Annotated in this window: 43 protein-coding genes and 1 other annotated feature (2 of these 44 cut by a window edge); of the genes, 19 read left to right on the plus strand and 24 right to left on the minus strand. The window is 44.9% G+C overall.

Annotated elements, in window-relative coordinates; genetic code table 11:
* Positions 1-416, minus strand: partial view of a site-specific tyrosine recombinase XerD gene (gene xerD / locus ED652_RS01075; RefSeq protein ID WP_065105633.1) — the 5' portion only. The gene continues 499 nt to the left of window position 1, outside the view; the window shows 416 of its 915 coding nt (coding positions 1-416); it begins with the start codon at positions 414-416; the stop codon falls past the left edge of the window.
* 150 nt (positions 417-566) lie between these two features.
* Between xerD and fldB the strand changes: the two genes are divergently transcribed.
* Entirely contained in the window at positions 567-1,088 is a 522-nt protein-coding gene (fldB, locus tag ED652_RS01080) for a flavodoxin FldB (protein ID WP_004735008.1), read from the plus strand.
* A gap of 154 nt (positions 1,089-1,242) precedes the next feature.
* Here fldB and brnQ read toward each other — a convergent pair whose 3' ends face one another.
* The gene (gene brnQ, locus ED652_RS01085; RefSeq protein ID WP_017110546.1) at positions 1,243-2,556 is read right to left on the minus strand and encodes a branched-chain amino acid transport system II carrier protein; all 1,314 of its coding nucleotides are present in this window, start codon (positions 2,554-2,556) and stop codon (positions 1,243-1,245) included.
* Positions 2,557-2,870: 314 nt separating this feature from the next.
* Between brnQ and ED652_RS01090 the strand changes: the two genes are divergently transcribed.
* Positions 2,871-3,599 (plus strand): tRNA1(Val) (adenine(37)-N6)-methyltransferase, encoded by a 729-nt coding sequence (locus ED652_RS01090; RefSeq protein WP_122053235.1) that lies wholly within the window; start codon positions 2,871-2,873, stop codon positions 3,597-3,599.
* A 107-nt stretch (positions 3,600-3,706) separates the two neighbouring features.
* A complete protein-coding gene (srmB, locus tag ED652_RS01095; RefSeq protein WP_009848422.1) occupies positions 3,707-4,972 on the plus strand; it encodes an ATP-dependent RNA helicase SrmB in 1,266 nt (421 codons plus the stop codon).
* A gap of 151 nt (positions 4,973-5,123) precedes the next feature.
* Here the strand turns inward: srmB and yaaA are convergent, their stop codons facing one another.
* Both yaaA and ED652_RS01105 read right to left on the minus strand, forming a co-directional pair.
* The gene (yaaA, locus tag ED652_RS01100) at positions 5,124-5,900 is read right to left on the minus strand and encodes a peroxide stress protein YaaA (protein WP_122053236.1); all 777 of its coding nucleotides are present in this window, start codon (positions 5,898-5,900) and stop codon (positions 5,124-5,126) included.
* 261 nt (positions 5,901-6,161) lie between these two features.
* On the minus strand, positions 6,162-7,592 hold the full coding sequence (locus ED652_RS01105; protein ID WP_009848420.1) for a sodium:alanine symporter family protein: 1,431 nt from the start codon (positions 7,590-7,592) through the stop codon (positions 6,162-6,164).
* A 710-nt stretch (positions 7,593-8,302) separates the two neighbouring features.
* Here ED652_RS01105 and ED652_RS01110 point away from each other — a divergent pair.
* Positions 8,303-8,491, plus strand: coding sequence for a DUF3545 family protein (locus ED652_RS01110; RefSeq protein ID WP_017110543.1), 189 nt, complete (start codon positions 8,303-8,305; stop codon positions 8,489-8,491).
* Between the two features lie 75 nt (positions 8,492-8,566).
* On the opposite strand, the gene ED652_RS01115 is transcribed toward ED652_RS01110, so the two are convergent.
* The 3 genes from ED652_RS01115 to nfo form a co-directional block, all read right to left on the minus strand.
* Positions 8,567-9,118 (minus strand): hemerythrin domain-containing protein, encoded by a 552-nt coding sequence (locus tag ED652_RS01115; RefSeq protein WP_017110542.1) that lies wholly within the window; start codon positions 9,116-9,118, stop codon positions 8,567-8,569.
* Between the two features lie 86 nt (positions 9,119-9,204).
* Complete coding sequence (gene ung, locus ED652_RS01120; RefSeq protein ID WP_102269559.1) at positions 9,205-9,885, minus strand: uracil-DNA glycosylase; 681 nt, start codon at positions 9,883-9,885, stop codon at positions 9,205-9,207.
* Positions 9,886-10,282: 397 nt separating this feature from the next.
* Positions 10,283-11,191, minus strand: coding sequence for a deoxyribonuclease IV (gene nfo, locus ED652_RS01125; protein WP_122053237.1), 909 nt, complete (start codon positions 11,189-11,191; stop codon positions 10,283-10,285).
* Positions 11,192-11,517: 326 nt separating this feature from the next.
* Between nfo and grcA the strand changes: the two genes are divergently transcribed.
* On the plus strand, positions 11,518-11,895 hold the full coding sequence (gene grcA / locus ED652_RS01130) for an autonomous glycyl radical cofactor GrcA (protein ID WP_009848415.1): 378 nt from the start codon (positions 11,518-11,520) through the stop codon (positions 11,893-11,895).
* A gap of 178 nt (positions 11,896-12,073) precedes the next feature.
* On the opposite strand, the gene ED652_RS01135 is transcribed toward grcA, so the two are convergent.
* From ED652_RS01135 to thrA, 4 genes are all read right to left on the minus strand, one after another.
* Positions 12,074-12,733: an NADPH-dependent FMN reductase gene (locus ED652_RS01135; RefSeq protein ID WP_102296590.1), complete on the minus strand. Its 660-nt coding sequence runs from the start codon at positions 12,731-12,733 to the stop codon at positions 12,074-12,076.
* Positions 12,734-12,936: 203 nt separating this feature from the next.
* Complete coding sequence (gene thrC, locus ED652_RS01140) at positions 12,937-14,223, minus strand: threonine synthase (protein ID WP_065105625.1); 1,287 nt, start codon at positions 14,221-14,223, stop codon at positions 12,937-12,939.
* Positions 14,220-15,176 (minus strand): homoserine kinase, encoded by a 957-nt coding sequence (gene thrB / locus ED652_RS01145; protein ID WP_065113213.1) that lies wholly within the window; start codon positions 15,174-15,176, stop codon positions 14,220-14,222. Before thrB ends, thrC begins: the two co-directional genes overlap by 4 nt.
* Positions 15,177-15,193: 17 nt before the next feature.
* Positions 15,194-17,653 carry a bifunctional aspartate kinase/homoserine dehydrogenase I gene (thrA, locus tag ED652_RS01150; RefSeq protein WP_122053238.1) on the minus strand — a complete coding sequence of 820 codons (2,460 nt, stop codon included), beginning with the start codon at positions 17,651-17,653 and terminating at the stop codon, positions 15,194-15,196.
* Positions 17,654-17,682: 29 nt separating this feature from the next.
* Positions 17,683-17,801: a sequence feature (Thr leader region), on the minus strand.
* A gap of 317 nt (positions 17,802-18,118) precedes the next feature.
* Here thrA and ED652_RS01155 point away from each other — a divergent pair.
* The gene (locus ED652_RS01155; RefSeq protein ID WP_122053239.1) at positions 18,119-18,595 is read left to right on the plus strand and encodes a ribonuclease regulator; all 477 of its coding nucleotides are present in this window, start codon (positions 18,119-18,121) and stop codon (positions 18,593-18,595) included.
* 33 nt (positions 18,596-18,628) lie between these two features.
* On the opposite strand, the gene ED652_RS01160 is transcribed toward ED652_RS01155, so the two are convergent.
* Entirely contained in the window at positions 18,629-19,114 is a 486-nt protein-coding gene (locus ED652_RS01160) for a putative 4-hydroxy-4-methyl-2-oxoglutarate aldolase (RefSeq protein ID WP_017084784.1), read from the minus strand.
* 47 nt (positions 19,115-19,161) lie between these two features.
* Here ED652_RS01160 and ED652_RS24130 point away from each other — a divergent pair, with 47 nt between their 5' ends.
* Positions 19,162-19,320, plus strand: a complete 159-nt coding sequence (locus ED652_RS24130; RefSeq protein WP_122053240.1) for a ribonuclease activity regulator protein RraA — start codon at positions 19,162-19,164, stop codon at positions 19,318-19,320.
* Positions 19,321-19,692: 372 nt separating this feature from the next.
* Positions 19,693-20,409, plus strand: coding sequence for a two-component system response regulator ArcA (gene arcA / locus ED652_RS01170; protein WP_122053241.1), 717 nt, complete (start codon positions 19,693-19,695; stop codon positions 20,407-20,409).
* Between the two features lie 147 nt (positions 20,410-20,556).
* Here arcA and ED652_RS01175 read toward each other — a convergent pair whose 3' ends face one another.
* From ED652_RS01175 to ED652_RS01190, 4 genes are all read right to left on the minus strand, one after another.
* Positions 20,557-21,000 carry a hypothetical protein gene (locus ED652_RS01175; RefSeq protein ID WP_017106799.1) on the minus strand — a complete coding sequence of 148 codons (444 nt, stop codon included), beginning with the start codon at positions 20,998-21,000 and terminating at the stop codon, positions 20,557-20,559.
* A gap of 7 nt (positions 21,001-21,007) precedes the next feature.
* A complete protein-coding gene (arcB, locus tag ED652_RS01180) occupies positions 21,008-23,341 on the minus strand; it encodes an aerobic respiration two-component sensor histidine kinase ArcB (protein ID WP_122053242.1) in 2,334 nt (777 codons plus the stop codon).
* A gap of 167 nt (positions 23,342-23,508) precedes the next feature.
* Complete coding sequence (locus ED652_RS01185) at positions 23,509-25,260, minus strand: diguanylate cyclase (RefSeq protein ID WP_017106801.1); 1,752 nt, start codon at positions 25,258-25,260, stop codon at positions 23,509-23,511.
* Between the two features lie 92 nt (positions 25,261-25,352).
* Positions 25,353-26,306 carry a TIGR01212 family radical SAM protein gene (locus tag ED652_RS01190; protein WP_122053243.1) on the minus strand — a complete coding sequence of 318 codons (954 nt, stop codon included), beginning with the start codon at positions 26,304-26,306 and terminating at the stop codon, positions 25,353-25,355.
* Between the two features lie 530 nt (positions 26,307-26,836).
* On the opposite strand from ED652_RS01190, the gene gltB (ED652_RS01195) reads away from it, so the two are divergent.
* The 11 genes from gltB (ED652_RS01195) to ED652_RS01245 all read left to right on the plus strand — a co-directional run bounded on the left by gltB (ED652_RS01195) (position 26,837) and on the right by ED652_RS01245 (position 44,902).
* On the plus strand, positions 26,837-31,384 hold the full coding sequence (gene gltB, locus ED652_RS01195) for a glutamate synthase large subunit (protein WP_122053244.1): 4,548 nt from the start codon (positions 26,837-26,839) through the stop codon (positions 31,382-31,384).
* Positions 31,384-32,853, plus strand: a complete 1,470-nt coding sequence (locus tag ED652_RS01200; protein ID WP_122053245.1) for a glutamate synthase subunit beta — start codon at positions 31,384-31,386, stop codon at positions 32,851-32,853. Before gltB (ED652_RS01195) ends, ED652_RS01200 begins: the two co-directional genes overlap by 1 nt.
* A 430-nt stretch (positions 32,854-33,283) precedes the next feature.
* Entirely contained in the window at positions 33,284-37,747 is a 4,464-nt protein-coding gene (gltB, locus tag ED652_RS01205) for a glutamate synthase large subunit (protein WP_122053246.1), read from the plus strand.
* A 16-nt stretch (positions 37,748-37,763) separates the two neighbouring features.
* Positions 37,764-39,176, plus strand: a complete 1,413-nt coding sequence (locus ED652_RS01210) for an FAD-dependent oxidoreductase (RefSeq protein ID WP_009848402.1) — start codon at positions 37,764-37,766, stop codon at positions 39,174-39,176.
* A 177-nt stretch (positions 39,177-39,353) separates the two neighbouring features.
* Positions 39,354-39,782, plus strand: coding sequence for a DUF1499 domain-containing protein (locus ED652_RS01215; protein WP_102360854.1), 429 nt, complete (start codon positions 39,354-39,356; stop codon positions 39,780-39,782).
* 127 nt (positions 39,783-39,909) lie between these two features.
* Entirely contained in the window at positions 39,910-40,605 is a 696-nt protein-coding gene (gene mtnN / locus ED652_RS01220; RefSeq protein ID WP_012603226.1) for a 5'-methylthioadenosine/S-adenosylhomocysteine nucleosidase, read from the plus strand.
* A 10-nt stretch (positions 40,606-40,615) separates the two neighbouring features.
* Complete coding sequence (locus ED652_RS01225; RefSeq protein WP_122053247.1) at positions 40,616-41,569, plus strand: cobalamin biosynthesis family protein; 954 nt, start codon at positions 40,616-40,618, stop codon at positions 41,567-41,569.
* A 1-nt stretch (position 41,570) separates the two neighbouring features.
* The gene (gene btuF / locus ED652_RS01230) at positions 41,571-42,431 is read left to right on the plus strand and encodes a vitamin B12 ABC transporter substrate-binding protein BtuF (protein ID WP_122053248.1); all 861 of its coding nucleotides are present in this window, start codon (positions 41,571-41,573) and stop codon (positions 42,429-42,431) included.
* 74 nt (positions 42,432-42,505) lie between these two features.
* Positions 42,506-43,123: a TRIC cation channel family protein gene (locus tag ED652_RS01235; protein WP_017100513.1), complete on the plus strand. Its 618-nt coding sequence runs from the start codon at positions 42,506-42,508 to the stop codon at positions 43,121-43,123.
* 241 nt (positions 43,124-43,364) lie between these two features.
* Complete coding sequence (locus tag ED652_RS01240) at positions 43,365-43,946, plus strand: flavodoxin family protein (RefSeq protein WP_017100275.1); 582 nt, start codon at positions 43,365-43,367, stop codon at positions 43,944-43,946.
* Positions 43,947-44,056: 110 nt separating this feature from the next.
* Positions 44,057-44,902, plus strand: a complete 846-nt coding sequence (locus ED652_RS01245; RefSeq protein ID WP_122053249.1) for a LysR family transcriptional regulator — start codon at positions 44,057-44,059, stop codon at positions 44,900-44,902.
* On the opposite strand, the gene ED652_RS01250 is transcribed toward ED652_RS01245, so the two are convergent.
* From ED652_RS01250 to ftsZ, 8 genes are all read right to left on the minus strand, one after another.
* Positions 44,853-45,632: a TSUP family transporter gene (locus ED652_RS01250; protein ID WP_122053250.1), complete on the minus strand. Its 780-nt coding sequence runs from the start codon at positions 45,630-45,632 to the stop codon at positions 44,853-44,855. The two genes, ED652_RS01245 and ED652_RS01250, sit on opposite strands and share 50 nt — an antisense overlap.
* Before the next feature lie 195 nt (positions 45,633-45,827).
* Positions 45,828-49,058, minus strand: a complete 3,231-nt coding sequence (gene carB, locus ED652_RS01255) for a carbamoyl-phosphate synthase large subunit (protein ID WP_004734974.1) — start codon at positions 49,056-49,058, stop codon at positions 45,828-45,830.
* A 16-nt stretch (positions 49,059-49,074) separates the two neighbouring features.
* On the minus strand, positions 49,075-50,232 hold the full coding sequence (gene carA, locus ED652_RS01260) for a glutamine-hydrolyzing carbamoyl-phosphate synthase small subunit (RefSeq protein ID WP_017072829.1): 1,158 nt from the start codon (positions 50,230-50,232) through the stop codon (positions 49,075-49,077).
* A gap of 503 nt (positions 50,233-50,735) precedes the next feature.
* A complete protein-coding gene (gene dapB / locus ED652_RS01265) occupies positions 50,736-51,560 on the minus strand; it encodes a 4-hydroxy-tetrahydrodipicolinate reductase (protein WP_017106812.1) in 825 nt (274 codons plus the stop codon).
* 92 nt (positions 51,561-51,652) lie between these two features.
* Positions 51,653-52,051, minus strand: coding sequence for an 8-oxo-dGTP diphosphatase MutT (gene mutT / locus ED652_RS01270; RefSeq protein ID WP_122053251.1), 399 nt, complete (start codon positions 52,049-52,051; stop codon positions 51,653-51,655).
* A gap of 307 nt (positions 52,052-52,358) precedes the next feature.
* Positions 52,359-55,085 (minus strand): preprotein translocase subunit SecA, encoded by a 2,727-nt coding sequence (gene secA, locus ED652_RS01275; protein ID WP_122053252.1) that lies wholly within the window; start codon positions 55,083-55,085, stop codon positions 52,359-52,361.
* Between the two features lie 388 nt (positions 55,086-55,473).
* The gene (lpxC, locus tag ED652_RS01280) at positions 55,474-56,391 is read right to left on the minus strand and encodes a UDP-3-O-acyl-N-acetylglucosamine deacetylase (RefSeq protein WP_122053253.1); all 918 of its coding nucleotides are present in this window, start codon (positions 56,389-56,391) and stop codon (positions 55,474-55,476) included.
* Between the two features lie 96 nt (positions 56,392-56,487).
* Positions 56,488-57,671: the 3' portion of a cell division protein FtsZ gene (gene ftsZ / locus ED652_RS01285; protein ID WP_017084771.1), read on the minus strand. The gene runs 46 nt beyond the window's last position; the window shows 1,184 of its 1,230 coding nt (coding positions 47-1,230); its start codon lies beyond the right edge, outside the window; its stop codon occupies positions 56,488-56,490.

The following is a 57,671-nucleotide window of genomic DNA, read 5'->3' on the forward strand; positions in this document are numbered from 1 at the left end:
AGCTCAATGGGGTCGTTTGGATCTGGCGCTTCAAGCAACGAATCCACTTGCTCTTCACTTAAATCTTTCGGTAAGCGCTTCGGCAGTTTCGGGCTGATCAACAGCGCACTAGGATCGTCTGCTCTTACTTTCTCGCGATGTAAATATTGGAACAAACGACGAATGGCAGACAACATACGAGCACGAGATGTCTGCTTGAAATCGGCGTCGGCTAACCAACCTTGATAGTCTTGTAGCCCTGACAGACTAATAAAATCGAGGCGATAATTATGCTTTTCCATCCACGTCAGTAGTTTGGATAAATCCGTACGATAAGAGACGAGTGTATTCTCTGATAACCCTCTCTCCATCCACATAGCATCTAAAAACTGCTCAACGAGACCGTGGTCTGCGCTCTGCCCTTGAGGCGACTGCATAGTGTTACTCACAATATTGGAAACTGTTTTGAGAGTATGTCAGAGCAAATATGAATGCCATAAAAATTACGACTTGAGCGGATAATCGCTGCAATCGAAGTCGATTTATGGTTAGAATTCGCCATCTGAAATTAAAATCGAACGTTTGCTATGAAAATTGGATTATTTTACGGCTCAACCACCTGCTATACCGAAATGGCAGCAGAGAAAATTCGCGGCATTATTGGTGAAGACCTAGTTGATATCCATAACGTGAAAGAAACCCCTCTTTCTTTTATGGCGGACTACGACCTTTTACTGCTTGGTATTTCAACGTGGGATTTCGGTGAAATTCAAGAAGATTGGAATGAGTTGTGGGAAGACATCGCAACCACGCCAATGAAAGGCAAGGTTGTGGCTCTATTTGGTCTAGGCGATCAAGAAGGCTACGGTGAGTGGTTCTTAGATGCGATGGGACTATTGCATGATGAACTGAAAACCGCAGGCGCTGAGTTTGTCGGCTTCTGGCCAAACGATGACAGCTACGAATTCGAAGCATCTAAAGCATTAACAGAAGACAAATCTCAGTTTGTTGGTTTAGCTCTGGATGAAGATTCTCAGTACGAACTCAGCGACGAACGTATCGCAACTTGGGTTGAACAAGTACTGGTCGAGTACAGCGAAAAGCTTTAAGTTCTAAGTTCTAAGTTCTAAGTTCTAAGTTTAAACCGAATCGAACGCTCCGAAACAACAGAATACAAAAAGGCCTCATTACTGCGAAGTAATGAGGCCTTTTCTATTCAACTTTATATTGAATTCGGACTAACGATTTAATCTCAACGGAAGATTAAACAGTCTCTTCCGCCATCTCTTGTTCTGTTGATTTACCAACAAAGAACATACAGATGATTGCAGCAGCAGTTGGAAGCAACCAACCCATACCAATCTCGAACAATGGCAGCATCTTAAGTGCAGACACATCGACACCCGCTACTTTAGCGCCATCAATTAGAGCAAACATCAACGATACCAATACCACTACGCGGTAAGCCGCTTTTGGATTCGGGAAACGGCTACGCAAGAACGTCAGTGCGACTAGAGCGATAGCGACCGGGTAAAGCGCAAACAATACTGGCACAGACAGAGAAATCAGTTGAGAAAGACCAACGTTCGCTACGGTTGCACAAGCTACACCGTTAATGATTACCCAAGTCTTGTAAGACAGAGGCGTTAGCGAGCTGAAGTAATCAGAACATGCTGATACAAGGCCAATCGCCGTTGTTAGACATGCCAATAGTACGATCACAGAAAGCACTAGCTGACCAGAAGGACCAAACAACGATTGAACGTAAAGGCTTAAGATAGCGCCGCCATTGTCCGCACCCGCAGCAACTGTTGCACTTGTTGCGCCTAGGAAGAACAGAGAGATGTAAACAAACGCTAGACCAGCTGCTGCAATGCAACCTGCGCTGATCAGATACTTAGTCGTCGCTGCACGGTCTGTAATACCCTTGCTACGAATCGCGTCAACAATCAGCATACCAAACATCAAAGAAGCAAAAGTATCCATGGTGTTGTAGCCTTCAAGGAAACCTTTAGTCATTGGCTGAGTGATGTACTCACCGTGAGCCGCAAGAATATCGCCTTGAGGATTAACGAATACAGCAATCGCAAGTACAACCAAACCAACGAATAATGCAGGTGTTAGTACCTTACCAATCACGTCGATAAGCTTACCTTGCGACCATGAGAAGAACATCGCTACCACAAAAAATGCAATCGAAAAGAGAGTTAGGTGAGCTTGAGAGGCATCGATGAAGAACGGTTTCACCGCCATCTCATAAGCAACAAGACCGGTACGTGGTGCAGCAAATGCAGGACCGATGATGATAAAGATCAGCACAGCCATGATGGTAGCAGCTTGCTTTGGAAGATCTTTAGTTAGATGACCCCAAGAGCCACCCGCCACTGCAACTGCGACGATTGTGATTAACGGCAGACCAACGGCGGTCAGCAGGAAACCAGACATCGCTGGAAGAAAGTGGTCACCAGCCAATTGGCCAGCAAGAGGTGGGAAGATGATGTTACCCGCACCCAAGAAAAACGCAAAAAGCATAAAGCCCAATGCCATTATATCTGTTAGTTTTAGACTCTGTTTCACAGATAATCCTTAATTATATTTATGAATTTATGTTGTGCTTACATGAATGTTACAGCTAGAAGCTGCCAATCAATCTATAAAATAGTCGCGCATAATGACGAAACACTTAGCTAGCTGCAAGTCACCACAAAAAAACACCATATAAATTTGCATTTGAGAACCAAAAGCAGTGGATTCCACTAGATATGGAAATATTGCCATAATTATAAACTAACCATAATTAACAACAATAAATTCTCAAATAGAACATTGAGCCATACAATTAATTAACATTAGAGCTAATCACTTAAAATATATCGATATCCAGAACATTCATGAAAGACAAAAAAACAGAAACCAAAAGCTTCAATTTCAAAAAATTCTCTATTTACGGAGGACAAAGTGGCATGCCTGTTAGTACCGATGGCGTGTTACTTGGCGCGTGGGCAAATCTTGCTCATAAAGAAACCATACTCGACATTGGCACTGGAACTGGGCTATTAGCCTTAATGGCTGCACAACGTTTTGAAGACAGCTCTATCTCAGCGATCGATATTGATCAGCACGCCATTGACGCAGCAACAGTCAATATTAAGCAGTCACCATGGCAAGATCGCATCTCCCTTCATCATGGCAGTGTGCTAACCACGGATTTCTCGCAACGATTTGATGCAATAATTTGTAACCCGCCCTACTTCAACTCTGGAGAGCAGGCGCAGCAAAGCCAAAGAGCAACCGCGAGACACACCGACAGCTTGGATCATCTGCAACTTGCTGAGCGATGTTTCGAGATAACGACTGATGCCGCCACTGCCAGTTTTATACTGCCGACGCCCGAAGGAGAAGGCTTCATCAAGCTTGCCCAACAATGTGGTTGGTACCTAGCAAAGCGCCTTGATGTGAAAACAACAAACAGAAAACCGGCACTTCGAGTCTTATTTGAATTGTCTAAAGATCCTGCTTGCGAGCAAGATTTGCAGCGTGAATCGCTTACGATCCATCACGATGGCGGTTATAGCGAGGCATTTATTGCTCTTACTAAAGATTTTTATCTCAAGATGTAGCAAATACCATGTGATCCTAATCACTAATGCTTCTATAATGTCCGACTACTCTTTTTTATCGTCTGCTTTTTGAGGCAGAAACATTTATTGCTTGTGGAGAAACAACAGTGATCAGAACCTTTGCAGAACTCGATCTAAACCAAGAGCTGCTTAAAGCAATTGACGAAATGGGCTACGAACGCCCTACACAGATACAAGCTGAAGCAATCCCACAAGCGTTAGATGGAAGAGACGTTTTGGCTTCTGCGCCAACAGGTACTGGTAAAACAGCATCATTTGTATTGCCAGCACTGCAATACCTACTGGATTTCCCACGTAAGAAATCTGGCCCTGCACGTATGCTTATCCTGACGCCAACGCGTGAGCTAGCAATGCAGATCACCGAACAAGCACGTGAGCTTGCTAAATACACCAGCCTGAACATCTTCACGATCACGGGCGGTGTGATGTACCAAGAGCACGCAGATATCTTAAGTACAACTCAAGATATCGTAGTCGCAACACCTGGTCGTTTAATGGAATACATTGAAGGCGAGCGTTTTGACTGCCGTGCGATTGAATGGTTAGTTCTCGATGAAGCTGACCGTATGCTAGACATGGGCTTTGGCCCTGTTGTTGACCGTCTGTCTGCAGAGTGTCGCTGGCGTAAACAAACTTTACTGTTCTCAGCAACGCTAGAAGGTAAAGGTATTGAAGGTTTCACTGAAGATCTTCTGAAAAACCCAGCAGAGATCGATGCTAAATCATCACTGCGTGAACGTAAGAAGATCACTCAATGGTATCACCGCGCCGATTCAGCTAAGCACAAGCTTGATATCCTAAAACATATCATCACAGAGCAAGCTGAACGCAGCATCATCTTCTTAAAGACTCGTGACCGCCTAGGTGACCTACGAGCTCAATTAGAAAGTGCACAGATCCCGTGTGTATGGATCCAAGGTGAAATGCCTCAAGATCGTCGTAACAACGCAATTTCTCGTTTCCGCGATGGTTCTATCAACGTACTGCTGGCAACTGACGTCGCAGCTCGTGGTATCGACCTTCCAGATGTAAGCCACGTTATTAACTACGACATGCCGCGTACAGCAGATGTCTACCTACACCGTATCGGCCGTACGGCTCGTGCAGGTAAGAAAGGTAACGCGGTTTCTATCATTGAAGCGCACGATCAACTAATGATTGAACGTGTGGCTCGTTACACTGAAGATGCGATCAAAGAGCGCTTCATCGAAGGCATGCGCCCTACGCATAAGAAAGCCGCGGTAACGAAGAAGAAGAAACCGAAGAAAGAAGATAAGAAAGCGGTAGCGAAGCAAAAAATTGCTAAGAAAAAGAAAATCGCTAAGAAAAAGAAAGCTGTTAAGAACAAGTAATCTCGACGCCTTTCAATGATTCAATAAAAAGCCCCATGCAGTTATCTGCATGGGGCTTTTCTTTGTCTAGCTTATTATTGTCTGGCCTGTTATCAGGCTAAATAACTCGGTCTCAAACTCAAACCGAGAGTAACTAATTAGCCAAGGACTGTTAGTTTTGCTCTTCACGCTTGAAGACTAACTCTTTCGCGTTCGACTCTTCTTCAACGAAGTAGTAACCCGCAGTATCAAACTTGGTCAGCGCTTCCACTGAATCGATTTTGTTCTCAATGATGTAGCGAGCCATCATGCCACGCGCTTTCTTCGCGTAAAAGCTGATCACCTTGTACTGGCCATTCTTGCAGTCTTTAAAAACTGGCGTGATGATTTGACCATCAAGGCTCTTCGGCTTCACCGCTTTAAAGTATTCGTTCGATGCTAAGTTGATCAACACATTATCGCCTTGAGCATTCAACGCTTCATTCAGCTTGTCTGTGATGATATTGCCCCAGAACTGGTACAAGTTAGTGCCACGCTCATTAGCTAAGCGTGTGCCCATCTCTAGGCGGTAAGGCTGCATCAAATCCAATGGCTTCAACAACCCATATAGGCCAGAAAGCATGCGCAGGTGATTCTGTGCGTAGTCAAAATCATCGTCCGACAGTGTTTCAGCATCTAAGCCTGTGTAGACGTCACCTTTGAACGCCAAAATAGCTTGGCGAGCATTCTCTTGGGTAAAGGTCTCGCTCCATTGCTCAAAGCGCGCCACGTTCAGCCCAGCAATCTTATCGCTTACCTTCATCAGTGCTGATACATCAGCAGGTGTCAGCTTACGACACACTTCAATAAGTTCTGCAGAGTGTTCAACAAACTCTGGCAGGCTGAAGCGCTCAGTCGCTAATGGTGATTCGTAATCTAATGTCTTGGCTGGAGAAACGACAACTAACATAACTTTACCCTAATCGGTTATCTAACTGGATGCAGCTAGAGTATAGAAAAAACATCAACTTGTCTTTATGACTCTTCCTATTACTTTGATAGACAGATCTAGCTATAAGTCAGTTGCAAAGAAGAATCGCTTACAAAACAAAAATCGTTAATGAAGAAAAGATCGCAAACAGATAGAAATCGCAGGCAAAGAAAAAGGCTAAGGTCGAAACCTTAGCCTTTCAAATGATTTTAGGATGAGTGATGAATCACTCCAACAAGATTACTTCTTCTTGTTGTTAACCCAAATACCATCTTCCAATTGAGCTTTAAGCTCTGGGAAATCATCCGCATCGAACGTGGGTACTTTACCCGCGTCTAATTGACGGTTGTAGTCTTTCGCTAGCTTAATCACGATGCCCGATAGCAAGATGATCGCTACCAAGTTAACAATCGCCATTAGGCCCATCGATACGTCAGCCAATGCCCATACCGTTGGTAGTGTCGCGAGAGAACCGAACATAACCATACCCAGAACAACGATACGGAACAGCACTAGGCCCTTCTTGTTGTTGTGCTCAAGGAAGATAAGGTTCGTTTCAGCGTACGAGTAGTTTGCAATGATTGAAGTGAAAGCGAAGAAGAAAATCGCTACCGCTACAAAGATGCCGCCCCATTCGCCAACTTGTGCCGTTAGTGCACGTTGCGTTAGTTCGATACCCGTCACTTCACCGTGTGGTACATACTCACCAGACATCAGGATAATTGCTACTGTTGCAGAACAGATAACAATCGTGTCCATGAACACGCCTAGCATTTGCACATAACCTTGTGATGCTGGGTGTGGTGGGTAAGGCGTAGCAGAAGCTGCTGCGTTTGGCGCAGAACCCATACCCGCTTCGTTCGAGAACAAACCACGTTTGATACCGTTAATCATAGCTTGCGCAATTGCGTAACCTAGGCCACCCGCAGCTGCTTCTTGCAGACCGAATGCACTCTTGAAGATAAGAGCCAGAACTTCAGGCACTTTCTCAATGTTCATAAGCATTACGTAGATAGCGATAGCTAAGTAAGCCAGTGCCATGATTGGAACAATGATTTCTGCAGTGCGAGCAATCTTACGGATACCACCGAAGATAACGAATGCAGAGATAATAACGATGCCAACACCAACGTAACTACGTTCGAAGTCGAATGCCGTATTCATTGCACTTGCAATCGCGTTCGCTTGAACTGCGTTGAAGACTAGACCGAATGCGATGATTAGGAAGATAGAGAATAGAACCCCCATCCAACGCATACCTAGGCCTTTCTCCATGTAGTATGCAGGACCGCCGCGGTAGTTACCGTCGTTATCACGCGTTTTGTATAGCTGTGCCAGTGTGCTTTCTGCAAACGATGTTGCCATACCTAGCATGGCAATTAGCCACATCCAGAAGATAGCACCAGGGCCACCAGCGGTAAGAGCAACTGCAACACCTGCCATGTTACCTGTACCTACACGAGCAGCTAGACTAGTACAAAGAGCTTGGAAAGAAGAGATACCAGCACTGTCTGCTTTACGGCTGTTTCTAAGAACAGAGAACATGTGGCCGAAATGGCGGAATTGAATGAAGCCTAGTCGTACAGTGAAGTAGATACCCACACCAACGAGTAAGTAAACTAAGATAGATCCCCAAAGGAGATCGTTCATCAAATTGATTAAGTCTGTCACGTGAACCTCGTAATTGAGTTTAAGCACCGATCTTGCTTCCGAGCCTTCCTCTAAATCGCCAATGCCAGTGTCAATGTTGTATCGGCATTCGTTTTATATTTATTTGTTGCGATCTAGATTGTAAATGTCGCTTCATGCATCCATTTTACGTATCAGTGTATTTTTTGACGGGCGGATAATGCAGCGAGACGGCCTAAAAATCAATATGCAAACAGATTAATATTTAAATGACATTTCACTAATAACACACGTTTTATTAACACAACTTTCAACAATCAAGCCCAATAAAAGTCACATTATCGGGACATAATATCAACAATGGCCAGTGCCTTGGTTTAACAAGAATGACATTCGATAAAAATAGCGCCAGCCTAGGTTTTACAAGGTTTAGTGAAGATCTGTGATTTTTTCTATAGCGATTAAACCCCTCCCCCTCATCACACAATACGCAGCTGTATGCATTGTCGTTAAAGTACTATTCCTTTCGCACAATGAATTAACATTAAAACACGCGTAATTTAATCGTTTACGTCAGTCTGTTTGCTTGTTTTTTATACAGAAAATAAACAGTAATGTGTGAGCATGCATAGGAAACACAAACAAAACCTTCATGAATTTGAAACAAATGAGAAACAAATCAAGGTTATTGTAGAACCAAATATGGTATCTAATAGTCTGTAAAGACTAGCCCACGGATGGAGATATAGCTTATGGACCACTTTCAATTTGATGAAATATCAGAACTAGAATTACCACGCGTTGCTACCAAGACTCGCTCAAAACCACTTAAACGAAAATGGCGAGAAATTGAGGCGATCAACGATCGTAGACAGCTTGAGAAAGAGCTCAGAGAGATGAATCTCGGTCTCGATTTTAGCTTAGACGATATTAAGCTTTAATCAGAACAACAAATAAATTGAATGATAAAGGCACCTAAACGGTGCCTTTATTTTTTGTGAGAGCCAATCCATTCACTACACACATTCGCCTTCACTTTGGCGAACTCGATCTGCTAACTGCTTATACTGGTCTGCGATGGTTTGCCCGAATACAGGGTCATCTTCAGGCAGTTGCCATTGCGATTCGACCTCTTGCCAATCTTGTACCGTAAACGCATCCACAATCTTGGGGATAATGAACCTTTCTTCCAGTTCCATATGCTTTTTCTGAACAGCGACAAAACCTTCTAGTTGTTCAATAAAAAACTGCTGAGGAACAACCGCATCTTGCAAGATCATGTCGACCAAACCTAAAAAGTCAGCCGTTTTCTCAGAAAGCAGTTGATGCTCTAATTCCAAGTCTTCAATTACTTGGTCACTGCCGTACTGCTTGAGATAGTAACGATAAATAATGTCTTCTTTAGGGTGATGCACCTTATCTGAATGGTTCATCAAGTAATGAACCACCTCAGCGATCAAACTATAGTTAATGTCACGCTCTTGCTTTAGGCACTCTAATTTACTCTTGAGAATCGCGAGCAAACGAGCCATATAACCGTGCTCTCTTCTTATCCTTTCAATCATCATAGTATTGCACTCCATTACACCTACTATTTATAAGTGTATATGAAGATAGCAATTTGTGGTTTGACCCTGCTCAGAAAATCATCAACCTACAGTGCCAGTGGTAATGTCCAATCGATAGGCTGTTGATTAATAGAAGAGAGTAGCTCATTGGTCATCGAGAAGTGCTGACAACCGAAAAAACCACGGCGTGCTGATAATGGTGATGGATGAGGTGCAACCAACACATGATGTTTGTCTGCATCAATGGCTTGGCCTTTCTTCTGGGCATGCGCGCCCCACAGTAAGAAGATGATCGGCTCAGAACGCTGATTCAGCTCAGCAATGATGGTATCGGTAAAGGTTTCCCAACCACACTTAGCATGTGAGTGTGCTTTTGCCTCTTCTACGGTTAGTACCGTATTCAACATTAACACCCCTTGAGATGCCCAAGTGTCGAGGTAGCCATGGCTAGGGATCTCAAAGCCCTCTATATCTTGTGCGAGTTCTTTGTACATATTACGCAGAGACGGTGGGATTTTAACGCCAGGCAGCACAGAGAATGCTAAGCCGTGAGCTTGGTTGGCACCGTGATAAGGGTCTTGCCCAAGGATAACCACGCGTACAGACTCAAAAGGCGTCATATCAAAAGCACTGAACACCTGCTCTTGAGGAGGGTAGACGGTTTTCCCACTATTGCGTTGCTGTTCAACAAACGCGAGCACACTCTGAAAGTACGCTTTCTCACGTTCATCATTAATAATGGATTCCCAAGTCTTTGGTGCGCTCATCGTTTTACTTCCCAATCATCAAGGTTTCTATGGCCTTTCGCCAGACAAAAAAATAGCTGTATCGGCTAACTGTCCTAAATAAGGCTCTAGTTATACCTCATACAGCTATCAATAAACATGATGTGTAGGGTTCACTTGTTGAAGAATCATAATAATCAGTTCAAGTTGTGTTTATCTCGATTAACCACTTTTCTGCTGTGTACGATGGTGCCCGTGGTTATGCACGTGACGGTTTGGTGTTGGTAAACGGCGTGCGACAGCAACAGTTGAAGTTTGGGTGATTGAATACATAAAGGCACCTCCTCTAAGACATCGTGAACTACATATTCACTTTAATACTATGAAAGAAAGGTGCCAATTATTAGAAATAGACGGAAATAAATTTTCCCCTCTATTATTACGCTTCTTCGCTCGCTAGCGTTGCTGAGCGATGAAACATTCTAAGTTGTTGAATTTCCTCTTTCCAGATCGTCGAATCAATGGTTTCCAAGATAAGAGGGATACCATTAAAGCGAGAATCAGAGGCAATATACTCAAAACAATCCCAGCCAATTTCGCCTTTTCCTAAAGAATGATGTCGATCGACTCGACTCGCGAATTCAGCTTTTGAATCATTGATGTGCATTGCTCTTAGATAGTGCATACCCACGATGCGGTCGAACTCAGCAAAAGTATGCTCACACGCTTCTTTTGTTCGTAGGTCATAGCCAGCAGTAAAGGTATGACAGGTGTCTAAACACACGCCGACGCGTGACTTATCTTCTACTTGGTCGATGATCTCTGCTAGATGCTCAAACTTCCAGCCAAGGTTCGTGCCCTGCCCCGAGGTATTCTCAATCACCGCAATCACATCAGGCACCGCTTGGTGAGCCAAGTTAATCGACTCAGCGATCTTAGCCAAACATTCGCTTTCTGAGATTTTCTTTAAATGACTCCCAGGATGAAAATTCAAAAGCGTTAGTCCAAGTTGATTACAACGCTCCATTTCATCAATAAAAGCCGCACGTGATTTCTCTAGCTTCTCTTCTTCTGGTGCTCCTAAGTTAATAAGGTAGGAATCATGAGGAAGAATGTGCTCAGCGCTAAAACCTAACATTTTGCAGTTGGCTTTAAAGGCGCTAATGGTTTTAGCTTCTAGCGGCTTTGCTGCCCACTGTCTTTGGTTTTTGGTGAACAGTGCAAAAGCATTGGCGCTAATCTCACGAGCACGCATTGGCGCCTGATCGACACCGCCCGCAGCAGACACATGAGCACCAATAAACTTAATATTGGTTTGAGGTTTTGAAGATGAATTATTGTTTGTCATTAAATCACTTTACACTTTCAGAATGCTTAATAAATAAAGGGTCGTATCGTTTGTAGTTCAATAAAAACACAACAAATGTAGTAAACTTACAACAAATAAGACTGTTAAATATTTTTTATACTTTAAAATATTTTGTAATTACTTTGTTTTCAAAGGATTTATTGATTTACCTCAATATAATCACCTTTGTAAAAATATGGTTTTTGGTTGTTTTTTGACTTAAATCAATATTAACCTTGCTAATATTAGGTATATATTACCCAGCTCAATAAAAATCGAAAGTTAACACCATAATCAAACCACATTCAGTGGACTAGGAGATAGTTATGATCCAAGGTATTCAAATTACTAAAGCAGCAAACGATGACCTACTAAACTCAATCTGGCTACTAGATAGCGAGAAGAATGAAGCTCGTTGTGTTGTTGCTACTTCAGGTTTCGAAGCTGACCAAGTTATCTCAGCTGCAGACCTAGGCGAGTACGAAAGCCGTGAAGTTGCTATCGAAGCAGCACCACGCATCGAAGGTGGTCAACACCTAAACGTTAACGTTCTTAAGCGTGAAACGCTAGAAGATGCTGTTGCTCACCCAGAGAACTACCCACAGCTAACTATCCGTGTATCGGGTTACGCTGTACGTTTCAACTCTCTAACTACTGAACAGCAACGTGACGTTATCGCACGTACGTTCACTGAGTCTCTATAATCTCAGTAAAGTAGAGCGTTAAAGATTTAAAAAGCTTGGTCAGAAATGGCCAAGCTTTTTTAGTTTTTGTGTTGCCTACTTCTTATCGCTAACTATCTCAACACAAGCTCAACCAAATATATCAACGCGGTATCAGCTAACTCAGAATCAACCAAGTACTGTCACCAATCAAATTTGGTTATGGCGCATTTCGTTGAGAAGGAGCTTTGGTGAAGGCTTTCGCTAAAGCGGTTGGATCGACATTGTCTCTTTGCAACGCCGCTCCTTGCGCCCACCACATCAGTTGATGGAAAGTTCGGTTCATGTACTCATCCCATTGCGCTTGTTCTGACTCTTGAACAACGCAGCCCTCTTCATCAAACACTTCTTGTGCTTTAGGCAGATGAATCATCGCAGAAACCGGTAAACAACCTAACTCTGATAAGAAGGTTCGCATCGAAACGGATGCTCTTGCCCCACCCCACTGACCCGCAGAGTAAGTCACAATCGCACTCGGCTTATATGAAAATAGCGAGCTACCAAAATGGTTGAGAATATTAGCTAGCGCTGGGCTCATCGAATGATTGTATTCCGGGCTAACCATCACGTAGCCGTCAGCCTTTGCGATCTTGTCGGCTAATTCTGCAAGATGTGCTGGCACTTTAGAACGATGATAAGAAAACTCAGGCTTAAACACATCGCCAAAATCGTAATTCAAAGGATCGATGATTTCGACCGTATGCTCAGAATGTTTCTCCACCAGTAACTTTTCACACGCTTTACTGACTCTCATCCCTAATCGAGCAGGTCTTGGTGGTGTGCTCTCACGTACAGATCCAAGAAAAATTAAAAAATTCATACTACCCCTTTCTATTAAACTTTGGTTCAGTTCAGTTCAGTTCAGTTACCGAGCTTGAGTCAACCCCATCAAGCTGAAGAAAATACTTCACTAGAGCTTACTTCTAAAAATTACTCAGGCAATAAAAAAGGTGAATGATTGCTCATTCACCTTTCTCTCAACGACCTAAATTATACAGGTCTGCACTTCTAGGCTCTACCAGATTAAGCTGGTTGAACTCGGCGAAGTACCACTTTCAAAGCTTCAAAATCATTGTCTAGATCTTCAGACAACAACTCCATCACCGCGTGCTTAGCCAGCGGGCCAGGAAGTTCAATGTCAGTACCTAAGATGTCATCAACCACTTCTTTGAATTTAGCCGGGTGTGCCGTACACAAGAACAGGCCAGTCTCATTCTCTTGCAGTTGCTCTTCCAATAGACGGTAAGCAATCGCACCATGAGGTTCACACAGGTAGCCTTGAGCTTTTAGGTCGCGTACTGATTCAGCACTCTGCTCATCAGATACTTTACCTTTACCCAAAGTATCCAGTCCCCAACCTTTCAGTTGGCAAAGCTCTTCGATACGTGGCCAGTTGTTTGGTTGGCTCACATCCATCGCGTTCGATGTTGTCGCAACCGTTGGTTTTGGATCCCATTGACCTGTTTCTAGGTAACGAGGAACCGTGTCATTTTCGTTGGTTGCTGCAATGAAGCGTTTAACTGGTAAGCCTAGCGCTTTCGCTAATAGACCCGCAGTTAGGTTACCAAAGTTACCACTTGGTACAGAGATAACCAGATTTTCACGTTGCTCTTTGGTTAGCTGAGAAGCCGCCTCAAAGTAGTAACAGATCTGAGCCATCAAACGGCTGATGTTGATTGAGTTTGCTGAGTTTAAGCCAATTTCTTTACGCAGTTCAGCATCGTCAAACGCGTCTTTTACTAATGCCTGACACGCATCAAAATCGCCATCAATCGCTACAGTGTGAATGTTCTTACCTAGCGTACAGAATAGCTTTTCTTGCAGTGGGCTGATCTTGCCTTTCGGGTATAGGATAACAACGTTGATGTTTTCCATGCCGTAGAATGCGTGTGCAACCGCAGCGCCAGTATCACCCGATGTTGCCGTTAAGATTGTGATTTGACCGCCATCAGAAACCGCAGCCAAAGATTGAGCCATAAAACGGCCACCGAAATCTTTAAATGCTAACGTTGGACCGTGAAACAGTTCAAGTGCGTAAACACCGTCTTTCACTTGGTTGATCGGTGCTGGGAATTGGAATGCCGCATCCACTAGTTGATCGATCTGTTCTTTTGGTAACTCATCACCAATTAGAGCAGAAAGAATCTTTGAACTACGAGGGACAAAGTCCTCTGCAAGTAGTGCATCGATGTCATCGAACTTAGGCAGCTCTGATGGGAAAAATAGACCTTGATTACGACCTAGACCTTGACGAACGGCTTGGCCAAAAGAGACTTGCTCATCGTTTTCTTTGATGTTGTACAGCTTCATAACTCACTTCCTGTAACGATCGAACCTTGTTTATCTAAGCGACAAACGTGGACGAATCCTTCTTCATTTTGTACGTAATTTTGTTCTAACCAGCGTGCAACACGCTCGGCGACATCTTGTTCTTTGCAAATGCTAAATAGCGTAGGGCCACTACCAGAAATTCCAGTAGCTAATGCTCCTGCTGACATTGCATATTTACGTGCATCAGCAAACCCTGGAAGCAGTTTCTCACGATATGGTTCAGCAATCACGTCTTTGATCATCTTAGCGGCTAGTTCCGGCTGACCAGAGTGGCAAGCATGAATAAAGCCCGCTAAATGACGACCATGGGCAATCACATCTTGACGGCGATACTGAGAAGGCAAGATCTCTCGCGCTTCAGCCGTTGAGACCTTGATGCCTGGGTACGCCATTACCCAATACCAATCGTCAAAACATGGAACCTCTTGACTAATAATGCCAAGCTCTTCCAACATTAATTGCACACCACCAAGGTAACATGGCGCTACGTTATCGTAATGTATGCCACCTGAAATCTTACCTTCCATTTCACCCATAAGAGCAAGCAGTTCAGTTTCATTCAACGGTTGGCCATGAAAACGGTTCAAGGCATCAAGCGCCGCGACAATTGAACATGCACTCGACCCTAAACCAGAGCCGATAGGCATGTTCTTCTCTAGCGTCATCTCTAAAGACTTAACTGAGATACCTTTCTTATCTAACTCGCGAGAGAACACAACCCAGCAGTCGTAGACAATATTTTCTTTGGTTTCAGTTGGCAGCTTAGAAACAAAGCTGCCTGCTGTTTTTAGCGAGAATGGTTCATCACCGGCTTTAACCATTACTCGGTCACCAAGCAATGTGCCATCCACTGGAGACACAGCGGCCCCCAGCACATCAAAACCTACACTGACATTGCCGATTGATGCAGGAGCATAAACGACAACATCCATATCACTTGAACTCATTCTTAAACTCCTAATTTCCAACCAAGAGTACGCATCACATCAGAGAATACGCCTGCTGCTGTAACTTCAGTACCTGCACCGTAGCCACGCAGAACGAGTGGGATTGGCTGGTAGTAACGGCTGTAGAATGCCAGAGCGTTCTCACCATCTTTAATCTTAAACATTGGGTCATCGCCATCAACAGCTGCGATGCGAACCTTACATTTACCCTCAGCGATTTCACCCACATAACGAAGTACTTTGCCTTCTTCTGCTGCGATAGCTGATTGCTCTTTGAAGTATGCATCCGCTTCTGGCAAGCGAGCCATGAACTCGTCAACCGTACCTGAGTCATCAAAACCCGGTGGCAGAGCTTGGTCTACTTCAACATCTTCAAGCTCAAGTGCCATACCCGCTTCACGAGCAAGAATAAGCAGCTTACGCGCGACGTCCATACCAGACAGATCATCACGAGGATCCGGCTCAGTGAAGCCGTTATCTTTAGCAATGTTGGTTGCTTGGCTGAGTGTCATACCCTCATCAAGCTTACCGAAGATGTAAGACAGTGAACCAGAAAGAATGCCGTTGAATTTCTCAAGCTCATCACCTGCAGAGATTAGGTTCTGTAGGTTTTCGATTACCGGTAGACCTGCGCCTACTGTTGTCTCGTACATCAACTTACGACGAGAGTTACGTGCCACTTCACGAAGCTGATGGTAGTAAGCCATGCTTGCCGTGTTGGCTTTTTTGTTTGGTGTTACAACGTGGAAACCAGCCGCTAGGAAATCAGCGTATTGCCCTGCAATACCTTCGCTAGACGTACAGTCAACCAACACAGGGTTGATGATGTGGTTACGTTGAACAAGTGCCGCTAAACGCGCTAGGCTAAACTCTTCTGTCGCACTCGACATACGATCACGCCACTGTTCTAGCGGTAGACCGTCGCTGTCTAGTAACAAACCTTTGCTGTTTGCTAGGCCGCATACGCGAATCACGATGCCTTTTTCAGCCAGTTTGCCTTGCTGACGTTGGATCTGGTCAACAAGCTCGCCACCAACACCGCCGACACCAACAACGAATACGTCTAGGAAGTGCTTAGAGTTAAATAGGTTCTCGTGACACGCTTTGATTGCTTCTGAGATTTTATCTTCAGGGATAACCGCAGAGATAGCGCGCTCTGAAGAGCCTTGAGCAATAGCAACGATGTTAACGTTCACTTCAGCTAAAGAAGAGAAGAACTGAGAAGCAACGCCACGTGAAGTACGCATACCGTCACCCACCAGCGTCACAATCGCAACATCATCCATGAACTCAACAGGCTCTAATAGGCCATCTTTAAGTTCAAGTTCAAACGCATCTGATAACACTTGTTTCGCTTTCACTTTGTCAGCCGATTCAATACAGAAGCTGATACTGTACTCAGAAGAAGATTGAGTAATAAGGACAATAGAAACGCCTGCAGAAGACATCGCGCCGAATACACGACTCGCCATGCCTACCATGCCCTTCATACCTGGGCCTGATACGTTAACCATCGTTAAGTCACTTAGCGTAGTGATACCTTTGATCGCTAGGTTATCTTCGCCAGTGTCTTGGCCAATCAAAGTGCCTGCACCCTGTGGGTTGAAGCTGTTTTTGATCAGACATGGAATATGGAATTGTGCGATCGGTGCGATTGTTTTCGGGTGTAGAACTGAAGCACCGAAGTAAGAAAGCTCCATCGCTTCTTGGTAGCTAAGTGATTTAAGAAGACGGGCATCATCCACTAAGCGTGGGTCACAGTTGTAAACGCCATCGACGTCAGTCCAGATCTCACAACAATCAGCACGCAGACACGCTGCCAATACAGCCGCTGAATAATCTGAACCATTACGACCTAGTGTGACTAGCTCACCTTTTTCGTTACCTGCTGTAAAGCCAGGCATGATGTTAACGTGGCCTTGTGGAAGTGGCGATTGACGGAAGTTCTGTGTAGAAATGTCCACATCAACCATCGCTTCAAGGTGGTCACCTTTAGCGTATAGGTATTGAACTGGGTCAATCAGACTTGCTGGTTGGCCTTTCGCTTCTAATACCGCTTTCATTAACTGAATCGAGATTCGCTCACCTTTACTGATGATGCGAGCATTAACATGGTTCGGGCACATGCCCAGTAAGTTAATACCATTCACGAACTGCTTAAGTTGAGCAAGAGAGGTATCGACCTGCTCTTGAAACGCAGCGCCATCAACTGACGGCAATACCGCTTGAATCTCTGTAAAAAGATCCGTGAACGATGATTCAATCTCTGTAATTTGTACGTCAGCTTCACCATTTTTTAGTGCAGCTTCAATAACAGCGACCAACTTATTGGTTGTTTTTCCTGGAGCCGATAGTACAACGGCTAGCTCTTCTTGCTGGGCATTATTAGCGATGATATCAGCCGCTCGTAAAAAACGATCTGCATCAGCTAATGATGAACCTCCAAACTTTAAAACGCGCATCCCTTTCTCCATAAGTCATAAAAATGGTACAAAAAAAGGCCTGTATCTTGTTGGATACAGGCCTTTTTTTTAAAATCCGTTACTTAGCAGCCTGCCCCAACAATGTGAATGTCGGTAATAATAATGGTGGTGGTCATTACTAGGTGGCTTACGTGCTGCATATCAAATTCTCTGCTTGTGCTTTACTCTACGTGTATCAATTTTTACCACTAGACGTCAATGAAAAGTTGCGTTTTTTTTACATTCACACCGTTTTTCAGAGCAAACCGTCATTTAAGGGATAAAACACCCTGCATCAGCCTGCCATTCAGAGACTGGATTAACTCATCAAACAAACAAAGGTAAGCAGTTGCATATATAGTCATAACAAAATGCTATATCGATTGTGCAGCGAACGTACAAATTCTGTGCTTTAATTGAACGATAACGTTCGAAGAACAATAATAATTACATCAGGAGTGGGAAGTGAAGAGATTACTTATTCTTTTAGTCTTTGCTGTGCCTGCTGTTTGTTCTTCGGATGACTTACCTATATTAAGCGGTTTACCTCTGCTACCAAGCCAGATAGACAGCTCTTCTCATAAGTTCTTTATCTCAACCCAAAACGCTTCTAGCGAAAGCTTCGATACGTGGAAAGTAGACAGCGGCTATTCCTACAGTCTATTTGCTGATGTTGACCTTTATGTGGGAGCACGTATTAACAGTGACTCTCTCAAATACGAAAGTGGTTTCTTGAGTGGAGTGAGCTATCAATTCTCTGAACGCATCTCTTTCAACAGCTCTCTGCATACCTATAAAGACGAGACAGAAGATAACGACAAGTCAGTGGCCGCCGAAGTATCGAGCCGTGTCCAGCTAACAGACAATTTAGATATGCATGCCACCCTTGATTATGAAGAGTGGCAACGCGGTGTTGAAGTGGGACTGGGCTTTCGTTTCTAATCTATCTCACTTATTGATTGATTGATAAGCCCGTTAAGATTCAATCAACAATTCCGTTGAGATTAAGACACCGTTCCAGTCAGCATAAATATAATCGCCCGGTTGAATCAGTTGATTATGTACCGTGAGCGTGACATTAACCTGCCCAACACCGTGCTTCTCAGTTTTAAATGGAGAGGCTCCTAGAGCTTGAATACCAAGATCCATCTGCGCCATCATCGCCACATCTCGAACCGCACCATTCACAATGACACCTTCCCAACCATTTTCTATGGCTAGAATTGCCAATTGGTCGCCAAGTAACGCTTTTTGACACGAGCCATTACCGTCTACAACGAGTACTTTGCCGCAGCCATCGGTCTCTAAAACCTCACGAACCTTGGAATTATCGTGATAACAACGAACTGTTACAATTTTTCCCCAGAACGCACCACGTTGGCCGAAGTTCTGTAATGGCATGTTCAGTAAGGTGACTTTGCTTTCAAACTCGTCACACAAATCAGGTGTTATATCGTGCATATATCCTCCGTGAGAAAGGCGTTGCCGGCTAATGCGGGTGTGCCTCTATGCTTTTATATGTTGTTAGAATTAATCCTTTGTTTTCATTGTTCTATGCGCAATTTAATATTGAACTAGAGTTGATTGCGCATATTTATCTACTAGACTCTAAGGACAGCTTTCAGCTTCCTTGGTTCCTAATCTGGTCTTTAGCAGGCGAGATATGATAACTACCTCGAATAATCATTCTAGTTTTGCTGCTAAATAATCACCATAACATTGGTTAAGTTGTAGCCATACTATTAAAGTTTGTTGCGATACGGCAATTGATGTAAATCAACAAAGTGAATGGAATTAACATTCTCGCGTTGTTAGCATGCTGTTAACATTATAGAATCCATTGCAATCACTAACAGAATGATTGAAAGGCGTACTGGATCTACGTTATTGGGCAATACTTCAAGGAAGGCAGATAGCTGGAAGTAAGTGTTTTTTTGAAAACTTTAAGTTATCATCAAAATTACATTACCTGTATGTTATGTTTTTGCCTAGAATTTATTCTATTAGCACAGTTTCGTCACAAATTTAGGTACCGCCAAATGCAAACCCCGCAGATTCTTATCGTTGAAGATGAGCAAGTAACTCGTAACACTCTAAAGAGTATTTTTGAAGCAGAGGGATATGCTGTTTTTGAGGCTAGCGACGGTGAAGAGATGCACCAAGTGCTATCTGACAACCAAGTTAACCTTGTAATTATGGACATCAACCTTCCAGGTAAGAATGGCCTACTACTTGCGCGTGAACTACGTGAGCAAGCAAATGTAGCGCTTATGTTCTTAACTGGTCGTGATAATGAAGTTGATAAGATCCTTGGCCTAGAAATCGGCGCTGATGACTACATCACTAAGCCTTTCAACCCTCGTGAACTGACTATTCGTGCACGTAACCTTCTTAACCGTTCAATGAGCACAAGCTCTGTTCAAGAAGAAAAACGTAACGTTGAGAAGTACGAGTTCAACGGTTGGGTACTAGACATCAACAGTCGTTCTCTGGTTAGCCCAGATGGCGAAGGCTACAAGTTACCTCGTTCAGAGTTCCGTGCTCTACTTCACTTCTGTGAGAACCCAGGTAAGATCCAAACACGTGCAGACCTTCTTAAGAAGATGACTGGCCGTGAGCTTAAGCCACACGATCGTACTGTAGACGTAACAATTCGTCGTATTCGTAAGCACTTTGAATCTGTTTCTGGTACGCCAGAAATCATCGCAACGATTCACGGTGAAGGCTACCGCTTTTGTGGTGACCTAGAAGACTAATTCGATTACGCTTCTGCCCGTTTAGTCCTGCTAACCAGTTAGCACTTCTAACATCAGAAGCTGAATCAATCGTTATTAAAAAGGGAGAATGCCAACGCATTCTCCCTTTTTTGTTGTTCATTCAACGTGAACCATTAGGCAAGTCAATTAGTAGACCGTATCGACCTTCACGTCTTTCTCTACCAACCACTTCACGGTTTCGCCATCTTTAAGCTCTACTGCAACATCAACAGGCTGTTCGCTGTCGATCTCTAGCTGCCATACAAAAGCGACTTCCCACTGAGTTTCACTGTGCGTTCTTAAATCAAGATCGTCAGCCGTCACCAACAGAGTATCAGCACCCTGCTTGACCGTAACACTCTCAACCGCAAGCGTTGCCGGCAGTTCTGAGGTTGATTCTAAGTAAATAGCACCATGCAGAGTCTTATCTTGAGTCTCTCCAATCGTCGGCATCTTGTTCAGCCAAAGGTTGCTTTTCATTGTGACTGTCGCTGCAGATACTTCTACTTGATTGTCTTGCTGCCATTCAACTTGTGGTGCAGAACAACCCGCTAATGCCACAACGCATGCGGCGAATGCTAATTTTTTCATTATTCTTCTACCTTTGATTTAACCAACTCTTTAAGACTTCAATGTCATTCTGGTATTCGTTATTAATTTCATCAACCCAATCTGAAATATTCTCCCACCAAGCAGGCATATCTGGTGATTGAGCTTTCTGAGCAACTTGCTGGATACGCTTCAAGCCAATTGAACCTGCGGCACCTTTGATCTTGTGCGCTTCAGAAACGATGCTTGCTTGATCTTTTGCGACCATGTTGGAGTTCAATATTTCCATATACTCCGGCATCATATCTTCAAACATCACGATGCTATCCAAAACCGGTTTCGGCCCAACAATGTCAACATAAGACTCTAACATATCAGTATCAAGCAAAGTGGTATCAATCGAAGAAACAACCGGTTTAATAACCTCTGCTTTTTCTATCACTTCAGGAGTGTTCTCAATAAATTTCGATATCACGTCTTGGATGGCTTTCACCGACAGTGGCTTACTAATCGCTTCATCCATTCCTTTTTGTAGATACTCTTGTTTATTGTTTAAAACATTGGCCGTTAAGGCGACTAAAGGCGGCAGCTTGCTGTATTTCTCTCGATAGTATTGAGCAATATCGAAACCTGTCATATCTGGCAGTTGGATATCCAGCAACACCAAATCATAGTCTTCTGGATGGAAAACAATTTGTGCCTCTTGCCCTGTCATCACCACCGTAACTTCATGGCCTAAGCTTTCCAACAGAGAGCGAGCGACCGTAATGTTGAGTTCAATATCTTCGACCATGAAGATCTTAAGGTTCGACTGCTTTCTTGGTGTCTTAATCAGAGCCTGAGTATCGTGATTCACCGGTACACGAATAGAAACCGTAAAGGTACTGCCGAAGCCCTCTTCACTGGTAACGTCAATGTCACCATCCATCATGTTGATCAGCTGCTTCGATACCGCAAGGCCAATGCCTGTGCCTACCGCATGCAGATTGTCAGAACCAGACTTCACCTGATAGTACATCGCGAAAATTTTATCGACTTCACTTTCAGGTATGCCGATTCCCGTATCTTCGACTTCCATGGTGATATCGGCAAAGTCACCGTCGATATCTGCACTGACCGTCATCACCACGCCACCATCTTTGGTAAACTTCATGGCGTTGCTGACCAAATTCCACAGCACTTGTCTTAGACGTGTGCCATCAACTTTAACTGAGGTTGGCAAGTCCGATAACCTTTCCAGATCGAATCGTAAGCCTTTCTGTTCTGCCATTAGAGCGGAAATACTCTCCATCTCGGCAACGAAATCTTCGAAGTTAATCGGGGTTGGAAGCAACTCTAGTTTACGGCGATCAAACTTATCCATATCGATAATATCGTTAAAGATATTACCCAGCGTCACCGCACTCACCTTAATGGTTTGCATGTGTTTACGCTGTTCAGTGGTCAACTGGCTATCCAACAACATACGGCTCAAGCCGATGATGCCATTGAGTGGCGTTCTTAGTTCATGACTGATGGTTGAGATAAAGGTGGTCTTGTCGCGACTGGCTTTCTCTAGTGATTCTTGATGCTCTTTACGTTCCGTAATATCGCGACCAAAACCCACTAAGCCCAGATGGCGACCATCTTTACTGTAGAAAGGCACTTTACGTAGCTCGAAGTAGCTCTTACGACCATCTGGATATTCCAGCCATTGGTCGTAGGTCAGTGCTTGATTGTCGGCAAACACTTTCTTATCGGTTTCAATAACCTGTTGAGCGATCTCTTTGCTATAGACATCCCAAGGAGTCAAACCCACTAAGTCTTTCTCAGTTTTCCCTGTCAGCTCTTCAACCGCACGGTTACAACCTGAGAAAACACCATCTTCATTACGATAGTAAATCAGGTCGGGAGAAGCATCGATAAATGAGCGCAGCAGTGCGGTGCGTTCTGCGAGTTCAAGCTGAGTTCGCTCACGCTGGAACACCTCATTTTCGAGATCGTGCATTGCTTCTGCACGTGCTTCTTCCGCTTTTTCTCGCTCTTCAATTTCTTGATTGAGCTTCTCGATATTGAGTTGCAGTTTGCTGTTGAGTTCTTGATCTCGCTCTCGCATGTCACCAAGCTTAGAGACCAGTTTTGCCAACCTTTGACGAGACTCTTCTAGCTGATCAACAACCACAGAAAGGAAATAAACCGCCCAAGGGGTAATCACCAGACCAAAGAAAACGGAACGAACAATGTCGATATCATCGACATTACCTTTGAGTGCCAGGGTGATACCTACTTGCACAACAACAGCGAGGGCAACAAGCGCTAAGGCGAGTAAGATAGAAAAGCGGACAATCCCCAGTTTTACGAGCAGATCTACGTAATACTGAGCAAGATTTTTCATGGGTTTCATTTAGCGCTCCATGCGATAAGACTAGCAACATTCTACCCTGTTTGAAGATGGGAGGTAAGCTAGCTACATCACACGCAGCAAGAGATTCAAAGCAATATCGTGGTTAATTAATAATATGCCGACCAAGCAAAAACAGCACGGTCAATGAAATGAAGTAATTTATAGTCTTAACCAATTGAAGATGGATGTACGCTTGATTGATTCCGGCCATCAGATTTCGCTTGATAGAGCGCGCTGTCAGCCAATGCAACCGCCGACTCCATTTCATCATTCGGTGTCGGTATATAAGAGATGATACCGATACTTACCGTCACGAGTTCAGAGACTGCCGAGTCTTGATGTTCAATACCGAGCTTTTGTACTTCGTCATGAATGCGTTTTGCCACCAGCAATGCGCCGTCAGTCGTCGTATTAGGCAGAATAAAGCCGAACTCTTCACCACCGTAGCGCGCCACACAATCCGATGAACGATTCAGCACTTGCTTAAATGCCTGAGAAACCTGAACGAGTGCATCATCACCTTGTTGGTGACCATAAAAGTCGTTATAGCCTTTAAAGAAGTCGATATCACACAGCATGATGGTCAGTGGTAACTTCTCTCGCACATGGTAGTGCCACAGTGTCGATAACTGTTCATCAAAACGACGTCGGTTAGAGACTTGAGTAAGACTATCCATGAAGCTCAAACGTTCAAGTTCAAGGTTCGCTTCTTCAAGCTTCTGCTCCGCTAAATAACGCTCGGTGATGTCACGTGCCATGATCAACACACCATTGGTACTCGAAGCCGGATCCCTAAACGGAGATTTAACCACGTCATACCAAGTGAACTCGCCATCACTGGAAACCACCTTATCAATGTAACGCAGCGATTTACCTTGATGAAGCACTTGCTGATCCGTATCTGAAAGACGTAAGTACATGCTATTAGGCACCACATCTTGCAAGCGCTTGCCCACTAAATCCGACACTTCAGAGATACCCAGCGCCGCCACAAACGGCTTATTACACGCTTGATACACCATGTTTTCGTTGAAGATACCAATCGAGTCAGGGCTCGCTTCCAAGATGTTTTGGAGGATGGTGTCACGCTGAGCAAGAGCCACTTCGGTATCTTTACGCCTTTCCATCTCACCACGCAGTTTTTGCTGCATGTCATGCCAGTCGGTCACGTCATGACTGATAGAGAGCGTTCCTATGGTTTCACCATCTTGAGACAGTAAAACACTTTGATATGTTTCGAGCAGGCAACTTTTGCCATCTTGATCCGTAGTCCAAGATCGTTCACTCACACGTCCTTTCAATGCGCCACCAGAAACACTCAAGGTGCCTTCTTCTGGGCGGCCATGCCAAAACTTCTTAAAAGATCGGTTACTCGCGACCAATTCACCCTTTGGATCTTTCACGTAGATCAACTCAGATAAAGAGTCTAAGGCAGTACGCGAGACATTTAACTCACGCACTTCTTGGGAGTATTCTTCGTCGGTATTTTTATAGGGGGATGCATGGATCATCCACGCGCTTTTACTTCTAAAAACGATCCGACGACCAACCAAATTCACTTTGAAAAATTCGAACTCTGAAAGCGCCCAAAGCGAAAGCTGTTCAAACGCTCGGGAGTTACGATGATTGGTCAGATAATGACGAAAGCTATTCTCACTCTCGATGGTGGGAAAGCGAAAATTGATACCAATTTGACGAATGCCGAGTAACTGCATCGCTTGACGATTAGCATATAAAATTTCGCCACTTCGGATGTCGACAAAGTAGAGTGGTGATGGCGTAGCAAGTAGAAGTTTTTCTATATGTAACTGATAACGAGAATAAAGGTGCCAGCATATGAGACCAATAAGCAGAATGATCACGATATAAATACCGTAGCCATACGCCCTGTCCCACAACCAAGTCATAACCAGTTCCATTTACTCTCAATCTTTACCATTAATTCTGTGAGGGAAATGTTACCACTAATTATGGGGATTATCTGCTGTTACCTACTTTCTGCTCAAATCTATCAATTCCCACTGTTTAATACAGGCAATGTGTATTCAAATGCTGCGCCCGTTTCAATGCCTTGAGCGCCCGTCTTGTCTAATGAGCGGCCAATTTCTGTCATCGCTAGCCATCGGTTTTCACACCACAAAGGAGAGAGCAGTGTTGGACGTCGTGCGGCAGAGGAAACTCGGTGATAGACCACATGAGCAGGCGTACGTTGGATAATTGCACTAGCGATATCAATGTACTCCTCCAAGGTTGGTGCCTCGAGCTTGCCAGCTTTCCACGCCTTGGCCATGGTGCTGCCCTCTACAATATGCAGTCCATGCAATTTGATACCATCGGTGCCAACGGCGAGTACTTTGTTTAAAGTTTCAAGATTATCGGCTTTAGTTTCCTTCGGCAGGCCAACAATCAGGTGGGTACACACCTTGATCCCTAAAGCACGTGCACGCTGGGTGATCGTTTCATACACCGCAAAATCATGACCACGATTAATCCGCTTCAATGTTTGGTCGTTTGCGGTTTGTAAGCCTAGCTCAAGCCATATTTCATAGCCTTGCTCCACATAACCCGCCAGCAGTTCTAACACAGAATCAGGAACACAATCAGGTCTTGTTCCGACACACAAACCAACAATGTCAGCACCCGGTGCTCTAAGCGCTTCTTCATACATATTCTTGAGCACTTGCACTTCAGCATAAGTACTGGTGTACGCCTGAAAATAGGCAAGGTACTTCTTAGCTCGGGCAATTTCACCCGCACGATCTTTTAACTGATCAGCAATACTTTGAATTTGAGTTTGTTCGTCGGCAAATGAAGCGACATTACAGAAAGTACACCCACCACGGCCGATTGTCCCGTCGCGGTTTGGGCAGCTAAAGCCGCCGTGCAGTGTCAGTTTATGAACCTTTTCGCCATAACGGCGCTGAAGGTCTTGGCCGATAGTATTAACCAACTCGTGTAATTGCATATTTTGAAAGTGCTCAAGTAAATAAGAATGAATATCAGTCTATTTCTGAAAAAAAATTACATCCCTGCAAAATTCAACCAATTAGTTTACTCAAGGCCTTTTGCGAGCAACCTATCAAATATCAATAAACATGCAAAAAATCGGCTCTATTTGCCTAATGTTGCACATTTGTTAGACATTAAATTCAAAATAAAACGAAAAAAATGGTCTATATGGGGCAACTTTCATTGCAATTCGCCTAGACAAAATTGTAGGATACTTACACATATTGGCTATTTTTGTGTATTTACTTACAACGAAAACTTGTTAATAAGTCGGTGATATCCATATCCCACCTATATAAACCACTAGTTTGTGGCTAAAAATAAACGGATATCACTAAGGATTGTTTTTCTCGCAATACTTTTCCTGCGAGATACGGAAAGGATTCAAACCGCCAGCATAGGCAGGTTTAGACCCATAAATATAAAAGGACAAGGCTAACTTTATACAAATAAGTTGCGCCTAGATTTAACTGGAAGGATGTATCTATGGTAGATCAAGAGCAGAACTCACAGGGTCTGTATACTCCTGAACTGGAGCATGACGCTTGTGGTATCGGTTTTGTTGCGCATCTAAAGAATCGCAAATCTCATGATGTAGTAACTCAAGCACTCGATATGCTTGCACGTATGGAACACCGTGGCGGCCAAGGCTGCGATCCGTGTTCTGGTGATGGTGCAGGTATCCTGCTACAGAAGCCGCACGAATTCTTACTAGAAGAAGCCGTTAAGCTTGGAATTAAACTGCCATCTTTTGAAAAATATGGTGTTGGTGTTGTACTTTTCCCTAAAGATGAACACAAACGTGCACAGTGCCGCGATATTTTAGAGCGCAATGCACAACGCCTTGAGTTAGAAGTTATCGGCTACCGTGAACTTCCAACTGACAATTCAATGATTGGTGCTGACCCACTAAGCACTGAACCTCAATTTGAACACGTCTTTATTTCTGGCGGCCCTGGTACTACACCAGAAGAGCTTGAACGCAAACTGTATGTTCTGCGTAACTACACGGTTCGTGTATGCCTAGAAAGCGTGTCAAATATTGGTGATGACTTCTACATCAACTCTATGTCTTACAAGACATTGGTGTACAAAGGTCAGCTAACAACAGAACAAGTTCCTCAGTACTTCCTAGATCTGCAAAACCCAACCATGGTGACAGCTCTAGCACTTGTACACTCTCGCTTTTCTACCAATACATTCCCACGTTGGCGTCTAGCTCAGCCTTTCCGTTACATTGCGCATAATGGCGAAATCAATACGGTTCGCGGCAATCTAAACTGGATGAAAGCACGTGAAGCTATCCTTGAATCGGATCTGTTCACACAAGCTGAAATCGACATGCTACTGCCTATCTGTCAGGAAGGTAGCTCGGATTCATCAAACTTCGATATGGCACTTGAGCTTCTGGTTCTGTCTGGTCGTACTCTGCCGCATGCATTGATGATGATGATCCCGGAAGCATGGCAAGAAAACAAAAACATGGATCCAACTCGTCGCGCGTTCTACCAGTACCACGCGAACGTAATGGAACCATGGGATGGCCCGGCATCAGTATGTTTCACCGATGGTGTTCAAGTTGGTGCAACGCTTGACCGTAACGGTCTGCGTCCTTCTCGCTACACAGTAACTAAAGACGACTTCCTAGTGATGGCGTCTGAATCTGGCGTAGTTGAAATCGCACCAGAAAACGTTGAATACCGTGGTCGTCTACAGCCTGGTCGTATTTTCGTTGCTGACCTTGAGCAAGGCCGCATCATTTCTGATGAAGAAGTGAAAGACGGCATCGCTAAATCGCAACCCTACGAAAAATGGGTTGAAGAGAATCTTCTGAGCTTGAAAAAGCTACCGGATGCGAGCAACGAATTTAACCAACCTTCTCCAGAGAAACTGCTACACAAACAACAATCGTTTGGTGTGAGCTCTGAAGAAGTAAACGAAATCATTCTCCCTCTTGCAAAAACAGGCTACGAGCCACTTTCTGCAATGGGTGCTGACTGGCCGCTAGCGATTCTTTCTCATCAATCGCAGCACCTTTCAAACTACTTTAAGCAGTTGTTTGCACAAGTAACTAACCCGCCGATCGACCCGATTCGTGAGCGTATGGTTATGTCTCTGAACACTTACCTAGGTAAAGATCAGAACTTACTTGCTGAAACACCTGAACACTGTCAAAAAGTAGAACTTGAGTCTCCTGTTCTTTCTAACTCAGAGTTAGAGAAACTGCGTGCAATCGATAACGAGCACCTTCAATCGAAGACGCTGGATATCGTATTCCAAGCAAATGGCGACCAAGGTAAGTTAGAGCGCGCACTTAAACGTATCTGCCAATATGCGGAAGATGCGGTTATTGATGGTTACTCTATCATTCTACTGACTGACCGTGCGGTTAACTCAAACCACGCAGCTATCCCAGCAATGCTGGCGGTTGGCGCTGTTCACCACCACCTAATCCGTAAAGGTTTACGTGCTAAGTGTGACATCGTGGTTGAAACGGGTGACGCGCGTGAAACGCACCACTTTGCAACCTTAATCGGTTACGGTGCAAACGCAGTTAACCCATACCTAGTGATCGAAACGATTGTTGAACTGCAACGTACTAAGAAGCTAGATCCAAACGTTCATCCACGTGAGTTATTCGATAACTACCGTAAAGGTGTTAACGGCGGTCTACTGAAGATCTTCTCGAAGATGGGTATCTCTACCCTGCAGTCTTACCACGGCGCTCAAATTTTTGAAGCTCTTGGTATCAGCAAATCAGTGGTTGAAAAATACTTCACAGGTACCGTTTCTCGTATTCAAGGTCTAACGATCGATGATATCGCACGCGAAGTCCTAGTACGTCACCGTGTTGGTTACCCTGCTCGTGAAATCCCAGCACAGATTCTTGATGTTGGTGGTGTTTACCAGTGGAAACAACGTGGTGAGAAACACTTATTCAACCCAGAGACGATTTCTCTACTTCAAGAATCGACGCGTAACAAAGATTACGGTCAATTCAAAAAGTACGCGAACGCCGTTGATGCTCAAGGCGACAACGCAGCAACACTACGTAGCCAACTTGATTTCATCAAGAACCCAGCAGGCTCTATTCCTCTAGCAGAAGTAGAACCTATTGAAAAAATCCTTAAGCGTTTCGCAACAGGTGCAATGAGCTTTGGTTCAATCTCACATGAGGCTCACTCAACACTGGCTGTTGCAATGAACCGCATTGGCGCGAAATCAAACTCAGGTGAAGGTGGTGAAGATCCAGCACGTTTCGAACGCAAAGAAAACGGTGACTGGGAACGTTCAGCAATCAAACAGGTGGCTTCTGGTCGCTTTGGTGTAACGTCTTACTACCTATCTAACGCTGATGAGCTGCAAATCAAGATGGCTCAAGGTGCGAAACCTGGCGAAGGTGGTCAACTACCTGGTGATAAGGTTGATGATTGGATCGGTGCAACACGTCACTCGACTCCGGGCGTAGGTCTTATCTCTCCACCGCCACACCACGATATCTACTCAATCGAAGATTTGGCTCAGCTGATCTACGATCTGAAAAACGCGAACCGTAACGGCCGTGTCAACGTGAAGCTAGTATCAGAAGCTGGCGTAGGTACGATTGCATCAGGTGTAGCAAAAGCGAAAGCTGACGTAGTACTTATCGCAGGTTTTGATGGTGGTACGGGTGCATCTCCGATGTCTTCTATCCGTCACACAGGTCTGCCTTGGGAACTGGGTCTAGCGGAAACGCACCAAACACTACTGAAAAACGGCCTACGTAACCGTATCGTTGTTCAGTCTGATGGTCAGATGAAAACACCACGTGACCTTGCAGTCGCAACGTTACTTGGCGCTGAAGAATGGGGCGTAGCAACAGCTGCTCTAGTTGTTGAAGGCTGTATCATGATGCGTAAGTGTCACAAGAATACATGTCCTGTTGGTATCGCAACACAGAACAAATCTCTTCGTGAGCGTTTCGACGGCCGCGTAGAAGACGTAGTAACGTTCTTCCAATACATGGCTGAAGGTCTACGTGAAGTAATGGCTGAACTTGGCTTCCGCTCTATTGATGAGATGGTTGGTCAATCGCACAAACTTAAAGTTCGTGATGACATCGGTCACTGGAAGTACAAGAACCTAGATCTAACACCAGTACTGCACATTGAGCAGGCTCGTGCAGAAGATGGTATCTACAACCAGACAACACAGAATCATAATCTTGAAGACGTTCTAGACCGTAAGTTGATTCAGGCTGCAATCCCAGCGCTTGAGAAAGGTGAAGCGGTTACCGCTCAGTTCCCTATCATCAACACGGACCGTTCAGCAGGCACGATGCTATCGAACGAAATCTCGAAAGTTTACAAAGACCAAGGTTTACCGCAACCAATGAACGTTAAGTTCCACGGTAGTGCCGGTCAATCGTTCGGTGCGTTCCTTGCGAAAGGCGTTAAGTTCGAAGTAGAAGGCGACGCGAACGATTACTGGGGTAAAGGTCTGTCTGGCGGTACGTTGGTACTGTACCCAGATGCGAAATCTACTATCGTCGCGGAAGATAATATCGTGGTCGGTAACGTATGTTTCTACGGTGCAACCTCAGGTGAATCTTTCATTCGCGGTATGGCTGGCGAACGTTTCTGTGTTCGTAACTCTGGTGCGAAGGTTGTTGTTGAAGGTGTTGGTGACCACGGTTGTGAATACATGACAGGTGGCGCGGCAATTATCCTTGGTTCAACAGGCCGTAACTTTGCTGCAGGTATGAGTGGCGGTGTCGCTTATGTTTGGGATAAAGCAGGCGACTTCGAAACCAAGCTCAACGCAGAACTTGTCGACCTAGATCCAATTGAACAAGAAGATAAAGATCTTCTACTAGATATGCTAACTAAGCATGTTGAATTCACAGGAAGTGAAGTTGCTCAGTCTTTCCTAGACAACTTTGAAGTAAGTGTTGCATCACTAATTAAAGTAATGCCACGTGACTACAAAGCGGTTCTTCAAAAGCGTAAAGCTGAAGCACAACAGGCACAAACGGAAGAAGTGGAGGCAGTATAATGGGTAAGCCTACTGGATTTTTAGAACACGGTCGTGAGCTTCCAAAGAAGCTCGACCCGTCAGTTCGAATTGAAGACAACAAAGAGTTCGTACTTAACGAAGAGTTTGGTGAAAAGATCAATACTCAAGCATCTCGTTGTATGGACTGTGGCGTACCTTTCTGTCACAACGGTTGTCCAATTGGTAACATCATCCCAGAATTCAATGATGCGGTTTACCGTGACAGCTGGGAAGAAGCTTGGAATATTCTAAGCTCTACCAATAACTTCCCTGAATTTACAGGTCGTGTGTGCCCAGCTCCTTGTGAAAGCGCTTGTGTTCTTGGTATCAACCAAGACCCAATCACTATCTGTAATATCGAGAAAACAATTGTAGAAACTGCGTACCGTGAAGGGTACGCAAAACCTAAAATACCTCGTTCACGTACGGGTAAAACCGTTGCCGTTATCGGTTCAGGCCCCGCTGGTCTAGCTGCTGCTGAGCAACTAAACAGTGCCGGTCACTCTGTGACGGTATTTGAACGTGACGAGAAAGTGGGTGGCCTACTGCGTTTCGGTATCCCAGATTTCAAACTGGGTATGGATGTGATTGATCGTAAGATCAACCTAATGGCTGAAGCTGGCGTTGAGTTTAAAGTGAACCAACACATCGGTGTTGATGTTAATGCTCAACAGCTACGCCAAGAGTTTGATGTGGTATTGCTAACGGGTGGTTCTACGGTTCCACGTGACTTGCCAATCCCAGGTCGTGAGCTGAAAGGCGTTCACTTTGCCATGGAATTCCTTGGTCAAAATAACCGCCGTGCCAACGACTTAGACCTAAAAACAGAAGAGCTTCACGCTAAAGATAAGCACATTGTGGTTATTGGTGGTGGTGATACGGGTTCTGACTGTGTGGGCACATCAAATCGTCATAAAGCAGCAAGCATTACTCAGGTTGAGATCATGCCGATCCCGCCAGAGAAGCGCCCTGCTAATATGCCTTGGCCTCAATACCCAATGATCATGAAGACCACCACTTCTCACGAAGAAGGTTGTGAACGTCATTGGAACATCCTGACTAAAGAGTTCATCTCTGACGATAACGGTAATGTAACCGGACTTCGCATTGCTGACATCGTTTGGCAAGATGCAAAACCAGGTGAACGTCCAGGTTTTGATGAAGTAGCAAACTCTGAACGTGTTATCCCTTGTGATATGGCATTTCTAGCGATGGGCTTCTTACACCCAGAACCAACAGGTGTACTGGCTCAGCTAGACATTAAACTGGACGAGCGCGGCAACGTGGCCTCTGAAGGTTATGCGACGAACCAGAAAGGCGTTTTCGCTGCTGGTGATATGCGTACTGGCCAGTCTCTGGTTGTACGTTGTATTAACGAAGGCCGTGAATGTGCAATTGCCATTGATGACTTCTTAATGGGTAACTCAAACTTAGAAGCGAAAGCTGATTCACTCATGCTTTCCGCATAATATTTCTCGGGCTAATGTCGTTGACGTTAGCCTAGGGAAAAAGCAACACCCTTCCTAACTTTTATATTTGGCTAGCACTCGATGCTAGCCTTTTTTCTATCTGGCCTTTCACTCTTTCTCAATCACTCCTGCTGAACATGTTAAATCTCGTTAACATCTAGCTTTTATATCTCATTGATCTTCATCGACTATTTTAGATTATTACGTGGCTAATCGCGTTTACACATGATAATTAACCATGAACTTGACCTTAAACACAATTAGCTATACGTTGTAAAGCTGATGAAAATAAAACCAATCGGTTTTGTTAACACAACCAATAACGTTTTAGCTAGCTAAAAACAAACTATAAGTTCATAAAAAATAACAAGTACATGAATAGTTAGTCATTTACTGTCTGGATGACAGCGAAGCAAAAGGGAGAATTGCAATGGCTCTATATGATCCTAGTCTTGAAAAAGACAACTGTGGATTTGGTTTAATAGCGCAAATGGAAGGCCAACCGAGTCATAAGTTGGTACGAACTGCTATTTCAGCCCTCGATCGCATGACACACCGTGGTGGTATCGCCGCGGATGGTAAAACAGGAGATGGCTGTGGCTTATTGCTACAAAAGCCAGACTCTTACCTCAGAATTATTGCTGAAGAGAATAACTTCAAGCTCGGCAAGCAATACGCTGTCGGCATGATTTTCTTCAGTCAAGATCCAATCAAAGCGCAATCGGCGCAAGACATCGTCAATAAAGAGCTAGCTCAAGAGACTTTAACCGTAGCGGGCTGGCGTGTCGTGCCAACCAACACCGATGTTTTAGGCCCAATCGCCAAAGATTCTGTTCCCAATATTCAACAAGTGTTTATCTCGGCCCCTGCGGGTTGGCGTGAACGCGATATTGAACGACGCCTTTATATCGCTCGCCGTCGAATCGAAAAGCAGATCAACGAAGACAAAGATTTCTATATTTGTAGCCTGTCGACTCAAGTCATGGTCTACAAAGGCTTGTGTATGCCTGCCGATCTTCCGCGATTTTACCTCGATCTTGCTGACTTACGTATGGAATCAGCAATATGTCTGTTCCACCAGCGTTTCTCAACTAACACACAACCGCGTTGGCCATTGGCTCAACCATTCCGCTATTTGGCGCACAATGGTGAGATCAATACCATTGAAGGCAACCGTCAATGGGCCAAGGCTCGTGCCTATAAATTCTCTTCGCCGCTGCTGCCCGATTTACAAACGGCCGCACCTTTTGTGAATGAGACAGGATCAGACTCCTCAAGCTTAGACAACATGCTCGACCTATTCCTTGCCGGTGGTATGGATGTGTTCCGAGCGATGCGTATGCTTGTGCCGCCCGCTTGGCAAAACCACCCAGACATGGATCCTGAGCTTCGTGCCTTTTACGATTTCAACTCAAAACACATGGAACCGTGGGATGGCCCTGCGGGTATCGTACTGTCTGACGGCCGTTATGCTGCATGTAACCTCGACAGAAACGGCTTACGCCCTGCTCGCTATGTGATAACCAAAGACAACTTGATCACCCTGGCATCTGAAGTCGGTATCTGGAATTATGCGCCAGACGAAGTGGCAGAGAAAGGACGTGTTGGCCCTGGTGAATTACTCGTTATTGATACGCGTCGCGGTAAGCTATGGCAGTCGAACGAGATCGACAATGACCTTAAAGGCCGTCACCCATATAAAGAGTGGATGGATAAGAACGTTCACAAATTAACACCGTTTTCCGCACTAGCAGATGACCAAGTCGGTAAGCGTAATTTTGATGATGACACCCTAAAGACCTATCAAAAACAGTTTGCAATGAGCAACGAAGAGTCAGACCAAGTACTGCGTGTACTCGGTGACATGGGACAAGAAGCGGTCGGTTCTATGGGCGACGATACGCCAATGGCTGTGCTGTCTTCTAAAGAGCGCCTCATTACCGACTATTTCCGTCAGAAGTTTGCTCAAGTCACCAACCCACCGATTGATCCTTTGCGTGAAAAACACGTGATGTCTCTGGCAACTAGTATCGGCCAAGAGATGAATGTGTTCTGTGAAACCGATGGGCATGCTTACCGTGTGACGTTTGATTCGCCCGTTCTGCTTTATTCTGATATGCAGCAACTTCTGCAATTAAATCAAAAGCATTATGGTCATACGGTTCTTAGCATGCATTATGATCCAGCAGAAAAAGATCTCGAACAAGCCATCAACGACTTATGTGATCGTGCGGTTCAAGATGTACGTGACGGCGCCGTTTTGGTTGTGCTTTCAGACAAAGGTTTAGAGAAAGGTAAGCTACCCGTTCCAGCAGCTATGGCTGTCGGTGCAGTACAAACTCGACTCGCAGACACCAACCTACGTTGTGATGCTAACATCGTGGTTGAAACAGCAACCGCACGTGACCCACACCAATTTGCAGTATTGCTTGGTTTTGGTGCCACCGCGGTTTACCCGTATCTCGCTTATGAAGCTCTGGGCAAAATGTTGGACGATGGTTCATTAGATAAAGACTATCGCACTGCATTGCAAAATTACCAAAACGGCATCAACAAAGGTCTGTATAAGATCATGTCGAAGATGGGTATCTCGACAATTGCTTCATATCGCTGCTCACAGTTATTTGAGGCGGTCGGTTTGCATACCGATGTCGTTGATTTGTGTTTCCGTGGTGTAACGACTCGTATCCAAGGTGCTAGCTTTAGCGACTTCCAACAAGATATCTATAATCTATCTCGTAAAGCATGGACTAAACGTAAACCACTGGAACATGGTGGCTTGCTCAAATACGTACATGGCGGCGAATACCACGCCTACAACCCAGACGTAGTCAGTACCTTGCAAACCGCCGTAAAGACAGGCGAAACATCAGATTATCAATCTTTTGCGAAGCAAGTTAATGCTCGCCCTGCTGCTATGCTACGCGACTTAATGAGCCTCAAAAAAGCCGATCAACCTCTGCCACTAGAACAAGTCGAGCCGAGTAGCGATCTCTTTAAGCGCTTCGACTCTGCAGCGATGTCGATTGGAGCCTTGAGCCCAGAAGCTCATGAAGCGCTGGCCATGGCGATGAACCGCTTGGGTGGTTACTCCAACTCTGGTGAAGGTGGTGAAGATCCACGACGCTTTGGGACAGATCGTAACTCGCGTATCAAACAGATAGCATCCGGTCGTTTTGGTGTGACGCCACATTACTTAACCAATGCGGATGTTCTGCAAATCAAAGTCGCACAAGGTGCGAAGCCAGGAGAAGGCGGTCAGCTACCGGGCCATAAAGTCACGGCAGAAATCGCTAAGCTGAGATACTCAGTTCAGGGCGTGACTCTGATCTCTCCTCCTCCACATCACGATATTTATTCTATCGAGGATCTGGCGCAGCTGATTTTCGACCTTAAACAAGTTAACCCTAAAGCCTTGGTTTCAGTGAAGTTAGTATCTGAACCGGGTGTGGGCACCATTGCCACAGGCGTGGCGAAAGCTTATGCCGACTTGATTACGATCTCCGGTTACGACGGTGGTACCGCGGCAAGCCCACTGACTTCAGTGAAATACGCAGGTTGTCCTTGGGAACTTGGCTTAGCCGAAACTCAACAAGCACTCGTCGCCAATGGGCTTCGTCATAAGATCCGCCTGCAAGTCGATGGTGGTTTAAAAACCGGCCTTGATGTTATCAAGGGCGCGATTTTAGGTGCAGAGAGCTTTGGTTTTGGTACCGCGCCAATGGTCGCAATGGGTTGTAAGTTTTTAAGAATTTGTCACCTAAACAACTGTGCAACGGGGGTTGCGACTCAAGATGAAACCCTACGCCGCGAATACTTCAAAGGCCTGCCAGACATGGTGGTTAACTACTTTACCGGCCTAGCCGATGAAGTTCGCCAGTACCTTGCAGAACTTGGCGTAGAGAAACTTACTGATCTGATTGGTCGCACGGATCTACTTGAAGCCGTTCAAGGCCTCACGGCGAAACAGAGCAAACTCGATCTATCTTCAATACTCGAAGCTCCAGTATCTCCAGAAGGTCACCCACTGTTTTGGACCGAGCCAAACGCACCCTTTGATAAGGCTCAGCTCAACCAACAGATCCTTGATGACGCAATAGATGCGATTGAGAAACGTCAATCCACCAGCCTTTACTACAACGTGATCAACACCGATCGCTCGATTGGCGCTCGTATCTCTGGCGAAATTGCCAAACGTTACGGTAACCAAGGTATGGCGGGTTCACCAATTAAGTTGTATCTCGATGGCACCGCAGGCCAATCCTTTGCGGTTTGGAACGCCGGCGGCGTAGAGCTGTATCTAACTGGTGATGCCAATGACTATGTCGGCAAAGGCATGGCGGGCGGCAAAGTAGTAATCAAACCTCACCAAGGCACAGCCTTTACTTGTAACGAAGCGACCATCATCGGCAATACCTGCTTGTATGGCGCAACCGGAGGCAAGCTGTTCGCTGCGGGTACTGCAGGCGAGCGATTTGGCGTACGTAACTCAGGTACCGTTGCGGTGATTGAAGGTGCAGGTGACAACGCTTGTGAATACATGACAGGCGGTATTGTTGCCATTCTTGGCGCAACCGGAGTGAACTTCGGTGCCGGTATGACGGGTGGTTTTGCTTATGTGATGGATAAGAATGAAGACTTCCAAGGCCGAGTGAACAACGAGTCGGTCGAAGCACTTTCTCTGTCTGACCTATTTATCCACCAAGAACATCTGCGTGGCTTAATTGCAGAACACTTAGAAGAAACAGGCTCAGTACACGCTGAAGCTATTCTGGCGAACTTTGATGAATGGATTCCAAAGTTCTACCTAGTGAAGCCGAAGACGGCGGATCTTAACACCTTGCTCGGTCACCAAAGCCGCAGCTCTGCTGAACTTCGTGTTCAAGCGCAATAATTGGAAGGAGCCAATCATGAGCCAGAATGTATACCAATTTATTGATGTGAATCGCGTAGACCCAGCGAAGAAACCAATCAAGATACGTAAGATTGAGTTTGTAGAGATCTACGAACCTTTCACGAAACAACAAGCTAAGGCACAGGCCGACCGCTGTTTAGACTGTGGTAACCCCTACTGTGAATGGAAATGTCCTGTTCATAACTACATCCCTCAGTGGCTCAAGCTTGCCAATGAAGGACGCATTATCGAAGCGGCTGAACTGTCTCACCAAACCAACAGCTTGCCTGAGGTGTGTGGACGAGTTTGCCCTCAGGATCGACTGTGCGAAGGATCTTGTACCCTCAATGATGATTTCGGCGCAGTAACGATAGGCAATATTGAAAAGTACATTAACGACAAAGCGTTTGAGATGGGCTGGAAGCCAGATATGTCTCACGTTGAATGGACCGACAAAAAGGTCGCTATCATCGGCGCAGGCCCAGCAGGCCTTGCTGCAGCGGATATCTTAGTTCGAAACGGTGTGAAGGCCGTGGTATTTGACCGCTACCCAGAGATCGGAGGCCTACTGACGTTTGGTATTCCATCGTTCAAACTAGAGAAAGGCATCATGGAAAACCGCCGCCGTATCTTTAGTGGTATGGGTGTCGAATTTAAGATGAATACCGAAGTCGGTAAAGACGTTCAACTGCAACAACTGGTCGATGACTATGATGCCGTTTTCTTAGGTGTCGGCACCTATAAAAATATGCGTGCTGGGTTAGACAACGAAGAAGCACCGGGCGTTTATGATGCCCTACCCTTCCTTGTTTCCAATACCTACAAGGTCATGGAACTGGATAACCCAACGCCATTCATCGACATGAAAGGCAAGAAAGTGGTTGTGCTTGGTGGTGGTGATACCGCGATGGACTGTGTCCGAACGTCGATTCGTCAACACGCTGCTAATGTTGTTTGTGCTTATCGCCGAGATGAAGCAAACATGCCGGGCTCTCGCCGTGAGGTGAAAAATGCAAAAGAGGAAGGCGTGAAGTTCATGTTCAACCTTCAACCATTAGCACTGGAAACCGATTCATCCGGTCATGTGACTGGCGTAAAAGTGGTGAAAACAGCCTTGGGTGAACCGGATGAGGCCGGCCGTCGTCGCCCTGAACCCGTTGAAGGCAGTGAGCATGTTCTTGAAGCCGATGCTGTGATCATGGCGTTTGGTTTCCAACCTCATGCGATGGAATGGCTAGAACCATTTGGTGTAGAGCTCGACCAATGGGGGCGCATCAAAGCTCCCGGCAAACAAGAGTTTCAATACCAAACCACCAACAGCAAGATATTTGCCGGTGGCGATGCCGTTCGAGGATCTGACTTAGTGGTGACCGCTATCGATGAAGGCCGTAAAGCCGCAGAAGGGATCTTGGACTACCTAGAAGTGTGATTGGTATAGGGTTTCCTTTATTACTCAATTCGTTACTATAAAAAAAGGATCCAATGATGGATCCTTTTTTGAATTAAATTCGTTTATCACAAGCATCACGAAAATACGTAAAACAATTACAAATAAGCCAATACCGATAACTACAATTAGAATTAAAAACAAGCCATAGGAAACACTATGAAAAAAGCCGCTCTCCTTTCTCTATCTCTTTTAACTCTAACCGCTTGCAGCCAAGGAATCACGGACATGAAAGACAGAACTTCATCACCTTGTGGAGACAAACCAAACTGCGTTTCAACTCAAGATGACCGTGAACAGCATGCATTGGCCTCGTTTGAGTTATCAGATTCAGCAAACTTAGATGCCATTGAGCAAGTTGCGCTGACCTTACCAGGTTCGAAAACAGCCAGTAAAACGGAAGACTACCTACGTGTTGAATGCACCTCGCGTATCATGCGCTTTGTCGATGACTTAGAGCTTAAGATCACTGATGGCAAACTGATCGTGCGTTCTGAATCTCGTACTGGCCATTCTGATTTTGGTGTGAACCGAAAACGTGCTGAACAACTTCGTGCTAGCTTGAAAAGCGAAGGCTTAATCAAATAGATAAAAGAATACACAGATAAATCGTCTGTATTCGGATGAGAAGTGCTTCTGGGCTGTCGCTCGACACTTCTCTTCCATGCTACAATTTCGCTCTACTGTTTAAATAATTTTTATTAAGAGACTACACATGAAAATCGGCATCATTGGCGCAATGGAGCAAGAAGTTGCGATCCTAAAAGCAGCAATTTCAGACATTACTGAAGTTAATAAAGGCGGTTGTACCTTTTTCTCTGGTCAGCTAAATGGTGTTGACGTTGTTTTGCTTCAATCTGGCATTGGTAAAGTAGCAGCTGCTGTTGGTACTTCAATCCTACTAAGCGAATACCAACCAGATGTCGTTCTGAACACTGGCTCTGCTGGCGGTTTTGATTCAACACTGAACCTTGGCGATGTGGTTATCTCTACTGAAGTTCGTCACCACGATGCAGACGTTACAGCTTTCGGTTACGAAATCGGCCAAATGGCAGGTCAACCTGCAGCGTTCAAAGCTGACGACAAACTGATGGCTGTTGCTGAACAAGCACTAGCACAAATGGAAGATAAACACGCTGTTCGTGGCCTTATCTGTACTGGAGACGCATTTGTATGTACAGCAGAACGCCAAGAGTTCATCCGTAAGCACTTCCCATCAGTGGTTGCTGTAGAAATGGAAGCATCTGCTATCGCTCAAGCTTGTCACCAATTCCAAGTACCATTCGTGGTTGTTCGTGCAATCTCTGACGTTGCAGACAAAGAATCACCAATGAGTTTCGAAGAGTTCCTGCCACTAGCAGCGCAAAGCTCTTCTGAGATGGTTATCAAGATGGTTGCCCTACTAAAGTAAGCGACTAGACATGCAAACACTGTTTGATCAGGTATTTGCAAATGGCGTGCTCCTTGTAATGTGGGGAGCACTGCTTTTTCATTTGATTTTACCTATCCCCCATGCCGTACACCCCACGATCTTATGGCATAAGTTTGCTGAGATTTTAGCAAGCAAGGTTAATAACAACCAAAACTATTCCCAAAGCCTAATCTCTGGCACATTAGCTTGGGGGTTAATGGTATTCCCAACTCTGATTATTCTCTTGGCTCTGCAACCTCTGGTTTGGCAGACTCAACTGTTCCAACTGGCTTTGTTACTGCTCGCCATTGATTGGCGTAACAATGAAAAGCTGGCTAACCAACTGATCAAAGCACTTGGTCGAGAAGATAAAGCCGCCGCTCGCCAGTTACTGGCTCCAATTGTCAATCGTCAAACCGAATCACTTTCATCACTTGGCCTCGGCAAAGCTGGAGCTGAAACCATCATTATGGGCTACGGCCGCAATGTGGTTTGTGTGTTGTTTTGGTACGCCATTGGTGGTGGCATCGCGGCGTTGCTGTATCGCCTGATTGTCGAGTTAGCTCGAGCTTGGTCACCAAGTCGTAAGCAGTTCTCACCTTTTGGCTCAACAGCCATCAAAATCGTCGCTACCCTCGAGTTTATACCCATGCGTTTATTTGCCCTAATGATCGTATGCGGTGATAAAGCCTCTCACACGTTTAAGATGATGCTCGTTCAGAGTCGCTCTTGGCCATTACCCGGCCCAGCATGGTTGATTACCGCTGTCGGCAACAAGCTTGAGCTGTCACTGGGCGGTCCTGCTATTTACGACAATACCAAAGCCATTCGAGCAAAATTAGGCGGCAGAATCGCACCTTCAGCGCTGCACTTATCTCAGGTTCAAAAGCTGCTTTTTGGTCGCATCGCGATTTGGATATTCTTACAAAGCCTAGCCTTACTCATTATTCACCAAGGGATTTAAAGTGAAACCCTCTCAACTTGTTACACGATGTACCGCCCTCGCGTTCACTCTCGGCTTCAGTTTGTGGGCATCCACTTCATTTGCGACAGAAGTAGCAACAGCCGAACGTGTTATCAGCCTTGCTCCTCACGCAACCGAGCTTGCGTACAGTGCTGGTTTAGGTGATAACTTGATTGCGGTGAGTGAGCGAAGTGATTACCCACCACAAGCTGACCAGCTAGAGAAAGTGGCGAATTACCAAGGCATCAAGGTTGAGAAGATCATCGCCCTGCAACCCGATCTGATTCTCGCGTGGCCAGCTGGGAATCCGCCCAGAGAACTCGCGAAACTAGAGCAATTTGGGTTTAATATTTACTACTCGAAAACTAAAAGCCTAGACAGCATTGCGACCAATATTGAACAACTCAGCCAATACTCCAGTGATCCGAGTATTGGCGAAAATAATGCCAAGCAATACAAAGAACAACTCAACGCATTGAGACTAAAATATAAAGATGCCGAACCCGTAGACTACTTTTATCAGCTCAGTGAAAAGCCGATCATCACTGTTGCTCAAGGGCACTGGCCAAGTGAGGTGTTTGAGTTTTGTGGCGGCCACAATATTTTCGAAGACAGTGCTTCCCCTTACCCGCAAGTTGGCATTGAGCAAGTTGTATTAAGGAAGCCGCAAGTGATCTTCACTTCTCAGCACGCGATTGAGAATGGAACCATGTGGCAAACTTGGCAAGATGAGATCCCGGCAGTCGCTCAAAATCAGATTTGGTCACTCAATTCTGATTGGATTAATCGTCCGACAACAAGAACTTTGAAAGCGATCCAACAAGTGTGCGATTTCTTCGATAGAGCTAGGCAAAATCACTAACTATTTGCTGCGTTTTTTCGTACAATTCGCCACCGACCTGTCCCTACAATTTCAACCATAAGAGCACCAGTATCATGGACTCCATGCTGCTTTATATTATCGATTTATTTGGCACTGCCATTTTTGCTGTCTCAGGCGTATTTGTCGCTGGCCGTCTTAAGATGGATCCCTTTGGTGTCGCTGTTTTAGGCAGTGTAACCGCGATTGGCGGCGGTACAATTCGTGACATGGCATTGGGTGCAACTCCCGTGTTTTGGATCACCGATACCACCTACCTTTGGGTCATCATTACCACCTGCTTACTGACCATGATTATAGTAAGGCGTCCAAAGCGTCTGGCTTGGTGGATCCTGCCAGTATGTGATGCGATTGGATTAGCGGTGTTTGTTGGCATTGGTGTTGAGAAGGCACTGATTTATCAAGATTCTGCATTGGTTGCTATTATCATGGGTGTGATCACAGGCTGTGGTGGCGGTATTATCCGTGACGTACTTGCTCGTGAAGTCCCAATGATCCTAAGAAGTGAAGTCTACGCAACGGCTTGTATCATTGGCGGCGCTTTCCATACCATGGCAATTACCATGGGGCACGACTCAGAAACTGCCTTTTTAGCCGGTGTGTTTACGACACTATTAATTAGGCTTGGCGCTATTCGCTGGCACTTGTCATTGCCAACCTTCGCTATCAAATAGGCTAGCGTTACAAAATAGAAATGGGCTCCGCAAAGGAGCCTTTTTTAATTCGCTTTCAAATCACTTATCCCCTCTATTTCCATTATTCAAAGATCCCTTCCTTTCCTAACACTCTAGTTAGCTCATTCATTACTATGTTAGTAATCTTTTTTGTTTACTTATCCAATTCACAGGCTATATTAATAAACAAATAACTTTATAAACTAATTTATTTACTAACATTGGTAAAAGGGAGCTCAAGATGAGTATCAATAAAGTAGGCATTGTTTTCTTCTCTAAGAATGGAGCAACCAAGCAAGTCGCTGAGACAATCGCTGAAGGTATTAACACTCAACAACCTGACTCAGCACTGCTCATTGAAGTCCTCTCGTCTGAAATAGTCGAAGGAAGGTATGACAATGACGACAAGCTCAACGCATTAGACAGCTGTGATGCGATTATCTTTGGTGCTCCAACTTACATGGGCTCACCTGCCGCACAGTTTAAAAGCTTTATGGATGCGAGCAGTGATACCTACTGTAAGAAAGCATGGCGAAATAAGCTCGCTGCAGGTTTCACTACTGGTGGTAGCCTGAACGGTGAACAACAACAAACCTTGTTAAGTTTTTTCACTCTGGCTTGTCAGCATGGCATGGTTTGGGCAGGGCTTGATATCTCAAAGCATATCGATGACTTAGGTTTGAATCGCACCGGTTCTAGTATTGGTTTGGTCGCCAGTGATGATCAGACGGCTGAGAGCACCAATAATCACATCCATAGTAATGATCTTAAAACCGCTTTCTATTTTGGGCAACGCATCGCTAGCCTAGTTAAAAGAACCTAGCTAGCTTCAAAGCTCCTAGCTTGTCTGATATCTATGAGCTCAGACTAGAGAATGAATGGCGTTTAAGGTAACTTGGTACAATCATTCCCAACTTTCATGAATATCACTCAATGTTACTCGAAGGAATCGAAACTCTATTGGTGTTGAGCAAAGCAAAGACCATGAGCCGCACTGGCAGTTTGCTTTATATCAGCCAATCAGCGGTCAGCAAACGGATTGCTAATTTAGAGAAGAAGTTAGGTAAGAAACTCATAGAACCGAGTGGCCGACAGATAAAACTGACGCCGGATGCGATCGCGCTCATCGAAAGTATTGGCCCAGCATTCAATGAACTTAGAGGGCTTATCTACGAGCAACAAGAGTTGGAAGACACCACCCTTATTACCTTAGATAGCTCTAAATCTTTGATCGCAGGTTATCTAGGTAAAATGATGGGGAAATTTATCCAGCAAGATAAATACATCACCATCACCACTAACCATACACCAAGAATTATCGAGCGAGTGCAATCGGGCAAGGCGACTTTGGGGTTGTGTGCTGGTTTACTGCCGCCGCATCATGGATTGATGACATTCCACCTGTTTGATGAGCCGTTTTACATAGTAAGTAAGTCGCCGTTAACGGAGCTTCCTCCAAGGGTGATCACTAACGATATGACCAATCCAGCAAACTCGTATCAGTTATCTGTGCTTGAAAAGTTCGGCATCAAACCCTTGATGGAGATGGATGCCTACACCGCAGCAGCCCAGCTAGCGTTGGGAGGAACGGGCCCGGCTTTGATCCCGCTCTCTATCGTAAAGACACTCAATATTGAGCCTCAATACCTGTTTAGCTTTCCAGAGTTAGAGGGATTAATTCGACCTATTCATATCTGTGTAAGGCCGAACAGCTATCAATCTCCGCGAGTTAAAATACTGATAGAATCCATTGTTGATGCTGTTCCCAAAGCAGTTTAGATGCCATTAACATCGACATCACGATCACAAGGGGGCGAATCCACTTCTGCCCTTTTGTCACCACTACTTTAGCGCCAAGTTGAGCGCCCATAAAGCCACCAACTGCCATCACTAATCCTAATTCCCAAATTGGCAAGCCAGCCAAAATAAAGAAGATCAATGCGGCTATATTCGATGTGAAGTTAAGTATCTTGGTGCGTGCCGTTGCATCCACTAAAGAGAAATGGCCGATAGCAACAAAACATACCGTGAAAATTGAACCTGTTCCTGGGCCAAAAAAGCCATCGTAGAAGCCAACACCGCCACCAATACACAAAGCAAACATTGCCTCAGAGATCTTCTGCTTTCCTTTAGACGCTCTAGTTTGGGGGGCTAACAGGAAATAGAGAGAGATAGCGATAAGCAGCAGCGGTATCACGCTAGTCAGTAAACTCGCATCAATGTGCTGGACTAACTCGGCGCCAATTGCAGAACCGATAAAGGTACAGAGAATGGCAAGACGCATCTCTTTTATGTTCACGATACCATTGCGTACGAAATACCAACTGGCGGAGAAGCTGCCAAAAGAACTTTGAAGTTTATTGGTGGCCAGTGCCTGCGTTGGTGGTACTCCTGCCGCTAGCAATGCTGGTAGAGTCAATAATCCACCGCCGCCAGCCATTGCATCAATAAAGCCTGCCGCCGTTGCAACAACAAACAAGATAGCCAATATTTCTAGAGTGATTTCCATATACCCAACGCCTTAAATTCTCGTGTAGCGACAACTTACCACCGTGAGCAAACAATCAACAACGAAACACAAGATTGTAACCTATTCCAAATTTTCATCATTTAGCCATCACCAGATAACAGACATAAAAAAGCCCACTCCGAAGAGTGGGCTTTGAGCATTTATATCCGCTTAACAGCGATACACGTGAGTCAATTAAGCTTGAGAAGCTTTAACTTGTGCGTGTAGCTCTTGAACTGAAGTTACTGACGTTTTCGCGTCTGCAGTGTGCGCCATACAAGTCGCGAATGCAGCGTTTAGCGTAGTCGTGTAGTTCACTTTCTCAGCCAATGCACCACGACGAAGAACTTTAGAATCTTCAATCGCTTGACGGCCAGCCGCAGTGTTCACAATATACGTGTACTCGTTGTTCTTGATACGGTCAAGAATGTGAGGACGACCTTCATGTACCTTGTTTACTAGACGTGGGTTGATACCCGCTTCGCCAAGGATAACTGCAGTACCGTGTGTTGCGTCTAGCTGGTAGCCAAGCTTAGATAGCTTAGATGCTAGGTCAACAACACGCTCTTTGTCGCCTTCGCGAACAGAAAGAAGTGCACGGCCGCCTTCTGGGTAGATGTTGCCACAACCCAGTTCAGCTTTAGAGTATGCTTCAGCAAACGTTGCACCAACACCCATAACTTCACCAGTAGAGCGCATTTCTGGGCCTAATAGTGGGTCAACACCAGGGAATTTGTTGAACGGAAGAACAACTTCTTTCACTGAGTAGTATGGTGGGATGATTTCTTTCGTAAAGCCTTGAGACTCTAGCGATTGACCCGCCATAACACGAGCTGCAATCTTAGCGACTGCTGCGCCTGTTGCTTTCGATACGAACGGTACTGTACGTGCGGCACGAGGGTTAACCTCGATTAGGTACACTTCGTTGTTCTTAACAGCAAACTGCGTGTTCATTAGACCACGAACACCCAACTCGAACGCTAGCTTTTCAACTTGCTCACGCATTACGTCTTGGATTTCTTGGCTTAGCGTGTAAGCAGGAAGCGAACATGCTGAGTCACCTGAGTGAACACCCGCTTGTTCGATATGCTCCATGATACCCGCAATAACAACGCGCTCACCGTCACAAATCGCATCAACGTCTACTTCAATTGCATCATCTAGGAAGCTATCAAGTAGTACTGGAGATTCGTTTGAAACACTTACTGCTTCATTGAAGTAGCGACGTAAGTCTTGCTCGTCGTATACGATTTCCATCGCACGACCACCAAGAACATAAGAAGGACGAACAACTAATGGGAAGCCGATTTCGCGAGATTTCTCTACCGCTTGCTCCATTGTTGTTACTGTCGCGTTTTCTGGTTGTAGAAGACCAAGACGGTCAACAGCAACTTGGAAACGCTCACGGTCTTCTGCACGGTCGATCGCGTCTGGGCTAGTACCAATGATTGGTACGCCAGCAGCTTCAAGCTCACGAGCCAGTTTCAGTGGTGTTTGACCACCGTACTGAACAATAACGCCTTTTGGCTTCTCAACACGAACGATTGCTAGTACGTCTTCCAGAGTTACTGGTTCAAAGTACAGACGGTCAGACGTATCGTAGTCTGTCGAAACTGTCTCAGGGTTACAGTTAACCATGATTGTTTCGTAGCCATCTTCACGTAGTGCTAGAGATGCATGTACACAACAGTAATCGAATTCAATACCTTGGCCGATACGGTTTGGACCGCCGCCTAAGATCATGATTTTCTCTTTGTCTGTTGGGTTCGATTCACATTCATCATCGTAAGATGAGTACATGTAAGCCGTATCAGAAGAGAACTCAGCCGCACAAGTATCTACGCGCTTGTAGACTGGGTGAATATCGTATTGGTCACGTAGACGACGAATTTCACTTTCAGCCACACCTAGAATCTTAGACAGGCGAGCATCAGCAAAACCTTTACGCTTAAGCTTCATTAGCTCGTCTTTATTCAGACCAGCAAAGCCTTTCGCTTTAAGTTCTTGCTCTAGTTTTACGATATCTTCGATTTGAACTAGGAACCAACGGTCAATTTGCGTTAGGTTGAATACACCATCAACTGACATACCAGCACGGAAAGCATCTGCGATGTACCAAATACGGTCAGAACCAGCTTCTTTAAGCTCATGGCGAATCGTCGTTAGAGCGTCAGGTGCATCTAGGTCGACCATTTCGTCAAAACCAGTTGCGCCAACTTCTAGACCGCGAAGTGCTTTCTGTAGAGATTCTTGTTGGTTACGGCCGATAGCCATAACTTCACCAACCGACTTCATTTGCGTCGTTAGACGGTCGTTAGCACCTGCAAACTTCTCGAAGTTAAAACGAGGAATCTTAGTTACAACGTAGTCGATTGTTGGTTCGAATGATGCTGGCGTTGCGCCGCCAGTGATGTCATTCATTAGCTCGTCTAGCGTAAAGCCAACAGCCAGTTTCGCGGCAATCTTAGCGATTGGGAAACCTGTTGCTTTAGAAGCAAGTGCAGAAGAACGAGATACACGTGGGTTCATCTCGATGATAACCATACGGCCATCTTTCGGGTTGATACCAAACTGTACGTTTGAACCACCCGTTTCAACACCAATCTCACGCAGTACCGCTAGAGAAGCGTTACGCATTAGTTGGTATTCTTTGTCTGTCAGCGTTTGAGCCGGAGCCACTGTGATTGAGTCACCCGTGTGAATACCCATTGGGTCAAAGTTTTCAATCGCACATACGATGATGCAGTTGTCGTTCTTGTCGCGAACCACTTCCATCTCGTACTCTTTCCAACCGATAAGTGATTCATCGATAAGAAGTTCGTTAGTTGGAGATAGGTCCAAACCACGACGACAGATTTCTTCAAATTCTTCTTTGTTATAAGCGATACCACCGCCTGTACCACCCATCGTAAACGATGGACGAATGATACAAGGGAAGCCAACCATTTCTTGAACTTTGTAAGCTTCTTCCATCGTTTTCGCTGTATCAGCCGTTGGACACTCAAGACCAATCGATTTCATTGCTTTATCAAAACGAGAGCGGTCTTCAGCTTTATCGATAGCGTCAGCAGTTGCGCCAATCATCTCTACGCCGAACTCTTCAAGTACGCCGTATTTTTCTAAATCTAACGCACAGTTAAGTGCAGTTTGGCCGCCCATTGTCGGTAGAACTGCATCTGGCTTCTCTTTAGCGATGATGTTACGAACCACTTCCCATTGGATAGGTTCGATGTAAGTCGCATCAGCCATGTCTGGGTCAGTCATGATTGTCGCTGGGTTCGAGTTTACAAGAATAACTCGGTAACCTTCTTCGCGAAGTGCTTTACAAGCTTGAGCACCAGAGTAATCAAACTCACATGCTTGACCGATAACAATCGGACCAGCACCTAGAATTAGAACACTTTTAATGTCAGTACGTTTTGGCATTATCTACTACTCCGGATTACGCTTTGTCTTGTTTGTTTGCAACAGACTGGTTAATTAATTCAATGAAGTGGTCGAATAGCGGCGCCGCATCTTCTGGACCTGGGCTTGCTTCTGGGTGACCTTGGAAGCTAAATGCTGGTTTGTCTGTACGGTGGATACCTTGTAGAGAACCATCAAATAGAGACTTATGAGTCGCTCGTAATGTCTCTGGAAGCGTATCTTCGTCAGCAGCGAAGCCGTGGTTTTGTGAAGTAATCATCACAACATCACGATCTAAATCTTTAACCGGGTGGTTTGCACCGTGGTGACCAAACTTCATCTTCACTGTCTTAGCGCCTGACGCAAGAGCAAGAATCTGGTGACCTAGACAGATACCAAAGATTGGTAAACCTTTTTCTAGGAACACTTTTGTTGCTTCAATTGCGTAAGTACATGGTTCTGGGTCACCAGGGCCATTTGAAAGGAAAACACCATCTGGGTTTAGAGCGAGTACTTCTTCTGCTGAAGTTTCAGCAGGAACAACCGTTAGGCGGCAGCCGCGGTCAACAAGCATTCGTAGGATGTTTCGTTTTGCACCGAAGTCATAAGCAACAACGTGGTATGGCAATTCAGAGTCTGCTTTCGCTTCAGGAAGTCCACCCGTAAGCGTCCACGAACCTTGTTTCCATTGATACGCTTCTTTTGTTGTAACTTCTTTCGCAAGGTCCATACCTTTCAGGCCAGGGAATTCTTTTGCTTTAGCTAGAGCCAAAGCTTCGTCTAAATTGTTACCCGCTACGATACAACCGTTCTGTGCGCCTTTTTCACGAAGAATACGCGTCAGCTTACGAGTATCAATATCAGCGATACCAACAACGTTTTGCGACTTAAGGTAATCAGAAAGGGATTGTTCATTACGGAAGTTAGAAGCGATTAGAGGGAGATCGCGAATCACAAGGCCTTGAGCGTGGATTGAAGAAGATTCTTCGTCTTCGGAATTGGTTCCGGTATTGCCAATGTGAGGGTAAGTAAGGGTAACGATTTGTTGAGAATAGGAAGGATCAGTGAGGATTTCTTGGTACCCCGTCATCGAGGTATTAAAAACGACTTCACCAACTGCAGAACCTACAGCGCCAATGGCTTCACCGTGAAATACTGTCCCATCTTCTAGGACGAGTAGTGCTGACTTCTTCAAGACAACCTCCAGAAATAAAAATGCATTAAAATTGATTTAATTTGCAAATCTACCTTCCTGAAACACCAAAAACTGCGTGTTTATGGAAATTAGACAAATTGGCGGTATTTTAGTGATCTGCGTGATACGTGTCAACATTTAACGCAAAAGAAATTAAACATTTGTAAGAACTAATTCAATTTCCCCCATCAAAGCTTCAAAAGTTCAACTTTCATACTCAATTAATAGGAATATTACGATTTTCTAATTTTCGCCCGTCATTTTCACCCACCATTAGATGGCAAAAATATCACCAATAAAACGCAATCGATAAATACAATGAGTAAACATATAGATTTGAAGCTTTAAATCAAAAACAACAACCAAGTAGCGATAAACAATAGCTAAATGCAGTTCTAATCAGGAAAATTAGAGAATAAGAAGAAAGTGACCAAGAGGAGTTTAAGTAGAAAAAAGGGGCAAATAAAGAAAGCGCCGGCAATTGCCAGCGCATAAATATCTATTTATAGATCGTTTAAACCAAGGACGTCTGTCATGGTATAAAAGCCTGCTGGCTTATCATTTAGCCAAACGGCTGCCTTTATCGCACCATTAGCAAAGGTCATTCGATCAGTGGCTTTATGGGTAATTTCAACGCGCTCACCAATATCAGCAAACATTGCGGTATGCTCACCAATGATGTCACCGGCACGGATTGTCGCAAAACCAATCTCATCTTTGGTACGCTCGCCCGTAATGCCTTCGCGTGACCATACAGCGACATCGTTTAGCTCATTGCCCATCGCACCAGCGATCGCTTCGCCCATACCAATCGCAGTACCAGAAGGTGCATCGACTTTATGACGGTGGTGAGCCTCTACGATTTCAACATCACAGTAATCGCCCATCACTTTAGCGGCCTTCTCTAACAGCTTAAAAACCAAGTTCACACCAACGCTATAGTTCGGTGCCATCACTATAGCCATCTCTTTTGAAGCCGCATCAATAACCTGCTTCTCTTCTTCGGAGAAACCAGTAGTACCAATGATCAGTTTCTTACCGTGACGTTTACAAAGTTCAATATTCGCTAATGTGCTTACAGGTGCGGTAAAGTCAACGATCACGTCAAACTCTTCAACCGCTTTCGAAAGGTCATCAACTAGAGCCACATCAAAACGACCTTCACCGCATAACTCGCCAACGTCAACACCGACCAAAGATGATTCTGGACGCTCTGAACCAGCACCAACGCTTGCTTCTGAATTATGGTGAGCGGCTTTCACCAAGTTACGACCCATACGGCCAGCTGCTCCTGCAATTGCAATTCTTACCACTGCGAATATCTCCATTGTTTTGGTTACCGTCACTGCTCATCTGTCGCAGTAACGTTCATTCGATTAATCTCTTTAAACTAACAACAATCTCAAACTCAGGCTAGCAATTACGAAAACTCTTTTATTACTCGCTCTAAAATTGGCACGTTTGCTTCGGGGAAGGCGTATTGATTCAATGATTCAAGATCGACCCATTCACCTTGTTGCCCTTCTTTACCATAAGGCTGTTGCTCGAAATCGGTCACAAGGATGAAATCGAACTCAAGCGACTTATCACTGTAATCAAACTCAAGGTGTTCAAACAGAGACTGTTCAGTCACCTTGATACCAATTTCTTCATCAAGTTCACGAGTCATTGCTTGTTCAATGGTTTCACCCACTTCAACCTTACCTCCAGGAAACTCCCAGAAGCCGCCTTTATGCTTGTCGTCTGGGCGCTTAGTGATAAATACCTGCGACTTATCTTGATTGAAGATGATGCCAGCTACAATGTGGATTCTTTTCATGTGTTGGTGTTCCTTCTATGTCCTTAGCGTCATTCCCTACAATGAGGAACGAATTAGATAGGGAATCTGCTCTTTTGTTAGTTCGAAAGATCCCCGATTCGCTCGTCCCTCACTCTCGAGGATGACGCTATCGAAACCTTATTATTTTCACATACAAAAAGAGCCGCCTAAGCGACTCTTTTTATCAATAAGTTTGTGTGAAGCTAAGCTGTGACGTGGTGAGTGCAAGGAGGAGGCACGGAGCTTACGTTAGTAAGTGAGTACCTCCGACACTGCAATCATCCGTTACAGCAACGATTCACCAGACTTAGTCTATTTTACCGTGACACTGTTTGTACTTCTTGCCACTTCCACATGGACATGGTTCGTTACGACCCACTTTACGCTCATCGCGTACTACCGTTTGTGGAGATGCCGCATCCGCTTCATCGTCAGCTAGCTGGTTTTCAGCCGTTGCATGTTGTGCTTGTGCACGACGCGCCGCTTGTTCAGCTTGAGCTTGACGTTGAGCTTCCATCTTTTCAACTTCTTCTTGTTGCTGAACGCGAACTTTAGAAAGGATGGTAACAACGTCTGTTTTCAGTACATCTAGTAGGCCTTCAAACAGTTCAAACGACTCGCGCTTGTACTCTTGTTTCGGGTTCTTCTGAGCATAACCGCGTAAGTGGATACCTTGACGAAGGTGATCCATCGCAGCCAAGTGCTCTTTCCAAAGACCGTCTAGCGTTTGTAGCATCACAGACTTCTCGAAGTTACGCAGCACTTGAGCACCAACCACTTCTTCTTTCTGTTTGTACGAATCTACCGCCATACCAAGAATACGTTCACGCAATGCTTCTTCATAAAGCTTGTCGTCTTCGTCTAACCAACCTTGAATGTCAAAGTCTAGATCGAAGTCGTTCTTCAGACGATCTTGCAGACCCGCAATATCCCACATATCTTCCAGAGACTGAGGAGCGATGTATTCATCAATAACTGACGCCAGTACATCTTCACGGTTGTGTTCGATCATTTCACTGATGTCATCTGAACTCATCAGTTCATCACGTAGCTCATAAACAACCTTACGTTGGTCATTGGCTACATCATCGTACTCAAGAAGCTGCTTACGGATGTCGAAGTTACGACCTTCCACTTTACGTTGTGCTTTTTCAATTGAGCGAGACAGCATCTTAGATTCAATCGCTTCGCCTTCGTCCATACCACTTTGGATAAGACCAGCCATACGATCTGACGTAAAGATACGTAGCAGAGAATCTTCCATTGATAGGTAGAAACGAGAAGAACCCGCATCACCTTGACGACCAGAACGACCACGTAGCTGGTTATCGATACGGCGAGATTCATGACGCTCAGTACCAATGATGTGTAGACCACCTGACTCAAGTACTTTATCGTGGATGATTCTCCAATCAGCTTTGATCTTATCGATCTGCTCTTTCGTTGGGTTCTCAACCTTCTCAAGTTGTGCCTGCCAGCTACCACCTAACACGATATCGGTACCACGACCGGCCATGTTAGTTGCGATAGTTACCGCACCAGGCATACCAGCTTGTGCAACGATCTCAGCTTCCATTTCATGAAACTTAGCATTTAGAACGTTGTGCTTAATTTTTGATTTTTTCAATGCGTTAGACAGCAGTTCAGATTTCTCGATAGAAACTGTACCAACCAGTGATGGCTGACCAGCCGCTACACGGTCTTTGATGTCTTCAATGATCGCATTGAACTTGTCTTCTTCAGTACGATAAACCACATCTGGCATATCGTTACGAACCATAGGCTTGTTGGTTGGGATAACCACCGTTTCTAGGCCGTAGATAGACTGGAATTCGAAAGCTTCTGTATCAGCTGTACCTGTCATACCAGACAGTTTTTCATACAGTCGGAAGAAGTTCTGGAATGTAATCGAGGCTAGCGTTTGGTTTTCATTTTGAATCTTCACACCTTCTTTAGCTTCAACAGCTTGGTGTAAACCTTCAGACCAACGACGACCTGGCATAGTACGACCAGTATGTTCATCAACGATAACCACTTCGCCTTCTTCAGTAACGATGTAGTCGACGTTTTTCTCAAACAATACGTGTGCACGAAGCGCAGCATTCACATGGTGCAATAGGCTGATATTGGTTGGAGAGTAAAGTGTGTCACCCTCTTCCATCAAGCCGTTTTTGACCATTAGTTCTTCTACAAATTCTTGACCGTTTTCAGTCAGGTGAACCTGTTTTGATTTTTCGTCCATGGTGTAGTGACCTTCACCACGGTACTCTTCTGAATCTTCTTTATCTTGACGCTCTAGAGAAGGAATTAGAGTGTTAATGCGCGTATAAAGGTCAGAACTATCTTCAGCGGGGCCAGAGATAATTAACGGAGTACGAGCTTCATCAATTAAGATTGAGTCAACCTCATCGACTACAGCAAAGAAGCGCTCACGTTGAACTCGGTCTTCAGCACGGAAAGCCATGTTGTCACGAAGGTAATCAAAACCAAACTCGTTGTTTGTTCCGTATAGGATGTCAGCTTGGTACGCTTCTTTTTTCTCTGGCGGAGCCATGTTTGCCACATTCACGCCGACAGTCATGCCAAGGAATTCAAATAATGGGCGGTTTGTTTCCGCATCACGCTTCGCTAGGTAATCGTTCACCGTTATTACGTGAACACCTTTGCTTGGTAGCGCGTTTAGATAAGCTGGTAGGGTTGCGGTAAGTGTCTTACCTTCACCAGTACGCATCTCTGCAATTTGGCCAGCATTTAGAACCATGCCACCAATCATTTGCACATCAAAGTGACGCATGCCGTAAACACGCTTCGACGCTTCACGTACCGTAGCGAATGCTTCAGGTAGAAGTTGATCTAACGATTCACCTTTATCTAAGCGCTCACGAAACTCAACCGTTTTTGCTTTTAGCTCTTCATCAGAAAGTGCTTCAAACGTTGGTTCGTAGTTATTAATTTCTTTTACAATTTTTCTAAGGCGGCGCAGTGTTCTGTCATTGCGACTGCCAATTACCTTTGTCAGCAGCTTAGTAATCATGTGCTTGGAATCTCTTCGTTCTCAGATCGTCCGCGATCTATTTTAAATGCCGTCAGTCTCTACTAGCTATGAACTAGTCTTCAGTTACTAACCAAGGATACTGAGATAAATCTAGTATCTTTGATATTGTACTTGAGAGTAGAGTTTTCAAGGCTTGAGTTAAAATTAATGCCCTTTAGTGTAAGTAATTTTCACACTAACGACCATTTAGAACACCATTTGTTTGATGTGCTTGGAACTTTTCTTTCTAATTGCTGATGGATTAAGCAGACTACGGCCCATTGGCCAGCAATTTCCGGAGGTTAACGACACTGTATCTGGAAAATAGATACAAAAAAACCAGGCCGATGACCTGGTTTTTGAAATCTTATATTGTTGTAAACAACAATTACGCTAGAACCATACCCGGTTCTGCGAAAGCAACTGGAGAGCCAGCTTCTTCTTCGAATGTTGCCCATTCCCAAGCTTCTGCGTCAGCAAGAACTGCACGTAAAAGTTGGTTGTTTAGGCCGTGACCTGATTTATATGCACGGAACTCACCAATAATAGCGTGTCCACACATGTAAAGGTCACCAATCGCATCCAATACTTTATGAGTTACAAACTCATTGTCGAAACGAAGACCTTCTTCATTAAGAATTCGGTATTCGTCCAGTACGATAGCATTATCAAAGCTACCGCCAAGTACTAGGTTTTGAGACTGAAGGTACTCAATATCGCGCATAAAACCGAAAGTACGAGCGCGAGAAATCTGCTTCACAAAACCTTGTGATGAGAAATCAAACAACAAACGTTGCTCATCGGATTCAATTGCAGGGTGGTTAAAGTCGATCTCAAAGTCCATACGGAAGCCGTTAAATGGAACAAACTCTGCCCATTTATCGCCATCTTCAAAAAGAATAGGCTTTTTGATTCGAATAAAACGCTTCGCTGCATTCAGTGTTTCTACACCCGCTTGCTGTAGCAAGTATACGAATGGGCTTGCGCTACCATCCATAATTGGAATTTCTGGAGCATCTACTTCAACAATAATGTTGTCGATACCCATTCCGGCTAGAGCTGCGTTAAGGTGCTCCACTGTAGAGATACGTACGCCTTCGTCATTAACAAGAGCGGTACATAGCATAGTGTCACGAACTGATGCTGGATCAGCTGGGAAATCTACAGGTGGATTTACATCTGTACGACGATAAACAATACCTGTATTTGCAGCTGCCGGGCGAAGAGTAAGTGTGACTTTACGACCAGAGTGGAGACCCACACCAGTTGTTTTCACAATTTCTTTCAGAGTACGTTGTCTGATCATCTGCTTGCCTCGTTATCAGTGCTACAAATCACGGTCAGTATTTACCGACCGAGAATTTTACCATTAATTCGACGATAGTCAAATTTTGGGTATTTGTTAATCAGCCTGACGTCGTAAAAATGCTGGGATATCTAAATATCCGCTCTCTTTCTCAGCTTTAGGTGCAGCACTCTGGCTAGCGCCTGTACCTGAAGAAACAGGTGACGTTGTTGGCTGTGGTTTAACTTGAGGTTTTACCTCAGTTTTTTCCTGCAAGGGTTGTGCCACTTTCTCTTCCACCTTTGCTGCTGTTTGAACAGCAACTTGAGGTTGAGGCGTTGGCGCTACTTTTGCTTTACCACCAGCAACTAAAGTAATATCTGGTTTTTTCTCTGTGCCGATACCTGTTGCAACAACAGTTACTCGGATTTCATCCGTCATATCAGGGTCTAGAGAAGTACCAATAACAACCGTTGCGTTATCAGAAGCGAATGCCTTAACTGTATTACCCACAGTTTCGAATTCATCTAAGCGCATATCTAGGCCAGCAGTGATGTTAACAAGAACGCCACGAGCACCAGCTAGGTCGATGTCTTCTAATAATGGGCTAGAAATTGCCGTTTCAGCAGCTTCTTCAGCACGGTCTTCACCTTTTGCGATACCGCTACCCATCATTGCATGACCCATTTCCGACATCACAGTGCGAACATCCGCGAAATCGACGTTGATCATACCAGGGCGAGTAATTAGCTCAGCGATACCTTGTACAGCGTTTTTAAGCACATCATTTGCACTTGCGAAAGCTTCTAGCAGTGTTACGCCACGGCCAAGTACTTTAAGTAGCTTTTCATTTGGAATCGTAATTAAAGAATCCACATGTTTAGAAAGCTCTTCGATACCTTGCTCAGCAAACGCTAAACGCTTTTTGCCTTCAAAGCTAAATGGCTTAGTTACAACAGCAACCGTTAGCACACCCAACTCTTTCGCAACTTCAGCAATAACTGGAGCAGCACCTGTACCTGTACCACCGCCCATACCAGCTGCGATAAATACCATATCGGCGCCAGTTAGAACTTCTTTAATTCTTTCTCGATCTTCGAGAGCTGCATCACGGCCTACTTGTGGGTTTGCACCAGCGCCCAAGCCTTTAGTGATATCACCACCAATCTGGATCACGCTGCTCACGCTTGTTTTACGAAGAGCTTGAGCATCAGTGTTAACACTGATGAATTCTACGCCTTCAATTGACTCACGTACCATGTGCTCAACAGCGTTACCGCCACCGCCACCAACTCCAACGA

The organism is Vibrio sp. Evd11 (assembly GCF_900382755.1).
Taxonomy (GTDB): Bacteria; Pseudomonadota; Gammaproteobacteria; order Enterobacterales; family Vibrionaceae; genus Vibrio; species Vibrio lentus.

Excerpts from the sequence above, each read along its gene's own strand:
- ED652_RS01245 (WP_122053249.1), top strand. The coding sequence starts at position 44,057 with ATGTTACTCGAAGGAATCGAAACTCTATTGGTGTTGAGCAAAGCAAAG.
- secA (WP_122053252.1), bottom strand. The coding sequence starts at position 55,085 with ATGATTACTAAGCTGCTGACAAAGGTAATTGGCAGTCGCAATGACAGA.
- ung (WP_102269559.1), bottom strand. The coding sequence starts at position 9,885 with ATGAGCGCACCAAAGACTTGGGAATCCATTATTAATGATGAACGTGAG.
- ED652_RS01200 (WP_122053245.1), top strand. The coding sequence starts at position 31,384 with ATGGGTAAGCCTACTGGATTTTTAGAACACGGTCGTGAGCTTCCAAAG.
- ED652_RS01175 (WP_017106799.1), bottom strand. The coding sequence starts at position 21,000 with ATGAAAAAATTAGCATTCGCCGCATGCGTTGTGGCATTAGCGGGTTGT.
- ED652_RS01135 (WP_102296590.1), bottom strand. The coding sequence starts at position 12,733 with ATGAATTTTTTAATTTTTCTTGGATCTGTACGTGAGAGCACACCACCA.
- ED652_RS01115 (WP_017110542.1), bottom strand. The coding sequence starts at position 9,118 with ATGATGATTGAAAGGATAAGAAGAGAGCACGGTTATATGGCTCGTTTG.
- ED652_RS24130 (WP_122053240.1), top strand. The coding sequence starts at position 19,162 with ATGCTTTTATATGTTGTTAGAATTAATCCTTTGTTTTCATTGTTCTAT.
- yaaA (WP_122053236.1), bottom strand. The coding sequence starts at position 5,900 with ATGTTAGTTGTCGTTTCTCCAGCCAAGACATTAGATTACGAATCACCA.
- thrA (WP_122053238.1), bottom strand. The coding sequence starts at position 17,653 with ATGCGCGTTTTAAAGTTTGGAGGTTCATCATTAGCTGATGCAGATCGT.
- mutT (WP_122053251.1), bottom strand. The coding sequence starts at position 52,051 with ATGAAAAGAATCCACATTGTAGCTGGCATCATCTTCAATCAAGATAAG.
- ED652_RS01235 (WP_017100513.1), top strand. The coding sequence starts at position 42,506 with ATGGACTCCATGCTGCTTTATATTATCGATTTATTTGGCACTGCCATT.
- ED652_RS01090 (WP_122053235.1), top strand. The coding sequence starts at position 2,871 with ATGAAAGACAAAAAAACAGAAACCAAAAGCTTCAATTTCAAAAAATTC.
- ED652_RS01185 (WP_017106801.1), bottom strand. The coding sequence starts at position 25,260 with ATGGAACTGGTTATGACTTGGTTGTGGGACAGGGCGTATGGCTACGGT.
- gltB (WP_122053244.1), top strand. The coding sequence starts at position 26,837 with ATGGTAGATCAAGAGCAGAACTCACAGGGTCTGTATACTCCTGAACTG.
- ED652_RS01190 (WP_122053243.1), bottom strand. The coding sequence starts at position 26,306 with ATGCAATTACACGAGTTGGTTAATACTATCGGCCAAGACCTTCAGCGC.
- ED652_RS01240 (WP_017100275.1), top strand. The coding sequence starts at position 43,365 with ATGAGTATCAATAAAGTAGGCATTGTTTTCTTCTCTAAGAATGGAGCA.
- mtnN (WP_012603226.1), top strand. The coding sequence starts at position 39,910 with ATGAAAATCGGCATCATTGGCGCAATGGAGCAAGAAGTTGCGATCCTA.
- ED652_RS01160 (WP_017084784.1), bottom strand. The coding sequence starts at position 19,114 with ATGCACGATATAACACCTGATTTGTGTGACGAGTTTGAAAGCAAAGTC.
- ED652_RS01215 (WP_102360854.1), top strand. The coding sequence starts at position 39,354 with ATGAAAAAAGCCGCTCTCCTTTCTCTATCTCTTTTAACTCTAACCGCT.
- grcA (WP_009848415.1), top strand. The coding sequence starts at position 11,518 with ATGATCCAAGGTATTCAAATTACTAAAGCAGCAAACGATGACCTACTA.
- dapB (WP_017106812.1), bottom strand. The coding sequence starts at position 51,560 with ATGGAGATATTCGCAGTGGTAAGAATTGCAATTGCAGGAGCAGCTGGC.
- arcB (WP_122053242.1), bottom strand. The coding sequence starts at position 23,341 with ATGAAACCCATGAAAAATCTTGCTCAGTATTACGTAGATCTGCTCGTA.
- lpxC (WP_122053253.1), bottom strand. The coding sequence starts at position 56,391 with ATGATCAGACAACGTACTCTGAAAGAAATTGTGAAAACAACTGGTGTG.
- ED652_RS01250 (WP_122053250.1), bottom strand. The coding sequence starts at position 45,632 with ATGGAAATCACTCTAGAAATATTGGCTATCTTGTTTGTTGTTGCAACG.
- ED652_RS01225 (WP_122053247.1), top strand. The coding sequence starts at position 40,616 with ATGCAAACACTGTTTGATCAGGTATTTGCAAATGGCGTGCTCCTTGTA.
- arcA (WP_122053241.1), top strand. The coding sequence starts at position 19,693 with ATGCAAACCCCGCAGATTCTTATCGTTGAAGATGAGCAAGTAACTCGT.
- thrC (WP_065105625.1), bottom strand. The coding sequence starts at position 14,223 with ATGAAGCTGTACAACATCAAAGAAAACGATGAGCAAGTCTCTTTTGGC.
- nfo (WP_122053237.1), bottom strand. The coding sequence starts at position 11,191 with ATGACAAACAATAATTCATCTTCAAAACCTCAAACCAATATTAAGTTT.
- gltB (WP_122053246.1), top strand. The coding sequence starts at position 33,284 with ATGGCTCTATATGATCCTAGTCTTGAAAAAGACAACTGTGGATTTGGT.
- carB (WP_004734974.1), bottom strand. The coding sequence starts at position 49,058 with ATGCCAAAACGTACTGACATTAAAAGTGTTCTAATTCTAGGTGCTGGT.
- ED652_RS01110 (WP_017110543.1), top strand. The coding sequence starts at position 8,303 with ATGGACCACTTTCAATTTGATGAAATATCAGAACTAGAATTACCACGC.
- fldB (WP_004735008.1), top strand. The coding sequence starts at position 567 with ATGAAAATTGGATTATTTTACGGCTCAACCACCTGCTATACCGAAATG.
- ED652_RS01210 (WP_009848402.1), top strand. The coding sequence starts at position 37,764 with ATGAGCCAGAATGTATACCAATTTATTGATGTGAATCGCGTAGACCCA.
- thrB (WP_065113213.1), bottom strand. The coding sequence starts at position 15,176 with ATGGATGTTGTCGTTTATGCTCCTGCATCAATCGGCAATGTCAGTGTA.